This is a genomic window from Ulvibacter litoralis (assembly GCF_900102055.1).
Classification (GTDB): Bacteria; Bacteroidota; Bacteroidia; order Flavobacteriales; family Flavobacteriaceae; genus Ulvibacter; species Ulvibacter litoralis.
In genome coordinates this window covers 1-44,880 of sequence record NZ_FNBA01000009.1, presented here as the reverse complement: position 1 = coordinate 44,880, position 44,880 = coordinate 1, and the positions used below count along the sequence as shown (strand labels likewise).

Here is a 44,880-nt window from a genome sequence, read left to right as displayed (position 1 = left end):
AGAGGTTGTGGAAGTGTTACAATCGAGATTGGAGTGATTGACTATCCTAAGTTTATTACCCCGAATCAAGATGGGTATCACGATACTTGGAATATAATTGGAATTGCTTCCTTTGACCCTACAGCAAAAATCTATATATTTGACAGGTTTGGAAAACTCTTGAAACAAATTAGTCCGATAGGAGCTGGTTGGGATGGTACATATAATGGGAATTCCTTACCTTCGAGTGATTATTGGTTCGTTGTAGAGTACACAGAACAAGATGTTCAAAAGGAATTTAAAGGACATTTTACTTTAAAAAAATAGCTAAACTACTATGAAGATTAAAAAAATCTATTTTATCCTACTTTTATTAGTAACTCAGTTAGCCTTCTCTCAAGACGGTATTCCTGTGTATTCAGACTATTTTTCTGACAACTTATATTTATTACATCCCTCTATGGCTGGTGCCTCTGGAAGTAACCAAATACGTTTTACAAATCGGAAACAATGGTTCGACCAAGACGAAGCGCCTAACTTAGGAACGTTAAGTTATAATACGAGTTTGAATGATCAATCTGGTATTGGAGTAGTTCTTTTTACAGATAGAAACGGATACCATTCACAAACGGGAGGGTATGTAGGATATGCTCACCATTTATTGCTTTCGAGAAGTAGAGCAGATTTAAATCAAATTTCATTTGGTTTACGCCTTGGATTTATTCAATCAAAGTTGGATGAGACCCAGTTTGATTTAAATGATTACGACCCGATTATTGCAGGGATTGTTCAAAGTAGTTCTTACTTTAACGTAGATGCAGGTGTTTCCTATAATTTTTTAAATTTTGCAGCACACCTTACAATAAAGAACCTAATCTTTCAGAATAGAAGTATTTATTCAGATGAGTATGAATCAAACAACCAACGACGTTATATCATAGGAGCTTCTTATGGTATTGCTACAAATACAGAATGGAGTTATGAACCTTCATTATTGTTACAAGTTTCAGAACGAACAGGAGAACAATCGGTCGATGTGAACTTAAAAGTATATAGAGATATGGATTTTGGTCGTCTGTGGTTAGGACTTTCATACCGTAAGAGTTTTGATGGTGCTGAATACCTTGACGGTGAAGCAATCGAAAATCAGAAGCTAACATATATCACACCTGTGTTTGGTGCTAATTATAAAAACTTTATGGCTGCATATACGTACTCGTATCAAACAGGTTCGGTAAAGTTTAGAAGCGGAGGATTTCATCAAATCACATTAGGATATAATATCTTTAATGGAAAACCAAGTTTCTGGAAACAAGATATGCGTAATAACGGTAGATTACGTCCGCGAAACTAATTTCGACAAAACAATTAAAAAACCCCTCTTTAGCAATTTGCTTCAGAGGGTTTCCTTTTTTTAATTCCACGTGTAATTTTTCTTCTTCGCTTGTTTTTTTATTGCTTTTACCATGACGCTTTCTAAACCATTTGCTGTTTCAGATTGGTGTTTTGAAATATACAAACGTCGTTTTTCGTTGAGTTCTTTTATTTCCTTCTGAATGCGATTTCTTTCCGTACGTTGTTCAGCAATGTATTTTTTAAGTTCTGTTTTCGACTTCCTTTGAAGCGCTTCTGGTAATTCCTGTTGCTTCAGTTTGTCATAGCTAAAACCTTCCTCTTCTTCAGCATCAACCAAATCCCAAGAGCTGTTTTTGTACAAGCGTGATCCTTTTGTAACTGTTCTACTCACGGCATTTGCTTTGCTATAGCTAGCCGCATTTTCGTCTTGTTCTGCTTGTACTGCTATCTTTTCCTTTCCGAAGTGACCATATGGAACATACGTCGTATTTAGTTTGATGTTTAATTGAATAATTACATCGTCGTACGGAGAAGCAATGTGCACTGTTTCTTGATTGTGGTTAATGGCCATATAATCTCCATACGCTAAACGCGCGCCATCTTGCCAATTTGATGCAATTCCTTGCTCGTAGTTTCCACAAAAAATAGTGTTGACTACGACGTCCTTTTCTTTTGCATTAGTTGTGGCGTCTTTATAATTAACGGGCCCTTGATTAAAAGGTTCGTTTCCTGCGATAAAAATTAGTTTTAAGTCGTCTGCATTGTTTCCCCAATCTAATTTGTTTAGAGATGTTTGAACAACAGCGCCGCAATATTCACTTCCGCCATTAGTAGTTAAGGAGAACAACTCTTTCGAAACTTCATCTAAGTCTTCTGTAAAGGCAAGTACCTTTCGAATATAATTGTCACGACTGCTTAAACGGTCATTTCCGTATTCGTAGAGTGCTATTTGTATGTTAGGACGGGTATTTTTGCTCTTGGCGTACGAAAGTTCGTTTACGATCTCCCAAAGCTGTGCTTTAGCTTGATCTATTAATCCGTCCATACTATTACTGGTGTCTAATAGTAGCGCCACTTTAATATAGTGTTTTGAAAGATTATCAGGTTTTTCAATAGCTACAGGAGCAATAGTTGCGATGGGTTTAGAAGTGTCTGCTTTGCACGAATACATTACGGTAAGTAAGAGTATTGCTAAGATGTTTTGGATTGTTTTCATAACGATAATTTTTTTTTGTAAACCTATAAGGATCTTTTTCTGAAAAAAAACGGGAATGAGGGAACCATTGTTTAGCTTTAGGGAACTGTTTCCTTTTTTGAGTAAAGTGATGTTTTACACTATAAAAAGGCGCTGTTTGCCAAAAGTGTCGTTTTAATACTTGCTTTAAAGTGTGTATGTTTACCTTTTAATATGAATATGAAAGCATTTTCAATCTTAATTTTTGCAATTCTATGTTGTGTGCCATTTAGCGTGGAGGCACAAATAAATTCTTCTAAAACACCCTCTTTTGTTTTGAAAGGAAATGTAATTGAAGAAGAAACGAACATGCCTATTTCTAAAGTAAATGTAGAAATAAGTGGTGGTGGTTATACCACGACCAATAGCGCTGGGGAGTTTACCATTACAGCAAAAATTGGAGATGAATTAATCATTAGAAGTGACGATTTTAAAACCGTTTATTACCGCGTAAAAGACCAACAGCGTATTACCGTGAAGGTTGAAAATGCCGCGTCACTTCCTAAATTATCTTCCAAACGAAAAAGTTCGCCAGATGTATTTAAAAGTTATATCGATTCTGCGAAGACCTTTCTGAAAAAAGATGCTAAAAAAAGTATTGAATATGTTACCAAAGCTTTAGAATCGGTTCCTGGAAAGTCGGCTACAAGTACGCAGAATAGTGTTGCTTTTGAAACCTTAGGAGATATCAATTTATTTTGGGAACAACAGGATCTTGCCGTAGATAATTACAAACGAAGTCTTTCTGCGGTTCATAAAATTGATGTTCAAATTAAATTGGCTGCTGCTTTTCGGAAGAATAAAAACTATCAAGAAAGTATTGCTGAATATTCAGAATTGCTAAAAAATCGCCTTTCCAATTACCAAAGAGTTGAAGTGTATGAGGGCTTAGGAGATACCTACAAACAGATTAACGAAACGAAGAAAAGTGTATCCAATTATCAAAAGGCATTAGACATTGCTACTGCCAATAAAATTATACCTAAGATTACCGATTTAAACTCGAAAATAGGAGAAGCCTACGCGCAAAGTGGGGCGCTTGTTGAAGCGGAAGCGTATTATGATAATTCGTTGGATTTGTCCAAAAAAGAAAGTCGGAAGCGTGCGGTAGAGGAGAAAAATAAGGTTGCCGATTTCTACAATCAGAATCGATCGTACGATAAGGAAATTCAGTTGCGAGAAGAGACGCTGAACGAAATTGAATCGATGGAAGGAGATGCGATCGACGAAGATGTAAATAGTCCGTTAACACCACAGCGACAAAATTATAAAATTGCCAATGCCTTTTTAGGGCAGGAAAAGTACGACGAAGCAATTCCGTACTTGGAAAAGAGTATCAAAGAGGCTGGAAAAAAGGAAGATTTAGTGGTTGAAAAAGATGCAACGCGAAAGTTATCTGAGTTGTATCGTGGGATTGGTGAGTATGATAAGGCTGCGGAAAGTTACGAACGGTATTCGAACATTGTGGACGAATTGTATGCAAAGAAGGACCAGGAGCTTTCGCAGGCGGCCCGATTTAGCAAAGAAATTACCTTAACCCAAAATCGTATTGCAAGTCTTGAAAATGATCGGAAATTGAATGAAAGTCGGTACAAACTAGCTTTCGAAAATCAAACGCTGATTGAAAAAAACAATCGCGTGCAAAAATGGGTCATTGCATCTCTAATTTTAATTGCCTTATTGCTCTTTTTTACGGCGTATACACAATACAAAAGTGTGCTTCAGCAAAAGTATGCAAACAACCAATTGGCGTTAAAATCGTTGCGCACACAAATGAATCCGCACTTTATATTTAACGCATTGAACTCTGTAAATAGTTTTATTGCAAGTAATGACGAACGTGCGGCGAACAAATATTTGAGTGAGTTTTCGCAATTAATGCGTTCGGTGTTGGAAAATAGTGAAGAAGATTTTATTTCGTTAGAAAAGGAAATAGAGTTGCTGCAGCTTTATGTGAAGTTGGAACATTTCCGGTTTAAAGACAAGTTTGAGTATACGATAAAAGTTTCCGAAGAAATCAATGTAAACGAATTTGTAATCCCACCTATGTTGCTTCAGCCGTATGTTGAAAATGCCGTGTGGCACGGACTTCGATACAAGGAAGAAAAAGGGGTGCTCGAAATTACATTCGAACAAATTGATTCAGAAACAGTAAAAATAACGATTATGGACAACGGAATTGGACGTTCAAAATCGAAAGCGTTCAAAACGGAGAATCAGAAAAAACAGAAATCAAAAGGAATGGGGAATATTCAAAAACGAATCTCTATTCTGAATGAAATGTATAAAGATAAAGTAGATGTTACGGTAGAAAATGTGTTCGAGAATGAAGAAGGCACTCGCGTAATTTTAATACTTAAGAAAGATTAGAAGCTCACTTATAAAGTAAAAACAATACCACAAAAAGGATGAAATTACGCGCCATTATTGTTGAAGACGAAGAAACTAGCAGAGATATTCTCAGAAATTATTTGGCGAAGTATTGCCCTAATGTGACCCTTTTGGGAGAAGCGTCTAATGTAGATGAAGCCTTGATTATAATTCGGAACAATGAATTAGATTTGGTGTTTTTAGATGTGGAAATGCCCTACGGAAATGCCTTCGATTTGTTGGATAAAGTAGGTGATCGTCAGTTTGAAACCGTTTTTGTAACAGCGTATAACCATTATGCTATTGATGCCTTAAATGCACATGCTTCGTATTATTTATTAAAACCTATTTCGATCGATACCTTGATTGAAGCTGTCGATTATGTGACCGAAATTAAAGAGAAGGAGAACAGTCTTCAGAATACGGTGTTGCAGCCTACTTTGACGCAAGTATCAGGCAAAATAACCATTCCGCTGCAGAACGGATTTGAAGTCTTGGAAATTGAAACTATTTTGTATTGCCAAGCAGACGATAATTACACCAATATTTTCGTGAATGATAAAAAGAAACTGGTAAGTAAAACACTTAAGTATTTTGAAGAAATTCTTTCAGAAAACGGTTTTGCGCGGGTTCATAAATCGTATTTGGTCAATGTAAACGCTATTGTTGAATACAAAAAAGGGAAGGGTGGAAGCGTTGTTCTTACCAACGGAAAAGAAATTATGGTGAGTCCGTCGCGTAAAAAAGAATTGTTAGCGTATTTTAGCTAAAAACACGCAATTAGTATGATTATTAAAGCTGTAAACGGGAAATCTCCTCAGATTCCTGACGATTGTTTCATTGCCGAAAATGCCACTATTGTTGGCGATGTGGTGATGGGAAATGAATGTAGTGTATGGTTCAATGCAGTGCTTCGAGGCGATGTTCATTTTATTAAAATGGGCAACAAGGTAAATATTCAAGATGGCGCTGTAATTCATGCGACCTATAAGGTTTCTCCCACTACAATTGGAAATAACGTGTCTATTGGACATAATGCGATTGTACACGGTTGTACCATTCAAGACAACGTATTGATTGGGATGGGAAGCATTGTAATGGACGATTGTGTGGTGGAGAGTAATTCTATTATTGCTGCAGGCGCGGTGGTTACTAAAAATACCATTGTTGCGTCTGGGAGTATTTACGCAGGGGTTCCAGCTAAAAAAGTAAAAGACATTAGCAAAGAGTTAATTAATGGTGAGATTCATCGAATCGCCGATAATTACGTTACGTATTCCAGTTGGTTTAAAGAATAGATTGGCTTAAAAGTCTTTTTTTTCTACGGAAATTTCTTCGGAATAGTCTTGAAGTAGAAACTCTAAGGCTTCCGTTGTATTGTTCGTAAAAAACTGAAGTTTAGGTGGAGACGTCTCTTTCCGAAGTAAGTCAATAGAAGCTAACGTATATTGTGTGTGTCTCGCTACGGCTTCTCCTGAGTCAATAATTTGTATGTGTGGCGGAAGCATTTTTCTTAGCAACGGAATTAAGTAGGGGTAATGGCTACAGCCTAATACGAGGTAATCAATATCAGCTTCAATCATAGGGGTCACATACTTTTGAAGTAAGTTTACCATTTCTGGACCTTCAAGATTGCCTTTTTCAATAAGCGGTACCAGCCCTTCTCCGACTATTTCTAGCATTTTGATATCCTTAGTGTGTTCCATAGCTGTTTTGTGAAACAACAAGCTGCTAAGCGTTCCTTTGGTGGCTAGAATGCCAATGCTCTTTGAGGTAGTTTTAAGTGCTGCGGGTTTTATGGCCGGTTCAATGCCTATGATAGGAATGCTATAGGTGGCACGTAGTTGCGAAATAGCATTTGTTGTGGCTGTATTACAGGCAACCACAATGATTTTACATCCTAGTGAAATGAGTCTTTCTACATTTTTAACACTCAATGCAGTGATTTCCTCTTTGGATTTGTGTCCGTAGGGAGCATTTTTGCTATCTGCTAAATAGATGGTGTTTTCGAACGGCAGTAATTTGTGGATTTCTTGCCAAATGGAAGAGCCACCTACACCAGAATCGAAAATACCAATAGCAGCATTATTTTTCATAGGTATAAAAATAAAAACTGCTCCCCAAATGGAGAGCAGTTTTAGTAAAATAATTTGTTAAAAGATTACGAATTAAATTCCTAATTCTTTTTTAACGTCTACTAGTAAATCTTTACCGTCTGCAAGTAAGATACCGCTTCCAGTTGTAGAGTCTAATACGTATTGAATACCTTGAGCTCTAGCTGTTTTTTGAATTGCAGCACGTGCTTTGTCAAGAATAGGTTGGTACACGTCTAATTCTTTTTTACGAAGATCTTCTAAAGCTTGTTGTCTGTAAGCAGAAATGTTTTTTTCCATTCCTTGAACTTCTAACACGCGTTTTTCATTTTCTTCTTGAGTTTTACTTCCTTCTTCGTTACCGTATTGTTTTACTTTAGCTTCAAATTCTTTAGCCATTGCTTTAATTTCGGTATCGTATGTTTTTTGAAGTTTTTCAAGTTGGTTTTGAGCAGCTTTCATCTCTGGCATAGACTCCATAAGAGCTTGTGTGTCTATGTGTGCTATTTTAGATTGAGCGTTTACAAAACTTGTAGCTCCTACGAAAAGTACTATTGCTACTACTAATGATTTAAATTTTTTCATTGTAATTGTATTTAATAATTAAGTGTTATTGTTGTTTATAGATTAATTGATAGTTAAAATTTAGTTGTCTCCTTCGCCATTGTCATCGCCGCCGGGTCCTGGAGGGCTGCTATTTCTGTTTCCACTAGCATTTAAAATAGAGTCTTTTCTTCTTTGTCTTTCTTCTAGCAATCTAGTACGTCTAGCATCGAATTCTGCTTTTTTAACGGCACGAATAGAATCACGTTCTTTTTTACGTTGTTCCATTATTTTTTCGCGCTCATTTTTCTTAGCTTCAATCGCCTCTTCTCTTTCGGTAACTTCTTTTTCTTCTTCAAGATCTAGACCGTCCCTTTTTTCAATTTGCTTTTCTTCTTTTTTAGAAGTGGCTTGCGTTCTTTTAGCAGCTCTATTAATACTTCTTAAAACAAGGTCGCTAATGTCATTTCTTTTAGCAGCAAATAACATTACTACGTCTGCAGATTTATCGAAGATGAAATCGTATTTTTTACCTTCAGCAACTTCTTGTACAATATTGAAAACCTGATCTTGTATGGGTTGTACTAATTGTCTTCTTTGAATCATTAAATCACCATTAGGTCCGAAACGGTCTTGTTGGTACTGAAGCATTTCATCTTCTTTTATTTTAATTTCTTCTTCGCGTTCTTCAATGAGCTCTTTAGTAAGTAATACTCTTTCATTACTTAAATTAAGTGTCATTAAATCAATTTCTTTTTGCTTCTTATCGATGTCTTTTTTCCATCGTTGAACTTTACCTTCTAGTTGCGTAGAAGCTTCTTTATACTCAGGAACACTTTCCAGAATATATTCCATATCAATGTATCCAATGCGTACACCTCTTTGAGCGTTTGCTACTTGTGTAAAGCAAAAGATAGCAAGTGAGAAAAAAAGTAACTTTCTTGTTTTCATAATAGTTTGGTTGTGTTTAAGAAAATATCGTGCCAAAATTAAAATTGTTGTCCAATAATAAAGTGGGTTTGCCATCCGCTACGTTCGGTTTGATTAAGAGCAGGATCAAATCCATACCCGAAATCTATACCTAATAATCCAAATGCTGGCATAAATATACGTAATCCTGCACCAGCAGACCTTTGAACGCTAAACGGATTGTAATCTCTAAATCCATTGTAAGACCCTCCACCTTCAGCAAAACCTAATACATAGATTGAGGCCATTTGCTTTAAAGTTACTGGATATCTAACTTCTAACGAAAATTTATTGTAAATGTTATCTCCATCTACGGTTGATAATGATTGGTTAGGGTATCCTCTTAGTTGAATTACTTCACGACCATCTAAACTATATGATCCTAAACCATCTCCACCAACAAAGAATCTTTCAAAAGGAGGGATACCACGATCGTTGTTGTAAGCTCCTAAGAATCCAAATTCAGTATTTGTTCTTAGTACTAATTTATCAACAATTCTAGTATACCAAGTTCCTTTAAATTTAATCTTGTAGTATTCTAACCATTTAAAACGTTCTTGATCTATTACAGAAATTCTGTTTCGAGCTGTTACGTAGGTAGGATCTGTAGAAAGCACTTGTGATAACTCGTCTCTTTCTTCCGCTAAACCTCTGTAGTCAACATTGTTGAAAGCTGAATAAGGTACTGTAAGTTTTGCTGTTAAACTGAACTCCGAACCTGAGATAGGATAAATTGGGTTTGTAGCTGTGTTGTTACGGCTAATCCCAAAAGTATACGCTAAGTTATTTGAAAATCCATTACCAAATGTAAATAGGTTTGTATTGTAGTTTTTCAAATTGTAATGCTGAAAACTTACTGCTTGAGATAAGGTAAAATAATCGTCAGGCCATTGTAGTCTTTTAGCAATACCTAAAGATCCTCCTGTGATTAAGAAACGTTGGTCTTTATCTACGTCTCTTGTGCTAAAGTTGTATTGATATTGAATGGTGTGAGAGAAAGAAGAACTAAATTGAATTGGTTTCTTTCCTCCTAACCACGGTTCTGTTAAGGATAGACTGTACGTTTGGTAATACGAACTGGCTTGTGCTCTTATCGCTAATTTTTGACCATCTCCCATAGGAAGAGGTTTGTATGCTTCTCCGTTAAAAATATTCCGAAGTGAAAAGTTATTGAACGATAATCCTAAAGTTCCTACAAAACCACCACCACCGTAACCACCTTGTAGTTCGATTTGACTGGCACCTTTTTCAACCACAGAGTATTCCATGTCTAATGTACCATTGTTAGGGTCTACGTTTTTAAAGTTAGGTGATAATTGTTCAGCATCAAAAAATCCTAGTTGACCTAATTCTCTAATGGTTCTAACTACATTTCGTTTGCTGTATTTTTGTCCAGGACGTGTACGTAATTCTCTATAGATTACATGGTCATTGGTCTTGTCATTTCCAACAACAGTAACATGATCGAAATGAGCTATTTTACCTTCTTTGATTCTAATTTCAAAATCGATAGTATCGTTTCTTACAGCAACTTCAACGGGATTGATAGAAGAAAACAGGTACCCATTATTTTGGTATAAATTGGTAAGGTCGTTAGCATCTGGATCTGAATTATCTGCGATTCGTTCTTGTAGAAGAATTCCATTATAGGTTTCTCCTTTTTTAATACCTAAGGCTTGACGTAACTGTGTATCAGTGTAAACACTGTTTCCGATAAAACGAATATCACCAAAGTAGTATTTGTCACCTTCTTCAATATTCAATTTTAAGGCAACCGTTTTTTCGTCTTTAACGGTTAGAGTATCGCTTGTAATTCGAGCGTCTCTAAATCCGTTGGCTTTATATTTTTCAATGATGTTGGCTTTATCTTCTTCAAATCCGCTTTGAGAAAATTTAGACCTTTTCCAAAAACGAAAGAAGTTTTTACGCTTTACATTTTTCATTGCGCTACGTACTTTAGCATCTGAAAGTTCTTGGGTTCCACTAAATTCAATAGGCGAAACCTTCACACGGCTTCCTTTATTGATTTTAATTTTCATGTCCTTAGCGATTTCAACTCCTGTAGAATCAAGCTTTGGGGTTGTGCTAATAATTACCTGTGTATTTAAAAAACCGTCTTCTTTATATTTATTTGTAATATAATTTTTGGTAGTGGTAATTAGGTTTTTAGTAATCTTAACGCCTGCTTTCAGGTCGTTATCTTTTAAGATTTCTTTCTTCTTACCTTTTTTAATCCCTTCAATAGTTACCTCGTTTAATTTTGGAAGTTCTACGATATAAAGTTCTAAGTCGGCTAGATCACCCTTAACATTTGTAACATAAAATGCAATGTCACTAAAAAGGTTTTGTTCCCATAATTTTTTGGTAACGGAACTTAGTTTTTCACCAGGGATATAGATTCTATCTCCTATTTTAAGTCCTGTAAAAGCAATCACAGTTTGCTCGTTAAAATTTTGAGCTCCAGTAACTTTTATGCTATTTATGGTGTATTTTTTACCACTGTCTAGTTCTTTTTGCTGAGCAGAAAGATTAAAAACGGATAGTATTGCAATACATACAATACAATAAAATTTTTGATAACTATGCAATAGCGTACTATTGTTTGAGTTGTTCACTTGTCTTTCCAAATCTTCTTTCTCTGTTTTGATAATTTAATATTGCCTCAAAAAGATGGGTTTTTGTAAAATCGGGCCAAAGGGTATCCGTAAAATACAATTCGGCATATGCTAGCTGCCAAAGTAAAAAGTTACTAATACGTTGTTCGCCACTAGTGCGTATTAACAAATCTACATCTGGCAAATTTTGTGTGTAAAGATGCTTATTAATAACCGATTCATCAATATCGTCGCGCGAAATTAGGTTATTTTTAACTTTAAGGCTAATCTCTTTAACTGTTTTTATTAATTCTTCCCTAGAACTATAGCTTAACGCTAGTGTAAGGGTCATGTGAGTGTTGTTTTTTGTGCTTTCGATTACTTCCTTTAATTCTTTATTTACTTTTTTTGGTAAAGAATCAAGATTTCCGATAGCATTTAACTTTATATTGTTGTCTTGAAGCGTCTTTATTTCTTTTTTTAAAGAGGAAACAAGTAATTTCATTAATAATTCGACCTCAAGCTTGGGTCTATTCCAATTTTCAGTAGAAAAAGCATATAAGGTTAAGTATGGAATATTAATCTCTGCGCAAGCTTCAACAACTTCGCGAACAGATTTCGTTCCATTTTCATGACCAATAGTCCTTAAAAATCCTTTTTGTTTCGCCCAACGGCCATTGCCGTCCATAATAATAGCTAGGTGCTTTGGAAGTTTATTTTTGTCTATTTGGTCTCGTAAGTTCATTCTTGCTTAAAAGTTACAATAACATGGTTTTCGTCCAAAGGTAAAGCTAAAGTTCACACCTGTAAAGATATACCAGTCATTATTGTTAACATTACCGAATCTCAAAGATTCATTATCAGCAACTATTCCTACTGGGTTGCTGCCGTCTAAATCATCTGTAAAAGTGTATCTCGCACCTATTTCTACAGCAACGGCAAAGCTTGGGCTCATTTTTGCTTTGTATCCTAATACAATAGGGATTGCAACAGAGCCAGCTTGGTCGTAATCTCGAAATTCTTTCGTTGCTGAGTTTATATACGATGCTTTGTATAAAAAGTATGTAAGTCCTGTGTAAAGGTATGGTGTAGAGACATTTCGGCCGTTGTGTACGTTGTATTCCCAAAAAGTATATTCTAATCCAGCAGAAAACTCTGTTATTGTATTATCAAACGAATATCCTCGTTGTTGTCTTCTAGTCTCGTTAGATTCGGAGTCGTCCCCTCTTAAGTCGGCAACTAAAATAGAAGCTCTAAATGCATGTCTCGGACTTCTGTTCCACTTAACAATACCTCCAAAACCCACAGTGTTTGGTGCAATATAAGTGGTTTTTCCTACATCACCAACATGGTTTGCGCCAACAATCATCGCGCCCACTTCGTAGGTTTGAGAATGTGCTAGCTGTGCCGCTATTATTAGTAGTAATATAGTTGTGAAATACTTCATATTCCTTAAAAGTTTGCAAATATAACAATAAACTTGGCTATTTTCCTCTGTAAGCCAATTTCTCTGATGATTAACAAATTTTAAGGTGTTTTATTGTTTAGTTACGCTTGTCTTCTCCCCATAAAAGTTTTTCCCGAAGCGTTTTGATAAAACTATCGTTCGATAATTGAACTAGTTTTATTGTAAAGGGAGCTTTTTTAATGATAAGTGTTGTTTCGTTTTCTACAGTGGCGATTCGAGAGTCTAAAGAAACTAAATAGGCATCTTCCCTTCCGCTTACCTTTAATGTTACGGTACTATTGTCTGGAATCACAATAGGTCTGGCATTCAAATTGTGTGGCGCTATGGGTGTAATTACCATGCTGTTCGTGCTTGGGTCAATTACGGGACCACCACAACTTAAAGAATATCCTGTAGATCCTGTTGGTGTTGATACAATTAAACCATCCGACCAATATGAAGTAAGGTATTTGTCGTTCACCATAGTCTCTACCTTAATCATCGAAGTTGTGTTTTTTCTATTGACAGCAATTTCATTTAAGGCAAAATTAAGGGGTTCAATTTCCTTGTTTAAAGGTTCGGTGGCAATAGTTAATAAACTTCTTTCAGAAATAGAATACTCATTCGAAAGGATTTGATTAATACTTTCGGTAATGTTTTTTTTCTGAATGGTCGCTAAAAACCCCAAGCGTCCCGTATTAATACCCACAATAGGAATGCCCAAGTCTCTTACGTACGTAATCGATTTTAAAATGGTACCATCTCCTCCAATACTAAAAAACAAGTCGTAAGAGCTGTCTAATTCTTTGAAGGTTTCAAAGGTGGAGAAGTTTTTGGAGATTTCTTGATGTTCGTTAATAATGCTAAGGAAGTTTTCTTCAATAACGATTTCTACATTTTTTTTCTGAAGACCACCCAAGACCAATTGAATGTAAGTCTCAGAATCTTTATGATAAAACTGACCGTAAATACCTATTTTCATACAATTTATTATATATTAAGGTATTTGTCTAGATAGTTAGAACGTTCTTTTAAATCGTCTAAGAATTTATCTTCTTCGTGGTTAGATACAATTGTGTAATTATACCTTCTGAAGGTTTGCACAATGGCATTCATACCTTCGTGTCCTATTTTAATAGTGGCTTGTACAATGTCGTTTTCAATTTTTGATACAAAGGCACCTAAAACACGAGCATCGTTAGATTCAACAATTTGGCAAATCTCACTAAACGAATAATCTCTACTTCCTTTTTCAACCACAATAATCCCTCCTGCTTCATTTAAAAAAGGCGTATTGTTAAAAAGATTCATGATGTCGCTTAATTCGTAATAGCCTATATACTCGTTTTTAGAATCTAAAACAGGAATAATGGTACAGTGATTTAAAGCAAAAGCTTCTAAAATATCTAGCCAGTTGGTGTTTTCTCTCACAAAAAAGGGCTCTAGTGCATACTGAAAATCACTAAGTCGTTTCGAAGGTTCAAAACAATACGCATCAGTTTCAGAAATGCAACCAATATATACACCGTCCTTTTTTACAGGAACATGTGTATAGGTGAGTTGGTTAAAAATAAGCTGTACCTCTTTTATTTCCGTAGAAATATCAAAAGGCTTTATGTCATTAATAATTAATTGTTGCGTCTCCAAAATTCAAATTTTATGCAAATTACTTAAAATAAAGATTCAAAACCGTACGTAAGCTTCGTATTTTTGTTCTAATAAGTAAGAAAAAATGACAAAACTAAGTGTTAATATAAATAAAGTGGCCACAATTCGGAATGCTAGAGGGGGAAATACACCCAATTTAGTGCAGGTTGCTATAGATATTCAAAAATTTGGCGGACAAGGAATCACAATTCACCCAAGACCCGACGAACGACATATTAGGTATCAAGACGCCTACGATTTAAAACCCATTGTGACGACCGAATACAATATAGAGGGGAATCCACAAGATGCCTTTTTAGATTTGGTGCTTCAAATAAAACCAACACAGGTAACCTTGGTGCCAGATGCTGTAGATGCGATTACATCGAATGCTGGTTGGGATACGGTAAAGCATAAAGACTATTTAGCTGAAATTATTTCTGAATGTAAACGCAATGGCATTCGAACGTCTATTTTTGTAGATCCTACTCTCGAAATGATTGAAGGTGCAGCCCAAACGGGAACTGACCGAATTGAATTGTATACGGAAGAGTTTGCAAAACAATACAGTTTAGGTAACAAAAAAGCCATTGAGCCGTATGCAGATTGTGCGGTTTTGGCAAATAAGTTAGGATTAGGGATCAACGCAGGGCACGATTTATCACTAGAGAATATTCAGTTTTTTGCTGAAAATATTCCAGGCTTGCTAGAAGTTTCCATCGGACATGCACTTATTTCTGAAGCTTTGTATTTAGGATTGGAAACGGTTGTACAACAATATCTAGAAAAACTGAAATAATGGAAGTACTGCATTCACAAATATTAGGAGAAGGAGCTCCCTTTATAATTCTTCACGGATTTTTAGGAATGAGCGATAATTGGAAAACGCTAGGTGCTAAGTTTGCTGAAGACGGACATCAAGTACATTTAGTAGATCAGAGAAATCATGGACGGAGTTTTCATAGTGATGCTTTTAGTTATGAGCTCATGGCTGAAGATTTAAAAAAGTATTGTGAGTACCATTCGTTAACAGAGATTACCTTGTTAGGACATTCTATGGGTGGAAAAGTAGCCATGTTGTTTGCAGTTACGTATCCTGAAATGGTTTCAAAGTTGTTGGTTGCAGATATTGGACCAAGAGCTTATCCACGACACCATCAGGATATTTTAAAATCACTTTCAATGCTAGATTTTTCAGAAATAAAAAAGAGAAGCGAAGCAGATGAAGTTTTGTCTGGATACATAAAGGATACTGGTACGCGTCAATTTTTACTGAAAAACCTTTATTGGAAAAGCAAAGGAGAATTGGCATTGCGAATAAATTTACCAGTGTTAAGCAGAGAAATTGATGCGGTTGGAGCAGCACTTCCTGAAGGGACTGTTTTTGAAAAAGACACCTTGTTTCTAAAGGGCTCAAAATCCGAATATATAATTAATTCGGATGAATTTTTGATAAAAAAGCATTTTCCGAAAGCATCTATTGTGATTATTTCAAATGCTGGGCATTGGGTACATTCTGAAAATCCTAAAGAATTTTATCAATTTGTGACAAATTTTTTATAACATTGTAGAGGTGATTTACTATGTATGCATAACAAATGCGTTGTTAATCAATTGAAAAGGGTATTTTGCCGAGCACAAAACAAAAAACAAATAAACCTTTAATCTAACTTAATTTATTATGAAGAAAATGTTGCTTCTAGCTGTGGTATCACTTGCCACGGCAGTAATGTATGCCGGTGGGTATCGTGTAAGTCTTCAAGGACAAAAGTCTTTGGCTATGGGACACACTGGAGTTGCTGTTGTTAACAGTAGCGAACTTGTATTTTTTAATCCTGCAGGATTAGTATACTTAGAAAATAAACTTAATGTTTCTGCTGGAGTTAGTGGAGTGTTTTCAAATGTATCATATCAAAATGAAGCTACAGGAGCTTCCGCAATAACGGATAGCCCAGTGGGAACTCCGTTGTATTTTTATGCTTCGTACAAAGCAACCGATTGGTTGGCTTTAGGAGTTGGAGTTTATACACCTTACGGTAGTTCGGTAGAGTATGCAGACGATTGGGCTGGATCTCACTTAGTAAATAACATTGATTTAAAGGCTATTTATATTCAACCAACAGTATCCCTTAAAATAAATGATAAATTTAGTGTTGGTGGTGGACCAATATTCGTAACAGGTTCTGTAAACTTTAATAGAAACCTTAATAGAACGTTATCAGATATCGATGGAAATCGTTCTGAAGTAACGGTTGAGGCTAAAGGAGTAAACGCTACAGGATGGACTGCGAGTGCAATGTTTAATCCTACCGATAAATTAAGAATTGGAGCAACCTACCGTTCTGAAATTATTATGGAAGCTAGAGATGGAGACGCGACGTTTGAAAACGTACCTAACTCTCCACTTACGCCATTTCCTGCTACAACTACATTCCATGCAGATTTACCGTTGCCAGCTGAAATGACAGTTGGTTTGTCATATGAGTTTTGTGATAAATGGTTATTTGCTTTCGATTTAAACCGTACTTTCTGGGATGTGTATGAATCATTAGATATTGATTTTGCTAGCGAGAGTGTGCCAGATTCAAAGAATGCACGTAACTATAAAAACAGCTCAATTTATCGTTTTGGATTGCAATATGAAGCGACTAAAATGTTTACGTTAAGAGGAGGTTATTACTTTGATGAGTCTCCTGTTCAGGCAGGACGTTTTGCACCAGAAACTCCACGTAACGACAGTAGTAACTTTACTGCAGGTCTTACCGTGAATGTTGGTAAAAACTTACAAATAGATGCTTCGTTCTTATACTCTTATTTCAAAGAAGTGGAAGCTTCGTATGATGCGTACTATGAAAATGGAAATGCAGTTCCATTTGGAGGAAGGTATAAAACCAATGCTTTTGTACCAGGTTTAGGGTTAACATATAGAATGTAATTCAAAAAAATTAGAACAAAATGAAAAATACTATAAAATTAATGATAGGCTTGGCAACCGTAGGGTTGGTGAGTTGTGATGCGGAGTTTGATAATCCAGTAACAGAAGCTGGTTTTTACACAAGTGGAACAGCAGATTTCACAAGATACGTAGCAGTAGGAAATTCACTAACAGCAGGATATGCAGATGGTGCTTTATACATAACAGGACAAGAAAACTCTTACCCAAACATTATGGCGCAACAATTTGCGTTGGCAGGTGGCGGAGAGTTTACGCAACCTTTAATGGACGACAACTTAGGTGGTTTACTTTTAAATGGAACACAAGTTTTTAATAATAGATTCGTGCTTTCTGTAGATGAGAACGGAAATCCTGGTCCTGTTTTATTAGAAGGTACACCAACAACTGATGTTGCTACAAGTGCAGCAGGACCTTTTAATAATATGGGAGTTCCTGGAGCAAAAAGTTTTCATTTAGCAGCGCCTGGATATGGTTCAGCTAATCCTTGGTTTGGTCGTTTTCAAACAAGTCAGAGTGCATCTATCATTGCCGATGCAACTTCTATGAATCCAACTTTTTTCAGTTTATGGATTGGTAATAATGATATCTTAAGTTATGCTACTTCTGGTGGTATTGGTGTAGACCAAACAGGAAATTTAAATCCTGCAACTTACGGACCAAATGATATTACAGATCCAAATGTGTTTGCGGCTACTTACAGTGGTTTAGTAGATGCTTTAACAGCAAATGGTTCTAAAGGTGCTGTGGTTAACATTCCAGATGTAACATCTATTCCTTTCTTTACAACAGTTCCTTACGCGCCATTAAGTCCATTAAATCCAGCTTTCGGACCGCAAATTCCAGCGCTAAACGCAACATATGCTCAACTAAATGCTGCTTTTGCCTTTTTAGGAGTTCCTGAAAGATCTATTGTTTTTTCTCAAACAGCAGCAAGTGGAGTGGTAGTTCATGATGAAGGTCTTGAAGATCTTTCTACAGCACTTACACAAGTATTAATTGGAGGTGGTTTAGATCCAGGTACAGCAACTATTTATGGAATGCAGTACGGACAAGCTAGACAAGCAAACGCAGGAGATTTATTAGTATTAACGAGTTCTTCAGCTATTGCAACGGTAGATACAGATAGAGTAGCAGAATTAATGAGTTTTGGTTTAACGCAAGCACAAGCAGGTCAGTTATCTGTAGTTGGAGTTACGTATCCAATGCCAGATCAATATGTATTGGTTCCTGTGGAGCAAGAAGCTATTTCTACAGCAGCAACAGCTTACAATGCCGCTATCGAAGGAATTGCAGCGTCTAAAGGATTGGCGTTTGTAGATGCTAAATCACGTTTAGGACAAGTTGCTAACGGTGGAGTAGGATATGATGGTGGTGTATTAACCTCTCAGTTTGTAACGGGTGGTGCTTTCTCTTTAGATGGAGTACATCCATCACCTAGAGGATATGCATTTACAGCAAATGCAATTATTGATGCTATTAACGAAACCTATGAAGCTACAATCCCTAAAGTTGCTATCGGTAACTATGGTACTGTAACAGCTACTAATAACTAGTCATTAGTTTTTATAAATTACAAACCACTTTCAACGTTGTTGAAGGTGGTTTTTTTATCTTTATAATTCTCTTAATCTCATACCTATGAATTTAATTTTAAAACTATTACTTACCGCTGTCGCAGTTGTAATTCTTGCAAATATTTTACCAGGTGTTGCTGTAGAAGGCTATGTGTCGGCTATTATTGTAGCTATTGTGCTAGCATTGCTACGACTTACCGTTAAGCCGATATTGGTAGTGTTAACGCTTCCAGTAACGATTATAACCTTGGGCTTTTTCTTGTTGATAATAAATGCTATGATTATTCTATTGGCAGATTACTTTATCGATGGATTTACAGTACGTAATATTTGGTGGGCATTGCTTTTCAGCTTGTTGCTTTCGTTTCTGCAATCTATTTTGTTTTCAATTATTGAAAAGGATAAATAAATACCTGAATTACAGCTTGTAAAAGTTTGTTGAGTTGCGTAAAAAATTATACTTTTGCACCCGCCTTTCTCATAAGGAAAGCACAACTTTTATATTGAAAAATTTTTCAGAAAAATGAATATTACAAAAAAAGAAATTGATACGTTAAATGCTGTAGTAACAGTAGATATCAAAAAAGAGGACTATTCGGAAAAAGTAACATCGGTATTAAATAATTACCGTAAAACCGCTAATATTCCTGGTTTTAGAAAAGGACATGTTCCTATGGGAATGGTTCAGAAACAATATGGAAAAGCAGTATTGGTAGAAGAAGTTAATAAACTTTTACAAGAAAGTTTAAATAATTTCTTAACTGAACAAAAATTAGATATTCTTGGAAATCCACTTCCAAAGAATGAAGCTGAAATAAACTGGGAGTCAGATGATTTTACATTTGAGTTCGATTTAGGACTTTCTCCTTCTTTTGATGTAGATGTAAAAGGAAAGGCTGTAACCAACTATAAAATTGTTGCAGACGAGGAAATGTTGAACAATCAAGTGAAAACAATTCGTAAGCAATACGGAAAGTTAACTTCTAAAACAGAAGTTGCTAAGGATGATGAAATTACTGGAACGTTTACGTCTTCAGACATGGAGATAGATAAAAAAGCAACTTTTAGTACAGATGTAATTAAAGGTAAAAAACAACTTTCAGCTCTGTTAAAAGCAAAAGTAGGTGATGAGGTTACTTTAAAAACAAAAGGAATGTTCGCAGACGATCATGACAACCAAAAGTATTTGGGAGTAGATCACGATGCAGCACACGGTTTGGATATTGAAGTTACTTTGAAAATAGAAGAAGTTAACACACGTGAAATGGCAGAATTAAACCAAGAGCTTTTCGATAAGTTATTTGGTGAAGGTGTTGTTTCTTCGGAAGCTGAATTGAAAGCGAAGATTAAGGAAGATGCTGAAAAGCAATTTGAGCAACAAAGCGATCAGAAGCTATTAAACGATGTCGTTGAATCATTAATCGACAATACTAAATTTGACCTTCCAGATACTTTCTTACAACGTTGGATTCAAATGTCTGGCGAAACTCCTTTAACAGAAGAGCAAGCTAAAGAAGAGTACGCTAAAAGTGAAAAAGGATTGCGTTACCAATTAATTGAAGGAAAAATTCGTGCAGAGAATAATTTGCAAGTATCTTTTGATGAATTGAAAGACTATAGTCGTACAATGATTAAAGGACAAATGGCTCAATTTGGTCAAATGGATCCTTCAGATGAAGAATTGGATACAATTGCAGCACGTATTTTAAGTAACCAAGATGAGGTGAAACGTATTAGCGAACAGTTAAATACAAATAAATTGCTTCAATTTTTTAAGGAAAATGCAAAACTGAAGACTAAAGAGATTACTTACGATAAGTTCATTAAGGAAGCTTACGAGTAATTCAGCAATAAATTAGTTATATTTAGGCGTTGAATTTTTACTAATTTAACGCCTTTATTTTTTCAGAAAAAGAGTATAAAAATATGGACTACGAAAAAGAATTTAAAAAATTTGCTATAAAGGATCAAGGGATTAATAGCATGTATTACGATCAAATTGTAAGCAGCATGTACCCGACAAACTTAACGCCAAACATTATTGAAGAGCGCCAAATGAATATCGCGATATTCGACGTTTTTTCTCGTTTAATGATGGATCGAATTATCTTTTTAGGTACAGGAATTAACGATCAAGTTGCAAACATTGTACAAGCGCAATTGTTGTTTTTAGAAAGTACAGATGCGTCAAAAGACATTCAGATTTATATCAACTCTCCGGGAGGAAGTGTATATGCTGGATTAGGTATTTACGATACCATGCAGTTTATCAAGCCAGATGTAGCAACCATCTGTACAGGAATGGCAGCTTCAATGGCAGCTGTTTTATTGTGTGCAGGAGCAAAAGGAAAACGAAGTGGATTAACGCACTCTCGCGTTATGATTCACCAACCAATGGGAGGTGCGCAAGGACAAGCGAGTGATATTGAAATCACCGCCAAAGAGATACTAACCTTAAAAGAAGAGTTGTACACGATTATAGCAAATCATAGTGGTCAAACCTATGAAAAAGTGTACGAAGATAGTGATCGTGATTACTGGATGAAAGCCGATAAAGCTTTAGAATACGGTATGATTGATGAAATTTTGAAAAGAGGATAATCCCTTTTTTAAATTTGAATTTATAGATTAAGAATATGTCGAAAGAAAATTTAGAATGTTCGTTTTGCGGTCGTAAAAAAGCCGAAACCAATCTACTTATTGCAGGTTTGGACGCCCATATCTGTGATCGTTGTATTGAACAAGCCCATGGGATTGTTATAGAAGAAGCGTCACATTCTGCAAACAGTGACTTGTCTAAAGAGGTAATGCTGAAGAAGCCAATTTCTATTAAAGAATTTTTGGACGATTACGTTATTGGTCAGGATCATACAAAAAGAGTTATGTCTGTAGCGGTTTATAATCACTACAAACGTTTACTGCAGCCCAAAACAGAAGATGATATTGATATTCAAAAAAGTAATATCATTATTGTAGGGCAAACAGGAACTGGAAAAACATTGGTCGCAAAAACAATTGCACGAATGCTAAACGTTCCTTTGGCTATCGTAGATGCAACAGTACTTACCGAAGCTGGTTATGTTGGAGAGGATGTTGAAAGTATTTTAACACGATTGCTTCAAGCAGCAGATTACGATCTTGAAAAAGCGCAAAACGGTATTGTATTTATTGATGAAATAGATAAAATTGCCCGTAAAAGCGATAATCCATCTATAACAAGAGATGTTAGTGGTGAAGGTGTGCAACAAGCATTACTGAAATTACTAGAAGGAACGGTTGTAAACGTGCCACCAAAAGGAGGTAGAAAGCATCCAGACCAAAAGTTTATCGAGGTGAATACCGAAAATATTCTTTTTATCGCAGGTGGAGCTTTTGATGGTATTGAACGTCATATCTCAAAAAGACTGAATATGCAAGCAGTTGGTTTTAGTGCTTCAAAAGAAGAAGATAAACTAGAACGTGACCATATGCTTAAGTATATCATTCCGAAGGATTTAAAAGATTACGGGTTAATTCCAGAGATTATTGGAAGGTTACCTGTGTTAGCTTATATGAATCCATTGGATAAAGGAACCTTAAGAGCTATTTTAACGGAGCCTAAAAACGCTATCATCAAACAGTATAAGAAACTGTTTGAAATGGACGATATAGAGCTTATAATTACGGAAGAAGCCTTAGATTATATCGTAGAACAGGCTATTGAATATAAATTAGGGGCTAGAGGCTTGCGTTCGTTATGTGAAGCAGTCTTAACAGATGCCATGTTCGAACTACCAGGAACAGATAGTAAAACACTTACTGTTTCGAGAGAGTATGTTATGGATAAGCTTAATAAGGCAACTATTAAAAAACTGAAAGCAGTTTCTTAATTTGTAAACAGTACATATTTATACAAAGTAAAAGCCCCTAAACATTGTTTAGGGGCTTTTTTAATAAATATAAAAACACTTACTCAAACTATATTTTGTTACGGCATCGCAATCACCGTTTTGTTTTTCTTGTTAAGCACTTTTTGATGCATTAACTCTTTTTTGTTTTTTAAGGTATAACCAGCAACTTGATTTTCTGAATTTTGTACTGTTGAAGAAGTAGCACATGATGAAAATGTTACTGTGAAAATTAAGGCTAAAACTATAAAAACGTACTTGTTCATTATGCGGGGTATTATTTATTTACATGACAAACATAGTGTGTAAGAAAAGGCCTACCAAAACTTTTGGTTAAAGTGAGGTTAAAACTCGTTGAAATACAAAAGTTTTTTTAAAAGCCGCTAAACTACCGTAAACACTCGATATGCGGGTTTTTTTTAATCGGAAGAAAGATGTCTTTAATCGGAAATTGAGGGGTGTTACTTATTAAGTCTTAATAGTTCTTCCAAATAATTTCGTTTGTTTGAAAGTCTAGGAACCTTATGTTGCCCTCCAAGTTTATCATGCTCTTTTAGCCAATCGTAGAACAAGCGCTCACGAGCCACATGAACTATGGGAAGGTTTAATGTAAGATTGTTAAAACGCTTGGCTTCGTAGTCACTATTTTCTTGTTGCAGTGCTTTGTCAAATAGTTCGGTAAATACGTTAAAGTCGGAAGGAGGCGTTTTAAACTCGATCATCCATTCGTGCGCTCCCTTTTCTTTTCCTTCCATAAAAATGGGTGCAGCAGTATATTCTACAATTTCAGAATTGGTGAGCTTAGAAACGTTTTTTAAAGCCGCTTCGGCGTTTTCAATAATCAACTCTTCACCAAAAACGTTAATGTGGTGTTTGGTGCGCCCCGTCACTCGAATGCGGTACGGACTTATAGAGGTAAAACGAACAGTGTCGCCTATTTTATAGCGCCATAAACCTGCATTGGTGGTGATAATGATTGCGTAGTTTTTTCCTTCTTCCACATCTTGTAGTGGAATTACTTTTTCTTCGGAAGTACCATAGGTGTCCATAGGAATGAACTCGTAAAAAATACCATAATCGAGCATTAAGAGTAAATCCTTTTCATGGTTCTGATCTTGAATGGCAAAGAACCCTTCAGAAGCGTTGTAAATTTCGTAATACTTAAAATCTGATTTGGGAAGCAATTGTTTGTATTGCGCTACGTAAGGGTCAAAACTTACACCCCCATGAAAATATACCTCCAGATTAGGCCAAACGTTTAATAGGTTGTCTTTTCCGGTAGTTTCAGCAACAGTATTTAATAATACAAGCATCCATGAAGGAACACCTGCTAAACTCGTTACATTTTCTTTAATTGTTTCGTTTACGATGGCTTGCATTTTAGTTTCCCAATCGTTCATTAGTGAAACTTCACTGCTAGGAGTGCTGCTAAATTCGGCCCAAAACGGCATGTTGTCAATCAAGATGGCAGATAAATCACCAAAGACGGTTCCGTTTTCTTGATAGAGTTCTTTACTACCTCCCAAACGCAAACTCTTTCCAACGAAAAGCTGAGAACTCGGATTGTTGTTGAGATACATACACAGTAAATCTTTACTCGCAGCATAATGACAATCTTCTAACGAGTCACTGCTTACTGGGATAAATTTACTTTTCGCATTGGTCGTTCCGCTAGACTTTGCAAACCATTTTATAGGAGTAGGCCAGAATATGTTGCTTTCTCCTTTTCGAGCGCGTTCTATCTGCGATTCGTTATCTTCATACGAGCTAATAGGGACTCTTTCGGCAAAGGTTCGGTAGTTTTTAATACTTTCAAATTCGTATTGCTTGCCAATTTCAGTACCCTTTGCTTTCAGTAAAAGGTTTTGAAGTAATTCTTCCTGAACTTCAATAGGATACTTCAGAAACAATTCAATTTGATGAAATCGTTTTTTCAAGAACCACGAAGCAATAGAATTTACAATGGGTATTGGCATATTTTTGAAGTATCTTTATGGTATAAAAATAACGATTTTCTTTTTATGAATTATGTAGGAGTTTTAAGTAAAATGCAGACTGAAAATGGGTCGCCCATTCAATACTATTTGGTTTTTGAGAATGACTTCCTAAACGTCAATCAGTTACTAGATAAAAAGCTGTCAATTTCGTTTGTAAAGTACCAGTGTTTGAACTGTAATTTAGGTAAGAAAATTTACCGTCAAGGCTTCTGTTACGACTGTTTTTATGAAATTCCGCAGGCTGCCGATTGGATCATGCGTCCAGAATTAAGTATGGCGCATCTCGATAAAGAAGATCGCGATTTGGTGTATGAGAAAAAAGTACAATTGCAACCGCATATTGTGTACTTGGCAAATAGCAGCAATGTAAAAGTAGGGGTAACTCGAAAAACACAAGTTCCTACGCGATGGATCGATCAAGGAGCACACGAAGCAATCGAAATAGTGGAGGTGCCGAATCGCTATTTGGCAGGTGTTACCGAAGTCGCTTTAAAAGATCATGTAGGCGATAAAACCAATTGGCGTACCATGCTTAAAAATGAAATTGAAGATGTAGATTTAGTCGCGTGGCGAAATAAATTGAAACAATACATTCCCGAAGAAGCGATGCCTTATTTTATAGAAAATAATACCGAAACTGAATTGGAGTTTCCGGTACTTCAATATCCCACAAAACCCAAAAGTTTAAACCTAGAAAAAACGCCGCATTACGAAGGTGTTTTAAAAGGAATTAAAGGGCAATACCTCATTTTTGAAGACAATACGGTATTCAATGTTCGAAGTAATGAAGGCTATGTGGTTTCTATAACGGTGGGTTAATTCCCATCGTCTTTCTTCTTTTTGTTTCCAAAAATACCGCCGATAATATCTTTTACAGCCTTAGTTGTTTCTTCTTGCTTGGTCGTTTCTGTCGTAGTTTTTGTAGAGTCAGTAGGTGTTGTACTTCCGCTATTTTGAGTGATTAAATCCTTCAAAATGTTGGTTCCTTTCGTCGTTAACTCTTCCTTTTGCTTTTCAATTAACTTCTGAGTTAGTGCTTTTACGGCAGTGTCGGTATTTAATGAAACCTGCGGACTCGTAAATGTCCCTGTTAAACCTACAGGCAAGCTTACCGTCATTTCATCGGCCTCTTTTGGGTCTAGTTTAGCCAATAATTTAGTCACATCGCTTCCCAAGTATTTTGCGGGAACATCCATCGTTAGATTATAATCGATACTTTTGTCTAGTCCGTGCGATCCGCCTACCGTCATTTTCACACCTTTTACTTCAAAATCGAAGGGTTTTACTTCAATCTTTCCATTGTTAAAAGTCAATGCAGTGCTCACATCTCGTAAGCTTAATTTGTCAATATTCAAAAACTTGACCTGCTCTCCCAGCTTAGAAACAAGCGGCATTTTGTCTTTGTCTACTTCAGCAGTTAAAATTTGCGCAATGGCGTTTCCAGCGAGCGTTGCTAGATTTGGAGTTAGGTTTTCGGTAAGCTCTCCACTTAATTGAAGGGTCGTGTTTAAATCTCCGTCTAAAGCTTTTGCAATGGGTGCGATGTACTTTAAAAGCTCCAATTGTCCAAACGATTGACCAATGTCAATTTTCTTTAAATCGAGGTTCATTCCAAAGGTAGGGACCGCATTTTTAGTGTCTACATTTCCAGAAAATGCAATGTCACCCCCAAATATCTTAGATGCTACATTGCTCAAACTAGCCGCTTCATTTTTAATTCCAACGGTTCCTTTAGCGTTTTCTAAAACGATATTATCGTACAGTATTTTTTTTGCTGAAAAGTCGATTGTAGCATCTAAGAAGTCTGGAATTTTTACACTTTCTTTTTGTAAACTTGCTTCGGAAGCTTTTGCAGTTCCTTTTGATGCCTCCGTTTCCGAAGTCATAAAGTCGTTTACATTGAAAGTATTGGATTGCACATTAAAACGGCCTTTTAAATCTTGCTTCGCCATCACCCACGGAATCAGATTTTCAATAGTACCTGTTGCCTGAATGTCGGTTTGTCCTGAAGTTGCCGCTAATTCGTTCAAGCGAATGGTTCCTGGTGACATACTCACACTGGCTTTTGAAAGATTTAGATCGTTTTTAAACGCAGCGTCTTTGTACACAAAATTGGTAAGCGTAAGAGTTCCGTTGCTTTTAATGTTTTGGTATTGTTCTTTTTCTACCGATGCCATATCGAAGTTCGTAGTAACATCTGCCGTAAAAATACCCGTAAGCTCTTGCTCCAGTTCCATAGGAAGTACTTTTCCGATGTTTGCAAGATTAATGGTTCCTTTCAAGGCAAGATTTACCAATGCGTTTTCAGTTAGATTTCGAACGCTTCCGCTGAGGTTGAATAACTCGTCATCAATTTTAAATGTAAGTCCGCCAATAGTTAAATACGTATCCTTCAGCAGTCCCGTTTCATTTTTTAATTCCGCAGCAATCGAAATATTTTGAACCGCTTTTGGTAAATCAGGATATTTAAAAGATGCATTCTGGCTATTTACTTTAATATCTAAGGTCGGGATGTGTGTGTCGTCAACAATTCCCTTGATCATTCCATTCACCGTGAAATTACCTGTGGTGGTAACGCCATCAAGTTCTTTTACATATTCCTTCGGAATGACAGCTAGAAAGTTCTTAAAATCGGATGAAGGTGTTTTAAATGTAAGATCTACTTCATTGTTGGTTTCGTTAATTTTCACAAAACCATCAAACGTAAGGGGTAGCTCATTGATTTTCGCTTCGTTTTCTAAAAATGTATATTTCTGATTCTCTAAATCTAGCTGAAAGTCGGCGTCAAGCGTGATGCTATTTTCGCTTAGGTATTCCACATCGCCCATTTTAAATGAAGCCAAAGCTTCTGTTTTGGTCGATAGGGTTGAAAGTGCTGCAGACAAATCGCCAGAACCTTCGTGGTTTACGTTGGTAAGTGTTAAGAAAGTGCTTGTAACCGCGTCTGAATACTGGATGCGTGAATTTTCAATCTCGTAATTTTTAAGTCCGAAGCTAAATCCAGCACTATCTGTTTCTCCTTCTGAAGTTGCAGGAGCATCCTTTTTAATGGCAATGTCATAATTGGCGTTGCCAAGAGAGTCTACTTTAATATTCACCAAGGCTTCGTCTAAAAATAGAGAGTTTACTTGAATAGGCTCATCGCTTTTATTGAACAATTGCATAACGCCCATGTCTAGCTTTATCGTTTTTCCGCTGGCGAGTGTATCCCCTTTAAAAGGAGCATTGTTTACAATACTGAAGTTATTAATAGTAAGTGCCGCATCTGGAAAACTTCTAAAAAGACTTAAGTCTAGGTCTTCCCAGGCAACAGTTGCGTTTATGTTTTCGTTAATCGTGCGTTTCACAATTTTTTCAAGCGTTCCTTTAAAGATAAAAGGTGCGGCAATTAAAAAAATGATACCTAAACCGAGTATGATTCCGAATATTTTAAGTGCTTTTTTCATACGATATAATTACTATTCTTTAGTGTCTATTAATGCTAATTCTTCGCCCATTTCTAAACCAAATCGCTTCCGAAGTGCGTAAACGGATGCGTATAAAAATGGTGTGTCTAAAATGGCTACGAGTACTTTAAAAAGAAATCCGCTTATTAGCAAACCTCCAAATAAAGACCAATCAATTTTTCCAAAACTACACAGCAATGCTAAAACAGTAAAGGTGTCTATAAACTGTGAAAAAAAGGTTGAAAAATTATTCCGAAGCCATAAATGCTTTCCTTTTGTTACGCGTTTCCAATAATGGAAAATATGAATGTCTATATACTGTGCTAGTAAATATGCCATCATCGAAGCAAGTACGGCAATTGCAGTTGCTCCAAAAACCGTAGTGAATAAGGTGTCTGATATAGGACTCCAACTTGTGGCTGGCACCGCATCTGAAACCCAAACAATAAGTAAGGAGAAAAAAGAAGCGAAAATACCTGCCGTTACTACTTGGTTCGCTTTTCTTTTACCATATACCTCGCTCAATATATCGGTAATTAAAAAGGTAATAGGGTACGGTAAAATTCCCACAGATATTTCAAAAGTGTACAGTCCGAAGAAATCCCAATAAAAAAATTTCTGAAAAATTAAATTGGAAACCACCAACGATGCAATAAATAACGCGCCTAGTATTAGGTAGATGCGTTGTGCTGCTAATGTATCTTTTAAAGTAAGTACTGCCACGAATAATTGTTATTCGGACAAAGATAATTGGAAGTAATTTTCTTTTCCTTAATTTCGTGCTAAATTAGTGAAGCTTTGTCTTTTTCAAGAAAAGGTGAAAAGAAGAACGAGCTAATTAGGTACTAAAAAGATACAATAACGTCCAAACAAAAGCTCCATCAAACCACTACAAGACATATATTTTTCGTTAGGAAGTAATCAAGGTAATAAGTTCGAGTTTTTGCAAAAAGCTGTGAATGCTATTTTTGAGCAAATTGGCGCTGTTGTTAAAATTTCGGCAGTGTATCAAACACCGGCATTGGGTTTTGAAGGAGACGATTTTATGAACTGTGTGCTATTGGTGCAGAGTAATCTATCTTCTCGAAAAATACTCGAAACTATTTTGGCTATTGAAAAGCGATTGGGAAGAGAGCGCGATAGCACCGAACGTTATAGTTCGCGTCCTATCGATATTGATATTCTGGCAATAGGCGCTGAGGTAAAAGAAACGAAAAGTCTTACTGTTCCGCATCCCGAATTGCAAAACAGACGCTTTGTGTTGCAGCCTTTTTCAGAAGTAAATCAAGAGTGGGAGCATCCAATTTTAGGGAAGAATGTTCGCCAATTACTGGAGGAGACAGAAGATGCTAGTGTAATTACAAAACAATCTAAATGGCTTCGGAATCCTAGAAAAGACTACGATGTTTCTAAATACAATTACATTGCTATTGAGGGAAATATTGGTGCTGGAAAAACAAGTTTGGCAACCATGTTGTCGTACGATTTTAATGCAAAATTAATTTTAGAGCGTTTTAAAGACAATCCGTTTTTGCCTAAGTTTTACGAAAATCAAATGCGTTATGCGTTTCCATTAGAGATGTCTTTTTTGGCAGATCGGTACCAACAATTATTAGAGGACATTAAACAATTCGATTTGTTTCAAGATTGTGTAATTGCCGATTATGATGCTTATAAATCTTTAATTTTCGCAAAAGTTACCCTTCAGGATGAAGAGTATAACTTGTATAAAAAGCTATTTTACTTAATGCACAAAGAGCTTCCGAAGCCCGATGTGTATGTGTATTTGTATCAAAATACAGAACGCTTGTTAGAGAACATAAAAAAGCGTGGTAGAAAGTATGAGCAAAGTATAGAAACGGGGTATCTTCAAAAGATAAATGAGGGATATTTAGAATTTATAAAGTCTCAACAAAGTGATACGATTAAGATTATTGATATTTCTGAAATGGATTTTGTAAAAAGCCGAAAAGATTATTTGGCGATTCTGAAGCAAATTATCGATTAGGATTACTTCTTCAGTTTACAGAATAAATCCCAAACCACGATTCCAGTACTCACCGAAATATTTAAAGAATGCTTGGTTCCGTACTGCGGAATTTCAAGAACCACATCACTAGCCGACACAACTTCTTGGGATACGCCTTTTACTTCATTCCCAAAAACAATGGCATAGGTTTTTCCACTTTCCGAAGCAAACGAATCTAACGAAGTGCTATTTTCTGCTTGTTCGATGGCGGCAATTACAACTCCCTCTTTTTTCAGTGTATGGATGAGGTCTAGTGTGTTTTCAACATATTCCCAAGCAACACTATCGGTAGCTCCCAGAGCCGTTTTTTGAATATCCTTATGCGGAGGTGTTGCTGTAATTCCGCAGAGATAGATTTTCTGAATTAAAAAAGAATCGGCAGTTCTAAAAACAGATCCAATGTTGTTTAGACTTCTAATATTATCTAAAATGATAATAATAGGTGTCTTTTCAGAACTTTTAAATTCTTCTGGATTGATTCTGTCAAGTTCGCTATTCTTTAATTTTCTGTGTTTCATAGTTTTTTGTAGAAAGAAGCAAAGGTAAAATTTTATAGATGAAATAAGTTCAGAAAAGCATTGAATAGATTTTTAGTGTTCAGTAATTAATATCTATTGTCCGCTCGAACTGATACTAGGAGTTTACTTCTTTGTAATAGACGTTTATTATTAAAGTAATAGTATTAAATTGATTTTGACTATTAAAATTTGCCTTTTTTAAAATATTATAGCGCTATTTTCAAAAATCGGGAATGCGTTTGCTTATTGTTTTTGAAAAACTGTCTTAAAAGCGCTTATTTTTAGTTTTTGAGTAAAACCACTCTTTTTTGTGAAAAACTTTGCACAAATAAAGAGGACTAGTTTTTCTATAAAATGGATTAATACCTACTTTAGCTTTTTAAGTTTGAAACTAGAAAATATGGCAAAAAAAGTCACTCCTTTAATGAAACAGTATAATACCATCAAGGCTAAATATCCTGATGCGTTATTATTATTTCGTGTGGGCGATTTTTACGAAACCTTTGGGGAAGATGCTGTTCGAGCAGCGGGAATTTTAAATATTACACTTACGGCTCGGAATAATGGAGGAGATAATGTAGAATTGGCAGGTTTTCCGCATCATTCGTTAAATACGTATTTGCCAAAGTTAGTAATGGCAGGCTGTCGTGTTGCTATTTGCGATCAGTTGGAAGACCCTAAACAGACCAAAACTATTGTAAAACGAGGCGTAACCGAGTTGGTAACCCCTGGAGTTGCCTTAAATGACGATATTTTACAATCGAAATCGAATAACTTTTTGGCAGCGGTTCACTTTGGATCTGCTTCAAAAAAGACGATAGGAGTTTCATTTTTAGATGTTTCAACGGGTGAGTTTTTAACTGCGGAAGGTTCTGCAGAATATATTGATAAGTTGCTTCAGAATTTTAATCCTTCCGAAGTACTTTTCAGCAAACAAAAGCGAAAGTTATTTACTGAAACGTTTGGTGATAATTTTCATGTATTTCATTTAGAAGATTGGGTGTTTCAGGAAGATTATGCGGCAGAAACACTTCAGAAACACTTTCAAACTAAGAATTTAAAGGGTTTTGGTGTGGCCCATTTGCAAGAAGGGATTATTGCTTCGGGTGCCGCACTTCATTATTTAGGAGAAACCCAACACAATAAACTACAACATATTACACGTGTTTCTCGCATTGCCGAAGACGCCTATGTTTGGATGGATCGATTTACCATTCGGAATTTAGAGTTGTACCACTCGTCACATCAAAATGCGGTTACGTTATTAGATGTCATCGATAAAACGACCTCGCCCATGGGCGGGCGCTTGTTAAAACGATGGATGGCCCTTCCGTTAAAAAGCGTAGAAAAAATTAACCGTAGGCACGAAGTTGTTTCCTATTTATTGGAACATTCAGACGTACTTCAAACCATTCAGCAACACATAAAACGCATTGGCGATTTAGAGCGCTTAATTTCAAAAGTAGCTACGGGGAAGATTAATCCGCGAGAGGTTATTCAACTTAAAAATTCCTTAGAAGCTGTGATTCCTGTAAAAGCTAAGGCTTTGCTTGCTGAAAATGAATCGGTAAAAGCCATAGGAGAACAACTTCATGACTGTGAATTACTTCGGAATAAAATAAAGGAAACCTTATTTGAAGAAGCTCCCGTAAATATATTGAAGGGGAACTCGGTGGCGGAAGGTTTTAATGAAACGTTGGATGAGTTACGCGCAATTTCCACAGGTGGAAAGGAATATTTAGACCAAATGGTAGCGCGTGAAATAGAGCGCACGGGGATTACATCCTTAAAAATAGCGTCTAATAATGTATTTGGATATTACATAGAAGTTCGCAACACGCATAAAGATAAAGTTCCTGAAGAGTGGATTCGGAAGCAAACGTTAGTAAATGCAGAGCGTTATATTACAGAAGAATTGAAAGAATATGAAGGTAAAATTTTAGGAGCAGAAGAGAAAATTGCTGCTTTGGAAAGAGAAATCTTCGAAAAGTTAGTGATTTGGATGCTTCAATTTATTAGTTCTGTACAGCAAAATGCCGCATTAATTGCCGAATTGGATTGTTTATGTTCGTTTGCGAGTCATGCAAAAGTGGCAAATTATGTGCGACCAGTGTTTGATGATACTTTCGATTTAGATATTAAGGAAGGACGTCATCCCGTAATAGAAAAACAATTGCCGCCAGACAGTCCGTATATTTCAAACGATGTATTTCTAGATCGTGAGAATCAGCAAATTGTTATGATTACGGGACCTAATATGAGTGGTAAGTCGGCGATTTTACGACAAACGGCTTTGATCGTTTTATTGGCACAGATGGGAAGTTTTGTTCCTGCGGAAGCCGTGCGAATGGGCGTTGTAGATAAAATATTTACACGCGTAGGTGCGAGCGACAATATTTCGATGGGCGAATCTACGTTTATGGTAGAGATGAATGAAACGGCGAGTATTTTGAATAATATTTCGGAGCGAAGCTTGGTGTTGTTAGATGAAATTGGTCGTGGTACAAGTACGTATGACGGTATTTCGATTGCTTGGGCTATAAGCGAGTACTTACATGAGCATCCTTCGCACGCTAAAACATTGTTTGCAACCCATTATCATGAGATTAATGAAATGACCGAAACGTTTTCTCGTATTAAAAACTACAATGTTTCGGTAAAAGAATTAAAAGATGATGTTCTTTTTCTTCGGAAACTAATCCCTGGAGGTTCACAACATAGTTTTGGGATTCACGTAGCGAAGATGGCAGGAATGCCGCAAGCTGTATTAAATCGTGCAAATAAAATTTTAAAACGTTTAGAAAAATCTCATTCTTCGGAAGAATTAACCGAGGAGATGAAAAATATTTCAAAAGAAGAAATGCAATTAAGTTTCTTTAAGTTGGACGATCCTTTGTTGGAAGAATTGCGTGATGAGATTTTAGATATTGATATTGATACACTTACGCCGGTAGAAGCTTTGATGAAATTGAATGAAATAAAACGAATGTTATTGCGGAATACAACGGTAAAAATTAAAAAGTAAATTAATTGATTAATTTCTTTGAAAAGGCTTTGTGTTTGTTGTAAAAATTTTAAATTTGCATCCGCTTTGCTATAGAAGCTACGTTCATTAAATACTGCGAAAATAGCTCAGTTGGTAGAGCGCCACCTTGCCAAGGTGGAGGTCGCGGGTTCGAATCCCGTTTTTCGCTCGAAAAGCTAGGTCTGAAAAAGATCAAAAAATAACCTAAAGTATCCGGTCTATTTTAGCTTTGAAAGTAATATATTTTCCTTACTTTTGTCCGAGGAAATGAAAAATACCAATGCTGATGTGGTGGAATTGGTAGACACGCCGGACTTAAAATCCTGTGCTCATTTGGGCGTGCGGGTTCAAGTCCCGCCATCAGTACTAAAGCTCTTTCTTAATTGAAGGGGCTTTTTTTATGCACTATAGTGGCGTAAAATAATTGAGTGTAGCGGTGCTTAGCTTCTTTTAATAGCTAAACAAATCGTTACTAATATACTTTTATCTTAATTGAAAGGTATAATTGCGCAATAATTTGGAGTTTTTTGCTCCTGAAACCCAGAGGTTTTTTACTATAAACTATAAGTCGTCGCTTAGAATTTTCTTGATTTCCTCATCAACTTCACTCATAAGTTCGAATGAGTTGTTTTGATTTTTACTAATTCTATACGAAATATAGATAACGAAAAGTAAAATAGGAACAATTAAAGGAAGAGAATACCAGAAATCGAATTCATCTACGTACTTAATTTCGTTGTTAAGCACACCTATAAATTGAAAAAGAAACATGGTAAAGGGTACAAGTATTGCATATTTCCACCAATTATTAGAGGTTAAAAACCAGATTCCGGTTAACATAACTAGAATTACTTTGGTGAATAATGTGTAGATAAAACTTTGCACATTGCTAAAACCATTAGATCTGATGGTGCCAAAAACGGTTTCCCATTCGGATGATTCAGGGGGTGCTAGTCTGTAAAGGTAGAATAAAAAAGGTGTTGCAATCAGTAATAATGATAGCAACACCCCAACTAATATAGAAAACTTCCTACCCGTTAGGTGGAATTTCAATTTTGTCTTTATCGATTTGTTGCTCATCATTAGATAATGATTCTGGGGTACAACTTGCTGCTAAAGCAAGCAGGGCAAAAATAAACATTAGTTTTTTCATAATATAAAAAATTTAGGTTTTTGTTATATTCAAAACTACTTATAATGTGAAGCCCTTTTTTATTTTTTAGCGTTTGTTATTAACTTAATTTACAGGTATTTAGTTGATAAAAATATTTTAAATCCACCTCGTAGATACCTATATTTAAACTTTTTTTTCTTTTTATTTATTTCAGTTTTGGTATTAATTAGTTCTTTCCGAAGCTTCTTTTCGTCGTAAATTTTATACAGTTAAACTATATTTTGATGAAATCATGTTCAAATTATCGATGAAAGATGTCTTTTGTCTTTGTTTTTTGTAAGAATTATGTAGGTATGCGCAGAAGAAGGTGGTATTTCGTCGAATTTAAACTGCGTTTCATCGAATATAGGTGTCGTTTAGCTAGAAATTTGGTCTTTAATCGATTAAAATTTTATTAAAATAGCCTAGAACGTTGTATATTTGACCCTTATTATCCCCGCAAAGTTTTTAATATCATATTTTCTTGGCGGGTCTTTTTTACCCTAAGAAATTTAAATAGCATTCGTATGAAAGTCTATACCCCAAACCTACTTAAACTTAATTTTTCTAAGTTTTTATCCTTTACTGTTTTTTGTCTTTTGGTTACAATTGGAGCAAATTCGCAAACGATAGTTCCAACAAATGGATCTGCGAATTGTGAAGACTGTACTCCAAATGATTGGAATAAAGGTGCCGGTACACCCGATATTTCAAACAATACTACAGCTGCTGTCGCCGGAACGGGTGGAGGAGGAGCTAATTGGGTGCAGTCTCCAGGTAGTCCTACGGTAATAACACTTCCGTCACCAGACAATGGTCATACAAATTGGCTATCATTAAGGGATTTGGGTCCCGCGGGAGTGGAAGAGTCTGTAAGTGTTGATATTTTGGATCTAACCCCATCTAGAGAATACGAGGTTCTTGCTTATTCTTTAACTGCAGTTACTAACGATGGAGAATCTAATGTTCCTTATTCTAATGTATATAATGATTATTATACATTTGAAATTGATGGAGGACCAATAGTTCAGGTAAATAATTTGACAATTAATGATTGGCAAACGGATAAGTTGCGTTTTACGGCAAATGATGTAACTGAAACATTAATTTTACGTCCAGGCGCAAATGCGAACACTACTGCGCCTCTTGGGTTTGATGATTTTGATTTTGTCGAATCAGTACAAATTTCTGTCTCTGTCAATGCCATTAATACAGTTCCAATTGCTGATGATAATTCGACCACAACTATAGTGGATACACCGGTTATTTTTAATGTTATTAGTACAGATTTTGATCCTGATGGAAATATCGTTGCCAATACGGTAGATCTTGATACTTCAACATCTGGTATACAGAATTCTATAAATACTGCCGATGGATCATGGAGTGTAGATAGTTTAGGAAATGTAACATTTACGCCATTGTCAGGGTTTTCTGGTGAGGCAACTCTACCATATACGGTAAATGACGATTATACTTTAGATGGATTTAACCATGCAGCAACATCGGCCCCAGCTTTATTGACGGTAAATGTATTACCAGATAGTGACGGAGATGGTATAGATGACGAAGCCGATTTAGATGATGATAATGATGGTATTTTAGACTCTGTAGAAATAGGAGATTGTGCTACCAATAACTCTACTTTAGATTGGGATAATGAATACACAGCAGGAGGAAATTCTCCAACTGCTGGAGATGATCCTGTTGCTACGAATCCAAATATATCTGTAAATAGTGTGGGAATTACGTTGTCCAGATCCACAACAGGTTCGTTGGCGACACAAGAATATCGTGTGAATGTTAGTGGTGGTTACTCGGTAGATCCATATTACACATTGTATCAAAGTTCAACGACCACTGGACAGTCTAACCATATTTTTGAATTTGATAGACCGGTTTATAATTTGAGTTTTCAATTGTATGATGTAGATCATGAGCCAGATACAGGGATTTTTGACGACTCAGATTTTATTGATCGAATTCAAATGATTATCACGAAAGAAGATGGTAGTAATCATATTCTTATACCTTCAGAATACACAATCAGCGGACAAACATACACGTCACCAAACATTTTCATAGGTAATTCGGTAAATGCTAATATGTCGATTGATGGAATACAAGCTTGGATAACTAAAATTGAATTTGTTTATACGAATAATTCAGGTAGTCCAGCTAATTTTCAATCCTTTTCATTAACAGACTTTTCTTTTTGTTCTACGAAAGATACCGATGGAGATGGTATTTTTGATTATTTAGATTTAGACAGTGATAATGATGGTTGTCCAGATGCATTAGAAGGAAATGGTGGACTTAATTACACAAATTTAAATCCAGATGGATCCATAAACACTACAACCAATCCTATTAACGACAATGGTATTCCTGTTGGTCCTGGAACACCCGGAGCTGGGATTACAGGTCAAGATGATGTTAGTAGTACAGATGATCAAGTACAATCTGTGATTTGCCAATGTACTCCTGGAAATCCAGCGTTTGTTGATGTAGATGGCGATTTAGTAGGGGATGCTTGTGATTTAGACAATGACAACGATGGAATAGTGGATGCAGTTGAATGTGGAGGTCCTTTTGTGCTTCAATACAATTATGATGAATCCTTATCTGATAGTACAAAATTAGTATATGTAGCAACTTACGATTCAGCAACTTATACAATTACGGTGACAGAATCGACTGTTGCTCAACATTTTATTGGGCCGGATGGATTGCAAGATGTTAGCGGGGTTACAATTACTGCTGGAGCAACCCCTTCGGTACAAAACTATGATAGAGTCGATGATGAAAGTGCGGTTACTTTTACAAGTTCTGCGCCAATTCAAAATATTCAATTTACAGACCTTGACGATGTAGATCGTTCAAATAATACAGATTATCCTACAGATGCATTGTGTTTTAGTATATTAGGTACTTGGGGTAGTATTACTGGCGATTTAGCAGCATACAATATAAATACGGGTGCTTTAGAGGTGAATAGCCCGTCTGCAAATGCAGCAAACAACCTATCTGTCGGAAATAGTTCTGCAAGCGAGTTTGTTGCTCGTGGTGGTCTTTCTCATGTGTTAACACGAAGTTTGGCAGATGATGATGAAACAAATAATGGTGCTGCAACTTTTATCGCAGATGAGCCATTTACAGTTGCCTCTTTGCTTTTTGAAGATTTAGCACAAAATGGAGCGAGAGAAAGTATATTAAGTACGTTTTCTACATCATTTATTAATGCAACAACAATCTTTTGTTTAGATAGCGATGGAGATGGTATTCCCAATAATTTAGATTTGGATAGTGATAATGATGGGTGTCCAGATGCTTTAGAAGGAGATGGGGGCCTTGATTATACAAACTTAAACCTAGATGGGTCTATTAATTTAGTTACAAACCCAGTAAATGATAATGGTATTCCAGTAGGCCCTGGAACAGCGCCAGCTGGTACAGCAGGACAAAATGATGTAAGTAGTCTGAATGCTTCAGTACAATCTGCGGTTTGTAGTCCTTGTAGTCCTGGTAGTCCGACGTATGTTGATAGTGACGGAGATACTATTGGAGATGCTTGCGATTTAGATAATGATAATGATGGTTTAATCGATAGAGATGAAATGGGGCCATGTGGTCCTTCAGGTATTTTAAGTGAAACGGGTTGGAGAGGTATATTGTACGATGCGCCAAATCAAGATAGCTGGGCTTTAATAAACGGCTCCACAACTTTCCCATCTACTTTTGCCCAAATTGCAACTTTCAATTACAATAAATTTAACCTTACGAGTCGAGCATTTGATGCTGTGCTTTCAACAAGTCCAACTACATTATCGTCTCATCCAGATATAGAAGATTTTGTAGGTACGCTTGTCCCAGATAATGGAAGTGAAGATTCAGCAATTAAGTTTTCAAGAGTTATAGCGAATACTGAAACAGGGATTTACCGATTCGATTTAGGCTATGGTGATGATCATATCGTTATTTATCATAACGGAACAAAAGTGTACGCTATACAAAATGCTTATAGCTCTACTACAAATGATTCTTCACCTTCCATTTCAAATGTGGTGACGTTGACACTTAATGTAGGTGATACATTAGAATATGTTATTGTAGAGGAAAATACTGGAAATACTGCTATTGATTTATATAGTGAAAAAACTTTTGAGTTAGATGGTATTTCAGCGCCAAGATGTATTTTAGATACTGATGGTGATACAATTCCAAACCATTTAGATTTAGATAGCGATAGAGATGGTTGTTACGATGCTCTGGAAGGAGACGGTGGTTTAGATTACACAAATTTAAACCCTGATGGATCTATAAATATAGTTACAAACCCAGTAAATGATAATGGTATACCAGTAGGTCCTGGAACTGCACCAGCTGGTGTAGCAGGGCAGAACGATATAAGTAGTACAGATGCTTTAGTACAATCTGTAATTTGTAATCCTTGTACTTTGGGTCATCCAGACTATGTGGATACAGATGGCGATAGTATTGGAGATGCTTGTGATTTAGACGATGATAACGATGGTATATTAGATAAACTAGAATGTCCTTCTGTTATAGGGGCGGTTAATTCAGGTAACAATACAACTAGTTTAACAGGTTTTTATGAGTCAGAGGGAAATAGTGTATTAGGATTTACTATAAATACTGAGTATGCTTCAAGTGTACTTACATCAACCTCGGGCATACAAATACGATGGGATCAAGAAGCTGATCCAACAACAACTATAGACCTTATATTAGATGCACCGATTTCAGGAAGATTAGATTCTGTTGTTTTAGGAAATGGAGCAGAAGGGGTAACCGTAGGAACTCAAAATTCTTTTAAAGAAATTGTGCTTACATGGAGTGGAGGTGGTTCTGCTGTCCTATATGATCCTTTAGATGAAGTTACTGGTAGAGTTACGGGAGATATTTTGTCTTCAGGAGATATTATTGTAATTAATAATGGTGTTTCTTATTCTTTGGAAGATACAGAATGGAGTATTAATGTTGATATGTCTAATGTAGTAACTTTTCCTACTACAATTTCATTTCTTGCAGATTCAACTATTAACGGTAATTCAGCCTATAATAGAGAAGGTTTTGCATTTACACCTATTCTTAGTTGTCCAGATATAGATGGAGACAGTATTCCAAACAATTTAGATTTAGATAGTGATGGTGATGGTTGTAGTGATGCCGATGAAGCTTATAATGATTTAGATGCCGATGATAATGATACTGGGATTTATGGCCCAGATACGCCAACCTTAGCAAATGGAGGAGTAGATGCAAATGGATTGGTAATTTTAGCTGGAGTTACAGGAAATGTATATAACACAACACCTGCAACTACTGCAGGTGGAGTAAAAACTTTTGAAGAGGGAATGACTGTAACAATAGATACAGCTCCTTCAAATATAATTAAATGTGAAACAGAAACAGCGCAATTTGATGCGATTGCGATTGCAGCTCCTATCGCTACAAATAATCCTGTAGCAACAGCTAGTACAAATGTTACGTATCAATGGTCAGTTAGTACAGATGGAACAAATTATTCTGATTTGGCTTCTGAAACAGGTACGGTAGCAAGTGGCGCTACAGTTTCACTTGTGTTAACAGGTGTGACTGAGGCTATGAGTGGAAATACTTATAAGGTGGTTTTCACAAATGAAGCAAATCTTTGCGGGGCTGAAGCTGAAGCTACTTTAACTGTAAATGCAGAAGATGCTAGTTTTAATTATGATGCTGCTGCGTATTGTGTAGATGTTTCAGATCCAACACCACTAATTACGGGTGATACTGGCGGTGCTTTTAGTAGTGCACCAGCAGGATTGTCATTAACAGCTGCAACTGGGGTTATTGATGTTAGCGCATCGACTCCAGGAACATATTCAGTAACCTATACAACAGCAGGAACGTGTCCTACTAATTCAAGTGTTTCAATAACAATCAACGCTTTAGACGATGCGAGTTTTAATTATGATGCTGCCGCGTATTGTGTAGATGCTTCCGATCCAACTCCGACAATTAGTGGAGTGACGGGAGGAACATTCTCAAGTGCTGCTGGCTTATCAATTAATGCTTCAACTGGAGCAATTGATGTGAGCGCATCCACAGCTGGAACTTATACCGTAACCTATACAACTTCTGGTGCTTGTCCAAATAGTTCAACAGCTTCAGTAACCATCAATGCCTTAGACGATGCGAGTTTTAATTATGATGCTGCCGCGTATTGTGTAGATGCTTCCGATCCAACTCCGACAATTTCAGGAGTGACGGGAGGAACATTCTCAAGTACTGCGGGACTTTCGATCAACGCTGCAACTGGAGCGATTGATGTAAGTACTTCAACGCCTGCAACCTATACTGTAACCTATACAACTTCTGGAACTTGTCCAAATAGTTCAACAGCTTCAGTAACCATCAATGCCTTAGACGATGCGAGTTTTAGTTATGATGCTGCCGCGTATTGTGTAGATGCTTCCGATCCAACTCCGACAATTTCAGGAGTAACAGGTGGAACATTCTCAAGTACTGCTGGACTTTCGATCAACGCTTCAACTGGAGCAATTGATGTGAGCGCATCCACAGCTGGAACTTATACCGTAACCTATACAACTTCTGGTGCTTGTCCAAATAGTTCAACAGCTTCAGTAACCATCAATGCCTTAGACGATGCGAGTTTTAATTATGATGCTGCCGCGTATTGTGTTGATGCTTCCGATCCAACTCCGACAATTTCAGGAGTGACGGGAGGAACATTCTCAAGTACTGCTGGACTTTCGATCAATGCTGCAACAGGAGCAATTGATGTAAGTGCTTCAACGCCTGCAACGTATACAATTACTTATACAACTTCTGGAACTTGTTCAAATAGTTCAACAGCTTCAGTAACCATCAATGCCTTAGACGATGCGAGTTTTAGTTATGATGCTGCTTCGTATTGTGTAGATGCTTCCGACCCAACTCCGACAATTTCAGGAGTAACAGGTGGAACATTCTCAAGTACTGCTGGACTTTCGATCAACGCTTCAACCGGAGCGATTGATGTGAGCGCATCGACTCCAGGAACATATTCAGTAACCTATACGACTTCTGGAACATGTGTAAACACTTCAAATGTTTCAGTAACCATCAATGCTTTAGACGATGCAAGTTTTACTTATGATGCTGCTTCGTATTGTGTAGATGCTTCCGATCCAACTCCGACAATTAGTGGAGTGACGGGTGGAACATTCTCAAGTACTGCGGGACTTTCGATCAATGCTGCAACAGGAGTCATTGATGTAAGTGCTTCAACGCCTGCAACCTATACTGTAACCTATACAACGGCTGGTACTTGTAGAAACACTTCAAATGTTTCAGTAACCATCAATGCCTTAGACGATGCAAGTTTTAGTTATGGTGCTGCCGCGTATTGTGTAGATGCTTCCGATCCAACTCCGACAATTAGTGGAGTAGCAGGAGGAACATTCTCAAGTACTGCTGGACTTTCGATCAATGCTTCCACAGGAGCAATTGATGTAAGTGCCTCAACGCCTGCAACCTATACTGTAACTTATACAACTTCTGGAACTTGTCCAAATAGTTCAACAGCTTCAGTAACCATCAATGCCTTAGACGATGCAAGTTTTAGTTATGATGCTGCAGCGTATTGTGTAGATGCCTCCGATCCAACTCCGACAATTTCAGGCGTAGCAGGAGGAACATTCTCAAGTACTGCGGGACTTTCGATCAACGCTGCAACAGGAGCAATTGATGTGAGCGCATCCACAGCTGGAACTTATACCGTAACCTATACAACTTCTGGTGCTTGTCCAAACAGTTCAACAGTTTCAGTAACCATCAATGCCTTAGACGATGCAAGTTTTAGTTATGGTGCTGCCGCGTATTGTGTAGATGCTTCCGATCCAACTCCGACAATTAGTGGAGTAGCAGGAGGAACATTCTCAAGTACTGCTGGACTTTCGATCAATGCTTCCACAGGAGCAATTGATGTAAGTGCTTCAACGCCTGCAACCTATACTGTAACTTATACAACTTCTGGAACTTGTCCAAACAGTTCAACAGTTTCAGTAACCATCAATGCCTTAGACGATGCAAGTTTTAGTTATGATGCTGCCGCGTATTGTGTAGATGCTTCCGACCCAACTCCGACAATTTCAGGCGTAGCAGGAGGAACATTCTCAAGTACTGCGGGACTTTCGATCAACGCTGCAACTGGAGCAATTGATGTAAGTACTTCAACGCCTGCAACCTATACTGTAACCTATACAACGGCTGGTACTTGTAGAAACACTTCAAATGTTTCAGTAACCATCAATGCCTTAGACGATGCAAGTTTTAGTTATGATGCTGCCGCGTATTGTGTAGATGCTTCCGATCCAACTCCGACGATTTCAGGAGTGACGGGTGGAACATTCTCAAGTACTGCAGGTCTTTCGATCAACGCTGCAACTGGAGCGATTGATGTAAGTGCTTCAACGCCTGCAACCTATACTGTAACCTATACAACGGCTGGTACTTGTAGAAACACTTCAAATGTTTCAGTAACCATCAATGCCTTAGACGATGCAAGTTTTAGTTATGATGCTGCCGCGTATTGTGTAGATGCTTCCGATCCAACTCCGACGATTTCAGGAGTGACGGGTGGAACATTCTCAAGTACTGCAGGTCTTTCGATCAACGCTGCAACTGGAGCGATTGATGTAAGTGCTTCAACGCCTGCAACCTATACTGTAACCTATACAACGGCTGGTACTTGTAGAAACACTTCAAATGTTTCAGTAACCATCAATGCCTTAGACGATGCAAGTTTTACTTATGATGCTGCCGCGTATTGTGTAGATGCTTCCGATCCAACTCCGACAATTTCAGGAGTAGCAGGAGGAACATTCTCAAGTACTGCGGGACTTTCGATCAACGCTGCAACTGGAGCAATTGATGTAAGTACTTCAACGCCTGCAACCTATACTGTAACCTATACAACTTCTGGAACTTGTCCAAATAGTTCAACAGCTTCAGTAACCATCAATGCCTTAGACGATGCAAGTTTTAGTTATGATGCTGCCGCGTATTGTGTAGATGCTTCCGACCCAACTCCGACAATTTCAGGCGTAGCAGGAGGAACATTCTCAAGTACTGCTGGACTTTCGATCAATGCTGCAACTGGAGCAATTGATGTAAGTACTTCAACGCCTGCAACCTATACTGTAACCTATACAACTTCTGGAACTTGTCCAAACAGTTCAAATGTTTCAGTAACAATCAATGCTTTAGACGATGCAAGTTTTAGTTATGATGCTGCCGCGTATTGTGTAGATGCTTCCGATCCAACTCCGACAATTTCAGGCGTAGCAGGAGGAATATTCTCAAGTACTGCGGGACTTTCGATCAACGCTGCAACTGGAGCAATTGATGTAAGTACTTCAACGCCTGCAACCTATACTGTAACCTATACAACTTCTGGAACTTGTCCAAACAGTTCAAATGTTTCAGTAACAATCAATGCTTTAGACGATGCAAGTTTTAGTTATGATGCTGCCGCGTATTGTGTGGATGCTTCCGATCCAACTCCGACAATTTCAGGAGTAGCAGGAGGAACATTCTCAAGTACTGCTGGACTTTCAATCAACGCTGCAACAGGAGCGATTGATGTAAGTGCTTCAACACCTGCAACGTATACAATTACTTATACAACTTCTGGAACTTGTCCAAATAGTTCAACAGCTTCAGTAACCATCAATGCCTTAGACGATGCAAGTTTTAGTTACGATGCTACAGCGTATTGTGTGGATGCTTCCGATCCAACTCCGACAATTTCAGGAGTAACAGGTGGAACATTCTCAAGTACTGCTGGACTTTCGATCAACGCTGCAACAGGAGCGATTGATGTGAGCGCTTCAACACCTGCAACCTATACTGTAACCTATACAACTTCTGGAACTTGTCCAAATAGTTCAAGTGTTTCAGTCACCATCAATGCCTTAGACGATGCAAGTTTTAGTTATGATGCTGCCGCGTATTGTGTAGATGCTTCTGATCCAACTCCGACAATTAGTGGAGTAGC

General features: G+C 36.9%; 33 protein-coding genes and 2 tRNA genes. 19 read left to right on the top strand and 16 right to left on the bottom strand.

From position 1 onward, the window contains the following. Together BLQ00_RS16305 and BLQ00_RS16300 are read left to right on the top strand one after the other, a co-directional pair. The coding region (locus BLQ00_RS16305) for a T9SS type B sorting domain-containing protein (RefSeq protein ID WP_139149443.1) at positions 1 to 306 on the top strand (306 nt) is incomplete at its 5' end. A gap of 10 nt (positions 307 to 316) precedes the next feature. After that, on the top strand, positions 317 to 1,333 hold the full coding sequence (locus tag BLQ00_RS16300) for a PorP/SprF family type IX secretion system membrane protein (protein WP_093145382.1): 1,017 nt from the start codon (positions 317 to 319) through the stop codon (positions 1,331 to 1,333). 60 nt (positions 1,334 to 1,393) lie between these two features. Here BLQ00_RS16300 and BLQ00_RS16295 read toward each other — a convergent pair whose 3' ends face one another. Next, positions 1,394 to 2,551, bottom strand: a complete 1,158-nt coding sequence (locus tag BLQ00_RS16295) for a vWA domain-containing protein (RefSeq protein ID WP_093145381.1) — start codon at positions 2,549 to 2,551, stop codon at positions 1,394 to 1,396. Between the two features lie 198 nt (positions 2,552 to 2,749). Between BLQ00_RS16295 and BLQ00_RS16290 the strand changes: the two genes are divergently transcribed. Genes BLQ00_RS16290 through BLQ00_RS16280 form a run of 3 tightly spaced genes read left to right on the top strand, consistent with a single transcriptional unit; the run spans position 2,750 to position 6,237 of the window. Further along, positions 2,750 to 4,939 (top strand): histidine kinase, encoded by a 2,190-nt coding sequence (locus tag BLQ00_RS16290; RefSeq protein ID WP_093145386.1) that lies wholly within the window; start codon positions 2,750 to 2,752, stop codon positions 4,937 to 4,939. A 38-nt stretch (positions 4,940 to 4,977) separates the two neighbouring features. Next, entirely contained in the window at positions 4,978 to 5,709 is a 732-nt protein-coding gene (locus BLQ00_RS16285; protein WP_093145380.1) for a LytR/AlgR family response regulator transcription factor, read from the top strand. Positions 5,710 to 5,724: 15 nt separating this feature from the next. After that, complete coding sequence (locus tag BLQ00_RS16280; RefSeq protein WP_093145379.1) at positions 5,725 to 6,237, top strand: gamma carbonic anhydrase family protein; 513 nt, start codon at positions 5,725 to 5,727, stop codon at positions 6,235 to 6,237. 6 nt (positions 6,238 to 6,243) lie between these two features. On the opposite strand, the gene murI is transcribed toward BLQ00_RS16280, so the two are convergent. The 8 genes from murI to BLQ00_RS16240 form a co-directional block, all read right to left on the bottom strand. Continuing rightward, entirely contained in the window at positions 6,244 to 7,035 is a 792-nt protein-coding gene (gene murI, locus BLQ00_RS16275; protein ID WP_093145378.1) for a glutamate racemase, read from the bottom strand. A 72-nt stretch (positions 7,036 to 7,107) separates the two neighbouring features. After that, positions 7,108 to 7,617, bottom strand: coding sequence for an OmpH/Skp family outer membrane protein (locus BLQ00_RS16270; protein WP_093145377.1), 510 nt, complete (start codon positions 7,615 to 7,617; stop codon positions 7,108 to 7,110). 60 nt (positions 7,618 to 7,677) lie between these two features. Continuing rightward, the gene (locus BLQ00_RS16265; RefSeq protein ID WP_093145385.1) at positions 7,678 to 8,526 is read right to left on the bottom strand and encodes an OmpH/Skp family outer membrane protein; all 849 of its coding nucleotides are present in this window, start codon (positions 8,524 to 8,526) and stop codon (positions 7,678 to 7,680) included. A 38-nt stretch (positions 8,527 to 8,564) separates the two neighbouring features. After that, on the bottom strand, positions 8,565 to 11,171 hold the full coding sequence (gene bamA, locus BLQ00_RS16260; protein ID WP_229792662.1) for an outer membrane protein assembly factor BamA: 2,607 nt from the start codon (positions 11,169 to 11,171) through the stop codon (positions 8,565 to 8,567). Then, a complete protein-coding gene (locus tag BLQ00_RS16255) occupies positions 11,140 to 11,883 on the bottom strand; it encodes an undecaprenyl pyrophosphate synthase (RefSeq protein ID WP_093145376.1) in 744 nt (247 codons plus the stop codon). Before BLQ00_RS16255 ends, bamA begins: the two co-directional genes overlap by 32 nt. 6 nt (positions 11,884 to 11,889) lie before the next feature. Beyond that, positions 11,890 to 12,585 carry a type IX secretion system protein PorG gene (gene porG / locus BLQ00_RS16250; RefSeq protein WP_093145375.1) on the bottom strand — a complete coding sequence of 232 codons (696 nt, stop codon included), beginning with the start codon at positions 12,583 to 12,585 and terminating at the stop codon, positions 11,890 to 11,892. A 97-nt stretch (positions 12,586 to 12,682) separates the two neighbouring features. Then, positions 12,683 to 13,567: an NAD kinase gene (locus BLQ00_RS16245; protein ID WP_093145374.1), complete on the bottom strand. Its 885-nt coding sequence runs from the start codon at positions 13,565 to 13,567 to the stop codon at positions 12,683 to 12,685. 8 nt (positions 13,568 to 13,575) lie between these two features. Continuing rightward, entirely contained in the window at positions 13,576 to 14,232 is a 657-nt protein-coding gene (locus BLQ00_RS16240) for a CBS domain-containing protein (protein ID WP_093145373.1), read from the bottom strand. Positions 14,233 to 14,317: 85 nt separating this feature from the next. Between BLQ00_RS16240 and BLQ00_RS16235 the strand changes: the two genes are divergently transcribed. The 8 genes from BLQ00_RS16235 (at position 14,318) to clpX (ending at position 22,631) form a co-directional block, all read left to right on the top strand. Beyond that, entirely contained in the window at positions 14,318 to 15,031 is a 714-nt protein-coding gene (locus BLQ00_RS16235) for a pyridoxine 5'-phosphate synthase (RefSeq protein ID WP_093145372.1), read from the top strand. Next, on the top strand, positions 15,031 to 15,795 hold the full coding sequence (locus BLQ00_RS16230; protein WP_093145371.1) for an alpha/beta fold hydrolase: 765 nt from the start codon (positions 15,031 to 15,033) through the stop codon (positions 15,793 to 15,795). Before BLQ00_RS16235 ends, BLQ00_RS16230 begins: the two co-directional genes overlap by 1 nt. Before the next feature lie 118 nt (positions 15,796 to 15,913). Further along, positions 15,914 to 17,167 carry an OmpP1/FadL family transporter gene (locus BLQ00_RS16225; protein ID WP_093145370.1) on the top strand — a complete coding sequence of 418 codons (1,254 nt, stop codon included), beginning with the start codon at positions 15,914 to 15,916 and terminating at the stop codon, positions 17,165 to 17,167. Between the two features lie 20 nt (positions 17,168 to 17,187). Then, positions 17,188 to 18,741, top strand: a complete 1,554-nt coding sequence (locus BLQ00_RS16220; RefSeq protein WP_093145369.1) for an SGNH/GDSL hydrolase family protein — start codon at positions 17,188 to 17,190, stop codon at positions 18,739 to 18,741. An 85-nt stretch (positions 18,742 to 18,826) separates the two neighbouring features. Further along, the gene (locus BLQ00_RS16215) at positions 18,827 to 19,171 is read left to right on the top strand and encodes a phage holin family protein (protein ID WP_093145368.1); all 345 of its coding nucleotides are present in this window, start codon (positions 18,827 to 18,829) and stop codon (positions 19,169 to 19,171) included. Positions 19,172 to 19,285: 114 nt separating this feature from the next. Beyond that, positions 19,286 to 20,605, top strand: coding sequence for a trigger factor (tig, locus tag BLQ00_RS16210; RefSeq protein WP_093145367.1), 1,320 nt, complete (start codon positions 19,286 to 19,288; stop codon positions 20,603 to 20,605). An 83-nt stretch (positions 20,606 to 20,688) separates the two neighbouring features. Next, a complete protein-coding gene (gene clpP / locus BLQ00_RS16205; RefSeq protein WP_093145366.1) occupies positions 20,689 to 21,363 on the top strand; it encodes an ATP-dependent Clp endopeptidase proteolytic subunit ClpP in 675 nt (224 codons plus the stop codon). Positions 21,364 to 21,398: 35 nt separating this feature from the next. Beyond that, positions 21,399 to 22,631, top strand: a complete 1,233-nt coding sequence (gene clpX / locus BLQ00_RS16200; RefSeq protein WP_093145365.1) for an ATP-dependent Clp protease ATP-binding subunit ClpX — start codon at positions 21,399 to 21,401, stop codon at positions 22,629 to 22,631. A gap of 98 nt (positions 22,632 to 22,729) precedes the next feature. Here clpX and BLQ00_RS16195 read toward each other — a convergent pair whose 3' ends face one another. Both BLQ00_RS16195 and BLQ00_RS16190 read right to left on the bottom strand, forming a co-directional pair. After that, entirely contained in the window at positions 22,730 to 22,915 is a 186-nt protein-coding gene (locus BLQ00_RS16195; protein WP_093145364.1) for a hypothetical protein, read from the bottom strand. A gap of 195 nt (positions 22,916 to 23,110) precedes the next feature. Beyond that, entirely contained in the window at positions 23,111 to 24,625 is a 1,515-nt protein-coding gene (locus tag BLQ00_RS16190; protein WP_093145363.1) for a GH3 auxin-responsive promoter family protein, read from the bottom strand. A gap of 45 nt (positions 24,626 to 24,670) precedes the next feature. On the opposite strand from BLQ00_RS16190, the gene BLQ00_RS16185 reads away from it, so the two are divergent. Next, positions 24,671 to 25,465, top strand: a complete 795-nt coding sequence (locus BLQ00_RS16185; protein WP_093145383.1) for a DUF2797 domain-containing protein — start codon at positions 24,671 to 24,673, stop codon at positions 25,463 to 25,465. On the opposite strand, the gene BLQ00_RS16180 is transcribed toward BLQ00_RS16185, so the two are convergent. Both BLQ00_RS16180 and BLQ00_RS16175 read right to left on the bottom strand, forming a co-directional pair. Beyond that, a complete protein-coding gene (locus BLQ00_RS16180; RefSeq protein WP_093145362.1) occupies positions 25,462 to 28,092 on the bottom strand; it encodes an AsmA-like C-terminal region-containing protein in 2,631 nt (876 codons plus the stop codon). The two genes, BLQ00_RS16185 and BLQ00_RS16180, sit on opposite strands and share 4 nt — an antisense overlap. Before the next feature lie 12 nt (positions 28,093 to 28,104). Next, positions 28,105 to 28,815, bottom strand: a complete 711-nt coding sequence (locus tag BLQ00_RS16175; RefSeq protein WP_093145361.1) for a queuosine precursor transporter — start codon at positions 28,813 to 28,815, stop codon at positions 28,105 to 28,107. A 157-nt stretch (positions 28,816 to 28,972) separates the two neighbouring features. Here BLQ00_RS16175 and folK point away from each other — a divergent pair, with 157 nt between their 5' ends. Further along, positions 28,973 to 30,100, top strand: a complete 1,128-nt coding sequence (folK, locus tag BLQ00_RS16170; RefSeq protein WP_093145360.1) for a 2-amino-4-hydroxy-6-hydroxymethyldihydropteridine diphosphokinase — start codon at positions 28,973 to 28,975, stop codon at positions 30,098 to 30,100. A gap of 2 nt (positions 30,101 to 30,102) precedes the next feature. On the opposite strand, the gene BLQ00_RS16165 is transcribed toward folK, so the two are convergent. Next, positions 30,103 to 30,639, bottom strand: coding sequence for an RNA methyltransferase (locus BLQ00_RS16165; RefSeq protein ID WP_093145359.1), 537 nt, complete (start codon positions 30,637 to 30,639; stop codon positions 30,103 to 30,105). Positions 30,640 to 31,039: 400 nt separating this feature from the next. Here BLQ00_RS16165 and mutS point away from each other — a divergent pair, with 400 nt between their 5' ends. The 3 genes from mutS (at position 31,040) to BLQ00_RS16150 (ending at position 34,030) form a co-directional block, all read left to right on the top strand. Next, a complete protein-coding gene (gene mutS / locus BLQ00_RS16160; protein ID WP_093145358.1) occupies positions 31,040 to 33,664 on the top strand; it encodes a DNA mismatch repair protein MutS in 2,625 nt (874 codons plus the stop codon). Positions 33,665 to 33,760: 96 nt separating this feature from the next. Beyond that, positions 33,761 to 33,833, top strand: a tRNA-Gly gene (locus tag BLQ00_RS16155). Between the two features lie 113 nt (positions 33,834 to 33,946). Beyond that, positions 33,947 to 34,030: transfer RNA gene (locus BLQ00_RS16150), tRNA-Leu, on the top strand. A 195-nt stretch (positions 34,031 to 34,225) separates the two neighbouring features. On the opposite strand, the gene BLQ00_RS16145 is transcribed toward BLQ00_RS16150, so the two are convergent. Both BLQ00_RS16145 and BLQ00_RS17885 read right to left on the bottom strand, forming a co-directional pair. Further along, entirely contained in the window at positions 34,226 to 34,717 is a 492-nt protein-coding gene (locus BLQ00_RS16145) for a hypothetical protein (RefSeq protein WP_139149442.1), read from the bottom strand. After that, positions 34,695 to 34,817, bottom strand: a complete 123-nt coding sequence (locus BLQ00_RS17885) for a hypothetical protein (RefSeq protein ID WP_262891388.1) — start codon at positions 34,815 to 34,817, stop codon at positions 34,695 to 34,697. The genes BLQ00_RS16145 and BLQ00_RS17885 overlap by 23 nt, the downstream gene beginning before the upstream one ends. 527 nt (positions 34,818 to 35,344) lie before the next feature. Here BLQ00_RS17885 and BLQ00_RS16140 point away from each other — a divergent pair. Further along, the coding region (locus BLQ00_RS16140; RefSeq protein ID WP_093145356.1) for a beta strand repeat-containing protein at positions 35,345 to 44,880 on the top strand (9,536 nt) is incomplete at its 3' end.

Excerpts from the sequence above, each read along its gene's own strand:
- BLQ00_RS16220 (WP_093145369.1), top strand. The coding sequence starts at position 17,188 with ATGAAAAATACTATAAAATTAATGATAGGCTTGGCAACCGTAGGGTTG.
- BLQ00_RS16280 (WP_093145379.1), top strand. The coding sequence starts at position 5,725 with ATGATTATTAAAGCTGTAAACGGGAAATCTCCTCAGATTCCTGACGAT.
- BLQ00_RS16165 (WP_093145359.1), bottom strand. The coding sequence starts at position 30,639 with ATGAAACACAGAAAATTAAAGAATAGCGAACTTGACAGAATCAATCCA.
- BLQ00_RS16185 (WP_093145383.1), top strand. The coding sequence starts at position 24,671 with ATGAATTATGTAGGAGTTTTAAGTAAAATGCAGACTGAAAATGGGTCG.
- BLQ00_RS16190 (WP_093145363.1), bottom strand. The coding sequence starts at position 24,625 with ATGCCAATACCCATTGTAAATTCTATTGCTTCGTGGTTCTTGAAAAAA.
- clpP (WP_093145366.1), top strand. The coding sequence starts at position 20,689 with ATGGACTACGAAAAAGAATTTAAAAAATTTGCTATAAAGGATCAAGGG.
- clpX (WP_093145365.1), top strand. The coding sequence starts at position 21,399 with ATGTCGAAAGAAAATTTAGAATGTTCGTTTTGCGGTCGTAAAAAAGCC.
- BLQ00_RS16290 (WP_093145386.1), top strand. The coding sequence starts at position 2,750 with ATGAAAGCATTTTCAATCTTAATTTTTGCAATTCTATGTTGTGTGCCA.
- BLQ00_RS16215 (WP_093145368.1), top strand. The coding sequence starts at position 18,827 with ATGAATTTAATTTTAAAACTATTACTTACCGCTGTCGCAGTTGTAATT.
- BLQ00_RS16225 (WP_093145370.1), top strand. The coding sequence starts at position 15,914 with ATGAAGAAAATGTTGCTTCTAGCTGTGGTATCACTTGCCACGGCAGTA.
- BLQ00_RS17885 (WP_262891388.1), bottom strand. The coding sequence starts at position 34,817 with ATGAAAAAACTAATGTTTATTTTTGCCCTGCTTGCTTTAGCAGCAAGT.
- BLQ00_RS16230 (WP_093145371.1), top strand. The coding sequence starts at position 15,031 with ATGGAAGTACTGCATTCACAAATATTAGGAGAAGGAGCTCCCTTTATA.
- BLQ00_RS16295 (WP_093145381.1), bottom strand. The coding sequence starts at position 2,551 with ATGAAAACAATCCAAAACATCTTAGCAATACTCTTACTTACCGTAATG.
- BLQ00_RS16195 (WP_093145364.1), bottom strand. The coding sequence starts at position 22,915 with ATGAACAAGTACGTTTTTATAGTTTTAGCCTTAATTTTCACAGTAACA.
- porG (WP_093145375.1), bottom strand. The coding sequence starts at position 12,585 with ATGAAGTATTTCACAACTATATTACTACTAATAATAGCGGCACAGCTA.
- tig (WP_093145367.1), top strand. The coding sequence starts at position 19,286 with ATGAATATTACAAAAAAAGAAATTGATACGTTAAATGCTGTAGTAACA.
- BLQ00_RS16270 (WP_093145377.1), bottom strand. The coding sequence starts at position 7,617 with ATGAAAAAATTTAAATCATTAGTAGTAGCAATAGTACTTTTCGTAGGA.
- BLQ00_RS16300 (WP_093145382.1), top strand. The coding sequence starts at position 317 with ATGAAGATTAAAAAAATCTATTTTATCCTACTTTTATTAGTAACTCAG.
- BLQ00_RS16285 (WP_093145380.1), top strand. The coding sequence starts at position 4,978 with ATGAAATTACGCGCCATTATTGTTGAAGACGAAGAAACTAGCAGAGAT.
- BLQ00_RS16235 (WP_093145372.1), top strand. The coding sequence starts at position 14,318 with ATGACAAAACTAAGTGTTAATATAAATAAAGTGGCCACAATTCGGAAT.
- BLQ00_RS16245 (WP_093145374.1), bottom strand. The coding sequence starts at position 13,567 with ATGAAAATAGGTATTTACGGTCAGTTTTATCATAAAGATTCTGAGACT.
- BLQ00_RS16265 (WP_093145385.1), bottom strand. The coding sequence starts at position 8,526 with ATGAAAACAAGAAAGTTACTTTTTTTCTCACTTGCTATCTTTTGCTTT.
- BLQ00_RS16255 (WP_093145376.1), bottom strand. The coding sequence starts at position 11,883 with ATGAACTTACGAGACCAAATAGACAAAAATAAACTTCCAAAGCACCTA.
- murI (WP_093145378.1), bottom strand. The coding sequence starts at position 7,035 with ATGAAAAATAATGCTGCTATTGGTATTTTCGATTCTGGTGTAGGTGGC.
- BLQ00_RS16180 (WP_093145362.1), bottom strand. The coding sequence starts at position 28,092 with ATGAAAAAAGCACTTAAAATATTCGGAATCATACTCGGTTTAGGTATC.
- mutS (WP_093145358.1), top strand. The coding sequence starts at position 31,040 with ATGGCAAAAAAAGTCACTCCTTTAATGAAACAGTATAATACCATCAAG.